Source organism: Streptomyces sp. JN8, from assembly GCF_055808075.1.
The window spans coordinates 1,430,208-1,486,058 of sequence record NZ_CM147852.1 but is presented as its reverse complement, the minus strand read 5'-3'; the positions used below and the strand labels follow the sequence as shown (position 1 = coordinate 1,486,058).

Genomic DNA, 55,851 nt, shown 5'->3' with positions numbered 1-55,851 from the left:
GCCGGCGGCTGGGCCGTCGCGGCCCTGCTCGAAGGACCCGCCTACGACCCCGCCACCGACACGATCAGCGTCCTCGCGGCCCACGGTGCGGCGGGCTCCTGGGTCATGACCGGGGCGTTCCTCGCGCTGGGCGTCTGCCACCTCCTCACCGCCTGGGGCCTGCGGCCGGCCGCGCGCGCCGGACGCCTGGCGCTCGCCGGGGGCGGGATCGCGGCCCTGGGGGTCGCGCTCGTGCCCGCGCCGAGCAGCGGGGGCTCCCTGAACCACGGGGCCGTCGTCGTGGTCGGCTTCACGCTGCTCGCGGTGTGGCCGGTGCTGGCCGCCGTGCGCGGCGGCGGGCCGTGGGGGCTGCGGCTGCGGCCGTCCGTCACCGTCACGGCGGTGATGGCGCTCGGTGCGGTCTGGTTCCTCGTCGAGATGAACCGCCAGGGCGCCGCGGGGGTCGCCGAGCGGCTCGTGACCTGCATCCAGTCCACCTGGCCCCTCGTGGTGGTCGCCTCCTGCCTGCGCTACGGCGCGAGCCGGCCCGTGCCGGGCGGCGAGGACCGTCGGGGCCGTGGCGGCGACGAGGACGGCGGGAGCGGTGGGAGGGGTGTGACCGGTAGGGCGGACGGGAGCCCCGCGCCGCCGCGACGCCCCCCGGGCGGCTGACCCGGCAGACGCTTCCCGGCACCCCGCCGTTCGCCCATTTGTTCGATTCGGCGTTAGGGTGGATCCGTGAACGCAGCACGACCCGCCCTGCCCGGACTCCAGGGCTCCCTGTTCGACCAGGGTGATGAGATCCGCCTCGGCCCGCTGGGCGGCCTCCGGAGGACGCCGCTCGACGACGGCGCCTGGGTCGACCACCTGCCCGGCTGGCTGCACGGCGCCGACGCGCTGTTCGAGGAGCTCGCCGACCGCGTGCCCTGGCGGGCCGAGGAGCGGCCCATGTACGACAACGTCGTCGCCGTGCCCCGGCTCCTGGCCCACTACGGCGAGGGCGCGCCCCTCCCGCACCCCGCCCTCGCGGAGGCCCGGGACGTCCTCGGCGCCCACTACGCCGCCGAGCTCGGGGAACCCTTCGTCACCGCGGGCCTCTGCCTCTACCGGGACGGCCGGGACAGCGTCGCCTGGCACGGCGACCGGACCGGCCGCTCCGCCCGCCACGACACGATGGTCGCCATCCTCTCCCTCGGCGACCCCCGGGACCTCGCCTTCCGTCCCCGGGCCGGCGGCCCCGCCCGCCTCCGCCTCCCGCTCGGCCACGGCGACCTCGTGGTGATGGGCGGCTCCTGCCAGCGCACCTGGGAGCACGCCGTCCCCAAGACGAGCCGGGCCGTCGGGCCCCGCATCAGCGTCCAGTTCCGGCCCCGCGGAGTCCGCTGACGGGCAGGGCCCCCGGGACGGGCCCGAGGAACCCGGCCGGCGTCCGCCCACGGGCCCCCGCCGCCGGGATGCGGGGCTGCGGCCCCGTATCGGGATCAGGCCTCGGCCCGGCGCCGGTTCTGCCGCAGGGCGACGGCGCACCACACCGCCGCCGCGATCAGGGCCGCCGCCGCCATCGCGCCGACGACCGGAGCCTCCGGACGCCAGCCGAGCGAGAGCCGGGTGCCGAGGTACGTCAGCGCGACGGCGGTCCGGCCAGGCGCGTAGACCGGAACCCGGGCGGCCGTGGCGCGCAGGAGGCCCGCCACCACGAGTCCGATCAGGGCCCAGGCCGTCAGATAGGGCCAGAGCGCGCCCGGAGCCGCGGGCGGCAGACCGTACTCCTCGGGGCCGATCCGGAACAGGGAGGTGACCCAGCCCACCGCCACCCCCGCGGCGGCGACTCCCGCCGCCCACAGCGCGTGCCGCCGGAACGGGCCCGGGCGGACGGACTCCTCGTCGTCGTCGAAGGGCTCGGAACCGGCGGGTACGTCGGGTGCGAAAGGATCGGTCACGGCCGGTAGGACGCCGTGCGGCGGTACGGGGTTGCCCCTCGGCGGGACCGGGATCGTCGACGCCCGGCCGGACCGGCGGCCCGTCACGGACACCGCGCCTCAGCCCGCCCAGCGGCCCGTCAGGAAGGTCAGCGCGAACAGCGTCGACAGGGGCGCCGCCAGGCAGAAGTACGCGGTCCGGAAACGCGGCGAGCGGAGGGTCCAGGCGGCCAGGACGACCCACAGGGGCCACCACAGCAGGGTCGCCCGGGGAATGGACTGGTACCAGTACGACGTCCCCAGGGCCCACAGGCTGAGACCGACGTAGACGGCCTCGGGCCAGCGGCGGCGGCGCACCAGCAGCACCGCGAGCGCCAGTCCGACGACCATGGCGAGCAGTTCGGCCTGGAACATGAACGCGTATCCGGTCGTCAGGACCCGGTCGAACGAGGACTCCCAGGTCGTGCCCCAGGCCTCCCACGGCGCGTGGAAGTGGCGGTACCAGCCCCGCTCCTGGGCGTGCTTCCACGCCATCCAGTCGCCGGTGCGGGCCCACAGGTACCAGGCGTAGAGGGCGGCGGGCAGCGCCGGCAGGGCCAGCCAGGGCAGCGGGCGCCAGTCGGCGCGGCCGCGGGCCGTCAGGACGAAGTGCAGGGCCAGGGCGGCCGCGAGAAACAGCCCGCTGACCCGGACGGTCGTCGCCAGCGCGGCGAGCACGGCCGCGAGGGGCCAGGCGCGGCGCTGCGCGGCGAGCCAGGCGGGCAGGGCGAGGGCGAGGAACAGCGACTCGCTGTACCCGGCGGCGAGGAAGACCGCGCACGGCGATATCAGCAGCAACTGCACCGTGCGCCGCCCGGCGCCCGCGTCGGGCAGGTACAGCCGGGCGACCCGGACGAGCGCAAGCACCGCCACCCCGCCCGCCACGAACGAGATCAGCAGCCCCGCCGCGGTCCAGTGCGGCACGACCGTGTGGACGGCCCGCAGGACGAGGGGGAAGCCCGGGAAGAAGGCCTCGCGGTCGTCCCACTCGGCGTCCCACGGCCCCCGGCCCGCCGGGAAGTAGCCGTCGCGCGCCACGTTCAGGAAGTGCCCCCAGTCCCACCGCTCGAACGGCGCGAGGACCGGGCCCGGGTCATGGGTGCCGGCGTCGGCGGGGAAGAGCCAGCGTGCCCCGTACGCGGTGGTCCACAGGGCCGCCCGGGTGAGCAGGTACAGCCACAGCACGTCCCGGTCCTCGGCGTCGAGCCGGAGCCTTCGCCGGCCGGCGCGGGGGACGGCGGGGAACGGCGGCGCAGGCGGCGCCTTCTCCGGGGACCTGGGGGACATCACAGACATGGCGGACTCTCGTCGGGGTGTCAGGGCAGGGCGGACCGCGCGACGGCGGAGCGTCGCGGGGCGATGCGGCGGAGGCCGGGCGGACTGCCCGGCGGGTGGTCGGGCCGTGGAGGCCGGGCGCGGGGCCCCGGCCGGCGGCCGGAGCCCGGCCGGTACGGCGGGAGCCTCGGCGGGCGGGGCTCAGGGCGCCGCTCAGGGCGGTGACGTCGTCACCCGTCCCGGCGGCGTCGTCGTCGCCGACGAACCGCCGGTGGTGCTTCCGGGCGTGGGCGGTCCCGGCTCCGTCGTGGTGCTCGACGGCGGGGCGGTGGTCTCCCCCGGGGACGGCAGGTCGACGGAGGGGCTCACGGCGGGCACGACGGGCGTCGGCGCGTCCGACAGCAGCGCCGCCGCGGTCACGCCGCCGCCCGCGAGGAGCACGCACGCGGCCCCCGCGGCCAGGGCGACCCGGCGCCGGTGCGCCCGCCGGGCGCGCTCGGCGATCCGGGCGACCGGCACGGCACGGGCGCGCGCCTGACCGGCGGCGGCGGCCTGCCGGAACATCTCGCGCAGCGGATCCTGGGGATCCTGGGCGTCCTGGGGGTCAAGCACCGGGGTCCTCCTCAACGTTCCGGGGCCGTAGACGATCGGCGAGGGCGACCCGGCCGCGGACCAGGTGCGTCTTGACGGTGCTGGCGGACTGCCCCGTCTCGCCGGCGATCTGCTCGACGCTCAGGTCGCACAGATAGTGCAGCGTCACCGACCGGCGCTGCTGGGCCGGCAGGTCGCGCAGCGCGTCGATGAGCACCACGTACTCGGGACCGGGCCCCTCCACAGGCGGTGGCGCGCCCGCCCGGTCCCAGGCGTCCGAGGCACGCCTGCGGAAGCGCCACCGGCTCACCGCCAGGCGCCAGGCGACCGTGCGGATCCACGCCTCGGGCTGCCCGTCGCGGTCGAGCTGCCGGCGCCTGCTCCAGCCCTTGACGAAGGCCTCCTGCACGACGTCCTGAGCCTCGTGCAGATCGCCCAGCATCACGTACAGCTGCCCTGTGAGTCGTGCGACCGCCTGCTCGTAGAACGCCTCGAACTCCTCAACGGTCACCACTCACTCCCGGATCTTTCGCTTCACCACGCATACGCCCGGCACCGGGCGTCCGGTCGACACGGATCGCGCATCCACGGAGTGATGGTGGTCACAGAAGCGGGCAGGGGTGTGCGACGCGGGGCCGACGGCACGCGCACGTCACCGCCCCGCCACGGGGGCCGGGGAAATTCATCCGGACGGCGATGTCGAGAACCCGCGGTCGGCTCCGTCCCCGGGGCGGAAGCGACCACAATGGGTCGCACCGGCACCGAGGAGACGAACCACCATGGCCAAGTACCTGCTGCTGAAGCACTACCGAGGCGCTCCCGCCGCCGTCAACGACGTCCCCATGGACCGGTGGACGCCGGAGGAGATCTCGGCCCACGTGCAGTACATGCGCGACTTCGCGGAGCGGCTGGAGAAGACCGGCGAGTACGTCGACGGCCAGGCGCTCTCCCCGGAGGGCACCTTCGTCCGGTACGACGGCGAGGGGCGGCCGCCGGTCACCGACGGGCCGTTCGCCGAGACCAAGGACCTCATCGCCGGCTGGATGGTGATCGACGTCGACAGCTACGAGCGCGCCGTCGAACTCGCCGGCGAGCTGTCGGCCGCCCCGGGCGCGGGCGGAAGGCCCCTTCACGAGTGGCTCGAACTGCGCCCGTTCCTGTCCGAGCCGCCCACCATCACGGAGTGACGGGCGCCCCCGTGGACGAGGCCCTGCTCAGGAGCCTCACACCGGGCGTGCTCGGCATCCTCGTCCGCCGCGGAGCAGACTTCGCGGCGGCCGAGGACGCCGTCCAGGACGCCCTGGTCGAGGCCGTCCGCGTCTGGCCGGAGGAGCGTCCGCGCGACCCCAAGGGCTGGCTGGTCACCGTGGCCTGGCGCAAGTTCCTCGACGCGGCGCGGGCGGACACCGCCCGCCGCCGGCGCGAGGACCGCGTCGAGGAGGAGCCGCCGCCCGGGCCCGCGACCGCGGTGGACGACACGCTCCAGCTCTACTTCCTCTGCGCCCACCCCTCGCTGACGCCGTCCTCCGCGGTCGCCCTCACCCTGCGCGCCGTGGGCGGGCTCACGACCCGCCAGATCGCCCAGGCCTACCTGGTGCCCGAGGCGACCATGGCGCAGCGCATCAGCCGGGCCAAGCGCACCGTCTCGGGCGTGCGCTTCGACCGGCCCGGCGACGTCGGCACCGTGCTGCGCGTCCTCTATCTGGTCTTCAACGAGGGCTACTCCGGCGACGTCGACCTCGCCGCCGAGGCCATCCGCCTCACCCGCCGGCTCGCGGCCGCGATCGACCACCCCGAGGTGGCCGGGCTGCTCGCCCTCATGCTGCTCCACCACGCCCGGAGGGCCGGCCGCACCGCAGCCGACGGAAGCCTGGTGCCGCTCGCCGAGCAGGACCGGGGCCGCTGGGACACCGCGCTGATCGCCGAGGGCGTGGGGATCCTCCAGGCGGCCCTCGCCCGCGACCGGCTCGGCGAGTACCAGGCCCAGGCCGCCGTCGCCGCGCTCCACGCCGACGCGCCCACGGCGGAGGAGACCGACTGGGTGCAGATCGTCGAGTGGTACGACGAGCTCCTGCGGTTCACCGACAGCCCCGTCGTACGCCTCAACCGGGCCGTCGCCCTGGGCGAGGCCGACGGGCCGCGGGCCGGGCTCGCCGCGCTCGCGGAGCTGACCGGCCCGGCCCCGGGGACGGGGACCCGCGGTCACCCGCTGCCGCGCGCCACCGCGGCGGCGGCGTACCTGCACGAGCGGGCCGGCGATCCGGAGACGGCGGCGAGGCTGTACGCCGACGCGGCCCGGGAGGCGCCGAACCTCGCGGAGCGCGACTACCTGACGCGCCGGGCCGCCCGGCTCAACACCGGCCGGGACCGCTGAGGGAGCGCGGTCCCGGCCCGCTCCGGGGGCGATCCGCCGGTCAGTTGAGGGCGTCGTCCATGGAGCCCTGCCAGTACGTCACCCGCAGCGAGCTGTCGACGTACACGCCCTTGCCGGCCAGCCGGGGCCGCGCGGTCGTGCCGTCGGTGAAGCCGACCGTGAGGCTCGCGGTCGTGTAGCCGTGCTGTCCGCTGCCGTCGGCGGCCGACAGCAGCACGCCCGCGTAGCCGGACTCGCCGGGGCCGAGGGTCACGACCGTCTGCGGGCGGGTCTCCTCGACGACGGGCGGGACGGACTGGGCCTCGCCGAAGCGGGCGACCGGGTAGCCGAGGAGGTCGCAGCGGCCGGAGCCGGTGTTGGTGACGGTGAGCAGCAGGTGGTTGAGCGGTCGGGCGACCAGGGTGGCCGTGGTCCTGGTGTCGCCCGCGCCGCACTGCTTGTTCCGCGACGGCCCGTCCTCGCCGCCGGTCGAGGCCGAGCCGCCCTTGCCGCCGGTTCCGCCGCCGGTCTTCCCGCCGGTGCTCGTGCCGGTGGCCGTCCCGCCGTTCCCGGAGCCGCCGGTGGCGCCGCCCGTGGATCCGCCGGTCGATCCGGCCGTCGTGCCCGCGGAGCCGTCCGGGGGCGTCGTGGTGCCGCCCTCGGACGGTGTCGCCGTCCCCCCGGCCGGCCGGGAGGTCGAGCCGGTCGGGGAGGCGGAGGACGTGGCGGCGCCCTCGTCCTTCACCGCGCCGCCGCCGCAGGCGGTGAGCGACAGGGCGGCGACCGCCAGCGTCGTGGCGGCGAGCAGCCGGGTGCGGATGGTGCGTGCGGACATGGGAGTCCCCCTCAGGGTCGGGATCGGAATTCGGTCGTCGTGCGGCCCGGTCCGCCGTTGTCCGTGGCGGCCTTGCTTCGCTGACCACAGCCTGTGACAAGATCCGTTCCAACGGCCGCTCCTACCGGGCGGTACGGGACGCTGGAATGGATTCGAGGGGCTGACCTGCGTCGATGTCCCTTCCTGGGACGCGGGGACGAATGCCGGAAGAGGGTGGGACGGTGGCGGGGGACGAGTTCGCGGCGCTGTTGGGGCAGCTCAAGGACCGCTCGGGGCTCAGCTACGGGACGCTCGGCAAGCGTCTGCACATGAGTGGGTCGACCCTCCACCGGTACGTCAACGGCGACGCCGTCCCGGTCGACTACGCACCCGTCGAGCGGCTCGCGCGGCTGTGCCGGGCGACCCCCGACGAACTCGTCGAGCTGCACCGGCTGTGGGTGCGGGCCGACGTCTCGCGCGCCCGCAGGGCGCCCGCTCCCGACGCGCCCACCGCACCGGAGCCGGCTGCCGTGCCCCCGTCTCCGACCACCGCCGTGCCGGCGGCCGCACCGCAGCCCCCGCCCGGAGCGCCGTCGGCGTCCGACGCGCCGCCGGGGAATCCCGCGCCGTCCGCAGGGGCCGCGCCCGGGGAGCCGTCCCCGGCGGGCTCCCCGGTCCCGCGGCGGAGCCGACGCTTCCGGCGTACCGCCGCGGTCGCCGCGGCGGCCCTGGTCGCCGTCGTGTCGGCGGCGCTCGTCCTCGACCTCTCGGGGGACGACAGGCCCGGCGGCACGGCCGCGTCCCCCTCGGGCCCGGGCCCCGAGCGCCCGGGAACGCCCTCCGCCGATCCGGGGCGGCCCGGCGGCACGGCCCCCGGGACGGCGAACGCGCCGACCGTCGTCACGGCGCCGCACACGTGGGAAGGCCCCTGCACCCAGCACTATCTGATCGACCGCGGGCCCGAGCAGGTGCCCCCGCCGCCCACCGAGCAGGATGCGCCGGGCTGGATCGCCGCACTCGACGCGGTCCCCGGCGGGGACCAGCTGCTCCGGCTCACCGTCCAGGGCAAGGGGAAGCGCACGGTCGTCCTGGAGGCCCTCCACGTCCGGGTCGTGAGCAGGAAGGCCCCGCTGCCCTGGAACGACTACGTGATGGGGGTCGGCTGCGGCGGCGAGGTGTCCACGAAGGCCTTCGCCGTCGACCTCGACGCGGGCCGCCCCACCGCCGTACCCGTCGGCGGCCAGCGGACGTTCTCGTACAAGACGAGCGAGACCGACCCCGTGATCCTCAACGTCGCCGCGCGGGCCCGCGCGCACGACGTCAGCTGGTACCTGGAGATCGCCTGGTCCAGCGGCTCCGAGCGCGGCACGATCCGCGTCGACGACGACGGCCGCCCGTTCCGCACCAGCGGCAACCTCGCCCGGCCGGCGTTCGCCTACCCCCTGGGCTGGACCGAGTGGATCGACAACGACGTGGACACCGAGGGTCGCTAGAGCGGCCCGGCGATCCGCCGCCCCCGGCCGGACACCGGGGCGGACGGCCCGGGAGAGGGCTCGGTGACCGACGCGCGGGAGGGCCGGGCAACAATGGCGTGACGTCGCCCGCACGCGCCGGCACTTTCGATGAAGAAGAAGGCGAGAGTCACCCATGAACGTCACGGCACACATGGAAGCCGTCTACGCGGAGGTCCGCCGACGCAACCCCGGGGAGGAGGAGTTCCACCAGGCGGCCGCCGAGGTCCTCGACTCCCTCGCGCCCGCGATGGAGCGGCACCCCGAGTACGTCGAGACCGGGATCCTGGAGCGACTGTGCGAGCCCGAGCGGCAGTTGCTCTTCCGGGTTCCGTGGGTGGACGACCAGGGCGCCGTGCGGGTGAACCGGGGCTTCCGCGTGGAGTTCAACAGCGCCCTCGGCCCGTACAAGGGCGGGCTGCGGTTCCACCCGAGCGTCAACCTCGGCATCGTGAAGTTCCTCGGCTTCGAGCAGATCTTCAAGAACGCGCTGACGGGCATGGCGATCGGCGGCGGCAAGGGCGGCGCCGACTTCGACCCCAAGGGCCGCTCGGACGCCGAGATCATGCGCTTCTGCCAGTCCTTCATGACCGAGCTCTACCGCCACCTCGGTGAGCACACGGACGTGCCGGCCGGGGACATCGGTGTCGGTGCGCGCGAGATCGGCTTCCTCTTCGGCCAGTACAAGCGGATCACCAACCGCTACGAGTCCGGCGTCCTCACCGGCAAGCCCGTGGGCTGGGGCGGCTCCCACGTCCGCACCGAGGCCACGGGCTACGGCGCGGTCTACTTCGCGGAGGAGATGCTCGCCACTCGCGGCCAGGACTTCGACGGACGGCGCGTCGTGGTCTCCGGCTCCGGCAACGTGGCGGTGTACGCGGCGGAGAAGGTGCAGGCCCTCGGGGGCAGCGTGGTGGCGTGCAGCGACTCCTCCGGCTACCTCGTCGACGAGGACGGGATCGACCTCGACCTGCTCAAGGACGTCAAGGAGGTGCGACGGGCCCGGATCTCCGCCTACGCGGAGGCGAAGCCGACCGCGCGCTTCTCCGCCCGGGGCACGGTGTACGACGTTCCGTGCGACATCGCCCTGCCGTGCGCGACCCAGAACGAGCTGGGTCTCGACGACGCCGTGGCCCTGGTCAAGCACGGGGTCCTCGCGGTCGCCGAGGGTGCGAACATGCCCTGCACGCCCGAGGCGGTCAAGGTGTTCCGGGAGGCGGGCGTCCTCTTCGGCCCCGGCAAGGCGGCCAACGCCGGCGGCGTGGCGACCTCGGCGCTGGAGATGCAGCAGAACGCCTCCCGCGACAGCTGGACCTTCGAGCAGACCGAGTCCCGGCTCGCCGCGGTCATGCGCGGTGTCCACGCCGAGTGCCGGGCCACGGCGGAGGCCTACGGAGGCAACGCCGAGGACTACGTCCTCGGCGCCAACGTGGCCGGATTCCTGCGGGTGGCGCGGGCGATGACCGCGCAGGGCGTGATCTGAGGCTCGTGACACGACGACGGCTCCGTTCCACGCGCCCGGCCGCGTGGAACGGAGCCGTCCGCCGCAAACCGGTCATTGGGGCATGAGCGGCCAAAGCGTACCAGCGCAGACCCTCCGGGACCGGATATTCACGCACCCTCCGCGCCCGACCGTGTTCATACGGTAGTCATGGGGCCGGGAGGAACACATTGATCTTCAGTCGCAGCCGCCGCCGCAAGTCCGTCCCCACCACCGGCACCTGCCCCTACGCGCACGGTGACCCGGCCCCCGCAGCCCCGGCACCGGACGGGCGCGGCGGGGCCCCGCAGCGCGCGGACCGGCAGGAGGCGGAGCGCTTCGTCCGTCAGTTCCACGCCGAGCAGCCCGGCGCCGGGGACGACGTGCGGAGCCGGCTCCGGGAGGTGCTGGCCGAGATCGACCGCACCGGCACCTACACGCACTCCCCGGCCGAACTCGCCTTCGGCGCCCGGGTCGCCTGGCGCAACGCGGCCCGCTGCATCGGCAGGCTCTACTGGCGCAGCCTCGTGGTGCGCGACCTGCGGCACGTCGTCTCCGCCGACGACATCGCCGCCGCGTCCTTCGAACACCTCAGGCTCGCCGGCAACGGCGGCCGGATCCGCCCCGTGATCACCGTCTTCGCCCCCGACCGGCCGGACCGCCCCGGCCCCCGGATCGTCAACGACCAGCTCGTGCGCTACGCGGGGCACCGCACGCCCGAGGGGGACCGGCTCGGCGACCCGCGCAGCGAGGCCCTGACCGCCCGGGCCCGCGACCTGGGGTGGAAGCGCGACGAAGAGCCGTTCCAGGTGCTGCCGTTGATGGTGCAGGAGCGGCCCGGCGACCGGCCTCGCTGGTACGAACTGCCCGACGACGCCGTCCGCGAGGTGCCGCTGAGCCACCCCGACCACGCGTGCTTCGCCGAGCTGGGACTGCGCTGGTACGCCGTGCCCGCGATCAGCGACATGACCCTGGAGATCGGCGGCGTGCGGTATCCGGCGGCGCCGTTCAACGGCTGGTACATGGGCACCGAGATAGGCGCCCGGAACCTCGCCGACACCGAACGGTACGACCTCCTCCCCGTGGTGGCGGACCGCCTCGGGCTCGACCGGTCGAGCGAGCGGACCCTGTGGCGCGACCGGGCGCTCGTCGAGCTGAACGTGGCGGTGCTGCACTCCTTCCAGCAGGCCGGGGTGACCGTGGCCGACCACCACACCGAGTCCCGGCGCTTCCTGCGGCACATCGCCCAGGAGAGCCGCCACGGCCGCGACACCCCCGCCGACTGGAGCTGGATCGTGCCCCCGGTCTCCGGCTCCGCCACCCCGGTCTTCCACCGGTACTACGACCCGGTCGACCCGTCCCTGCGACCGGCCTTCCTGGCCCGGACCTGACCGGCGCGGGGCCCCTCCCGAAGGGAAGGGCCCCTGGACGGCGGCGCGTCAGGCGCGCCGCCCCCCGAACGCGTCCAGGATCCGCTCGGCGGCCAGCGTCGCCGTCAGCTCGCCCGCGCGCACCCGTTGCTCCAGCGCGGGCACGAGGCCCTGGACCGCCGGATCCGAGTGGAGGCGGCGCAGCAGCTCGTCCCGGACCATGGACCAGGTCCAGTCGACCTGCTGGTCGTGGCGCTTGGCCGTGAGCCGGCCCGTCGAGTCCAGCAGGGCCCGGTGCTGCTCCAGACGCCCCCAGACCTCGTCGAGGCCCGCCGCGTCCCGGGCGCTGCAACTGAGCACCGGAGGGGTCCAGAAGGACTCCGCACCGTGCATCAGCCGCAGCGCGCCCGCGAGTTCGCGCGCCGCGGCGCGCGCGTCGCGCTCGTGCGGGCCGTCCGCCTTGTTGACCGCCACCACGTCGGCGAGCTCCAGCACGCCCTTCTTGATGCCCTGGAGCTGGTCGCCCGTGCGCGCCAGGGTGAGCAGCAGGAAGGAGTCGACCATGTTGGCGACGGCGGTCTCCGACTGGCCGACGCCCACGGTCTCCACGAGCACCACGTCGTAGCCCGCCGCCTCCATCACGACCATCGACTCCCGGGTCGCCTTCGCGACCCCGCCGAGGGTGCCGGCGCTGGGGGAGGGCCGTACGAAGGCCGCCGGGTCGACCGCCAGCCGCTCCATCCGCGTCTTGTCGCCGAGGATGGAGCCGCCGGTCCGGGTCGACGAGGGGTCGACGGCGAGCACCGCGACCCGGTGGCCGAGCCCGGTGAGCATCGAGCCGAACGCGTCGATGAACGTCGACTTGCCGACCCCGGGCACCCCGCTGATCCCGATGCGCACGGCCTTGCCGCCGTGCGGAAGGAGTTCCGTCAGGAGCTCCTGGGCGAGGGCCCGGTGCTGCGGGCGGGTCGACTCGACGAGGGTGATCGCGCGGGCGACGAGCGCCCGCTTCCCCTCACGTACGCCCTTGACGTACGTGTCGAGATCGATCACCGCTCGTGTCCGAGGTCGGCCGACAGCCGCGTCACCAGGTCGTGGGCCGCGTCCGGGATCACCGTGCCCGGCGGGAACACGGCGGCCGCGCCCATCTCCAGGAGCGTCGCCACGTCCTGCGGAGGAATCACCCCGCCGACCACGATCATGATGTCCTCGCGGCCCTCCGCCGCCAGTTCCTCCCGCAGCGCCGGAACGAGCGTGAGGTGGCCCGCGGCGAGCGAGGAGACCCCGACGATGTGCACGTCCGCCTCGACGGCCTGGCGGGCCACCTCGGCCGGGGTCTGGAACAGGGGGCCGACGTCCACGTCGAAGCCCAGGTCGGCGAAGGCGGTGGCGATGACCTTCTGACCGCGGTCGTGGCCGTCCTGGCCCATCTTGGCGACCAGGATGCGGGGGCGTCGGCCCTCGGCCTCGCCGAAGGCGTCCACCAGGGCACGGGTGCGGTCCACGGAGGGGGACGCGCCGGCTTCGTTGCGGTACACACCGGAGATCGTACGGATCTGGCCGGCGTGGCGTCCGTAGACCTTCTCCAGGGCGTCGGAGATCTCACCGACGGTCGCCATCGCGCGGGCCGCGTCCACCGCGAGCTCCAGGAGGTTGCCCTCGCCGCCCGCGGCCCGGGTGAGCGCGGCGAGCGCGTCCTGGCAGGCCCGCTCGTCGCGCTCCTCGCGCAACCGCTTCAGCTTCGCGATCTGCTGGGCGCGCACGGAGGAGTTGTCGACCTTCAGGACGTCGATCTGCTCGTCGCTCGCGACCCGGTACTTGTTGACGCCGATCACCGGCTGCCGTCCGGAGTCGATCCGGGCCTGGGTGCGGGCCGCGGCCTCCTCCACGCGCAGCTTGGGGATGCCCGCGTCGATGGCCTTGGCCATGCCGCCGGCCTGCTCGACCTCCTGGATGTGCTTCCAGGCGCGCCGGGCCAGGTCGTACGTGAGCTTCTCCACGTACGCGCTGCCGCCCCAGGGGTCGATCGTCCGGCAGGTGCCCGACTCCTGCTGGATCAGCAGCTGGGTGTTGCGGGCGATCCGGGCCGAGAAGTCCGTCGGCAGGGCGAGCGCCTCGTCGAGGGCGTTGGTGTGCAGGGACTGCGTGTGGCCCTGGGTGGCCGCCATCGCCTCGACGCAGGTGCGCGTGACGTTGTTGAAGACGTCCTGCGCGGTCAGCGACCAGCCCGAGGTCTGCGAATGGGTGCGGAGCGACAGCGACTTGGCGTTCTTCGGGTCGAACTCCTTGACCAGCTTGGCCCACAGGAGCCGGGCCGCGCGCAGCTTGGCGACCTCCATGAAGAAGTTCATGCCGATCGCCCAGAAGAAGGACAGGCGCGGTGCGAACGCGTCCACGTCGAGCCCGGCCTCGCGGCCCGCGCGGATGTACTCCACGCCGTCGGCGAGCGTGTACGCCAGCTCCAGGTCGGCCGTCGCCCCCGCCTCCTGGATGTGGTAGCCGGAGATCGAGATGGAGTTGTACCGCGGCATCCGCTGCGAGGTGTAGGCGAAGATGTCGGAGATGATCCGCATCGACGGCCCGGGCGGATAGATGTACGTGTTGCGGACCATGAACTCCTTGAGGATGTCGTTCTGGATGGTCCCGGCCAGCTTCTCGGGCGGTACGCCCTGCTCCTCGGCGGCCACGATGTACAGCGCGAGGACCGGCAGCACCGCGCCGTTCATCGTCATCGACACCGTCATCCGGTCCAGCGGGATGCCGTCGAACAGCTGGCGCATGTCGTAGATCGAGTCGATGGCCACCCCGGCCATGCCGACGTCGCCGGTCACGCGCGGGTGGTCGCTGTCGTAGCCGCGGTGGGTCGGCAGGTCGAAGGCGACCGACAGGCCCTTCTGGCCGGCGGCGAGGTTGCGCCGGTAGAAGGCGTTCGACTCCTCGGCCGTGGAGAAGCCCGCGTACTGGCGGATCGTCCAGGGCTGGTTGACGTACATCGTCGGGTACGGCCCGCGCAGGTACGGGGCCATGCCCGGGCGGGTGTCCAGGAAGTCCAGGCCCTCCAGGTCCTGCCCGGTGTACAGCGGCTTGACGCCGATGCCCTCCGGGGTCTCCCAGAGCAGGTCGTCACCGCCCGCGGCCTTCTTGACGGCCGCCCGCCACGCCTCGGGACCGCCGTCGGCGGCCGGCACCCCGAGCTCGATCCCGGAGAAGTCGGGGATGGACATCAGGACACTCCCATGCGGTCGAGGGCGGTGGAGAGCAGGGCGACGGCGTCACAGCCCGCGAAGAGGTACGAGTCGACACCGGGGTGGTCCCCCGGGCGGCCCGCGAGGAGGACGTGCTCGGCACCCGCGGCGCGCAGTCCGGCCGCCGCGGTCGCGGCCTGCTCGGCGTAGAGCGCGTCGCTGGAGCAGAGGCAGGCCTCGCGTGCGCCGCTCTCCTCGAAGGTGCCCTCGGTGACCGGCTCGATGCCGCCCGCCTGGAAGAGGTTCGCGGCGAAGGAGAGGCGGGCCGAGTGCGCGGCCGCCGGGCCGAGCGCCGCGAGGTAGACGCGGGGCCGGGAGCCGGTCGCCGCCAGGTGCGCGTCGGAGCGGGCGCGCAGCGCCTCGTACGCCTCGTCGCGGCGGACCCGGGGGAGGCCGCCGGTCGGCTGCGCGGGCGCCGGGGCCCGCTCGACCGGCTTCTCCGTGAGGTGGGGGAACTCGCTGACCCCGGTGATGGGTTCGCGGCGGGTGGCGAGCCTCCTGCTGCGCGCGGACCACGTCTCGGCCAGGCGCTCGCCGACCGTGCCGGACCGCAGCGCGGCCTCCTGGCCGCCCGCCTGCTCGATGGACTGGAAGAACTCCCAGGCCGCGTGGGCGAGTTCGTCGGTGAGGCGCTCCACGTACCAGGAGCCGCCCGCCGGGTCGACGACCCGGGCTAGGTGCGACTCGTCGATGAGGACGGTGGAGGTGTTGCGGGCGATCCGGCGCGCGAAGGCGTCCGGCAGCCCGAGGGCGTCGTCGAAGGGGAGCACGGTGACGCTGTCCGCGCCGCCCACGCCGGCGGCGAGCGTGGCCACCGTGGTGCGCAGCATGTTCACCCAGGGGTCGCGGCGGGTCATCATCACCGGGGAGGTGACCGCGTGCTGCCGCTGGGCGCCCGCGGCCGGGGCGCCGCAGACCTCGGCCACCCGGGCCCAGAGCCGGCGCGCCGCGCGGAGCTTGGCGATGGTGAGGAACTGGTCGGCGGTCGCCGCGTAGCGGAACTCCAGCTGGGCGCAGGCCTCGGCGACGCTCAGCCCGGCGGCGGTCAGGCCGCGCAGGTAGGCGACGCCGGTCGCGAGGGAGCAGCCGAGCTCCTGCGCAGCGGAGCCGCCGGCCTCGTGGTACGGCAGCGCGTCCACGGTCAGGGCCCGCAGTCCCGGGTACCGGTCGGTGCAGCGGCGGGCGAGGCCGGCCACGGAGGCCAGGTCATAGGTCGTGGTCCCGGTGCGGGCCTGGTGGCCGAGCGGGTCCGCGCCGAGGTTGCCGCGGGCCGCGTCGTCGGCGACGCCGCGCTCCGCGTACAGGTCGAGCAGGCGCTCGGCGGCGGCCGCCGTGTCCTCGCCCGCGTCGAGGACGACCGGTGCCAGGTCGAGGTAGACGCCGTCGAGGACCGCGGCGAGGGAGGAGACCGGGATGCCGGCGCCGAGCCAGAGGGACGTGACGCCGTTCTCCAGGTCGGCGAGGACGGCGTCGTTGTCGGCGGCGAGGTGCCGCTGGCGCACGTCCCAGCCGCCGAGGGTGTTGCCCTCGGCACGTGCGCCGCGCACGAAGGGCGCGAAGCCGGGGAGGCCGGCGTCGGGCGCGTTCTCGCGCGCCGTGTCCGCCGTATAGAGCGGACGGACGTCGAGGCCGTCCTCCAAGAGTGTGGAGAGGGCGTCCTCGGCGGCGTCGCCGGACACCTCTTTGCCGGACTTGCGCAGGACGCCTGCCACAAGGTGTTGCCACTGTTCGTGTGGCGCTTCGGGGAATTCGGACGCCAGGGTGAGCCCGTCGTCAGGCAGGACCGTCATGCTCGGATGCTAGGGGAGATCGACAAAGCAGCAGGAGGGCGTACGACTGTGACCTTCTTCTCGTTGTCAGTGGCGGCTGCGACGCTGTCTCGTATGGACAGGGACGAGGAGCTGCTGAGGGGCCGGGTCTACGGCCAGGACCACGACGACCCCCGGCCGGGCCCGCGGCCCGGCCGCGTCTACGTGGAGCTGGTGGGCGGTCCGCTCGACGGACTGCTGCTCGACGTCACCGACCGGACGCCGGAGCAGCGGGGGGCGGGCGTGGTCCTGGAGACGGAGCTGGGGCGGTTCGGTGCCGGGGGCCGGTCGCTGTACGACCCGCGCCCCGGCGATCCGGGCCGCCTCGACTGGTCCGCCGACGCGCCCTGACGGGCGGAGTGGGCGGGGTGGACGGCGGCGGGGTGCGGCGCGCCCTGTGCGCCGCCGCGCGGGCGGGGCGCCGGTCCGCCGGTGGTCTCCGGGGGACCGGCGCCCGCCGCGGGCGTCAGCGCAGGACGGAGGAGAAGTTGTCCAGCTGGATCCAGGTCACCTTGTTGGTCGCCTGGGGGCCGTAGACGTTGACGGCGCCGGCCGTGTTGGCCTCGATGCGGATGGCGTTGATGCCCAGGCTGTTGTTGCGGGGGCAGACGCCGCGGGTGAGCTTGGGCGGGCGGATGGTGTCGGGGAGGGTGCCGAGGCGGCCGTCGGCGGTGAACGAGCAGGTGACCGTCCCGCGCAGCTGGAGGAACTCGGTCCCGGCGAGCCGGATCACCCGGGCCTCGACCGGGGCGCCGGGCTCGTTCGTGACGGCCGCGTCCACCGTGACCGGCGTCCAGTCGACGACGGTCTGGCAGCCGTCGACGGGGTCCGCGGCGGCGGCCGGGGTGGCCGTGAGGACCGGGCCGGCGACGACGGCGGCGGGCGCGGCGAGCGCCGCGGTGAGCAGGGAGCGGCGGCTGGTGCGGGGCTGGGTCATGGTCGGTCCTCCGGGTTCGGCGGGGTGCGCGGGCTGCGGGGCGGGGCGGTGCACGGGGCGGTTCGGGCGGCGGTTCATCGCCAGGCGACGGTGACGCCGTCGAAGTCGATCCAGGTGATGGCGTTGTCGCTGGTGGCGCCGTACACGCGGAGCGCGCCGGTGACGTCCGTCTCCAGCCGGCACACGCAGCGGCCGGTGTTGTTGTTGCGGGGCACGTTCTGGCGGGTCAGGTGGGTCGCGCGCAGCCGGTGCGGCAGGGTTCCGATCCTGCTGTCGGCGGTGAGGCCGGGGGAGCAGGCGACGGTGCCGCGGAGCTGGAGGTAGGTGGTGCCGGCGAGGGCGATCAGCCGGCCGCGCGGGCGGTCGGCGCCGGGGGACACGCCGGGTTCGAGCGCGAGGTCCTCCCAGTCGGCGAGGACCTTGATGCCGTCCACGGCGGGCCTGGTGGGGTACCAGCCGATGGTGACGTCGCGGGAACCGGTGGTGCCGGGGACGGTGTTGCTGAAGCCGAAGAGCAGCCGGGTCTCGCCGGTCGCGGGGTCGACCTCGGCGGTGACGCCCTCGGGCTCGCGGCGGGTGAGGCCGTCGGCGTTGGTGACCACCTGACGGTCGATGCGCAGGCCGGTGGTCCACGAGTACGAGGTGAGGAAGGCGATGCCCGGGAAGGCGTCGGCCGTGTCGTACGGGGCCCACTGGTAGGCGTAGAGGACGTCGCCCAGCGCGGTGTAGCCCTGGGAGACGAGGGTCTTCTTGAGCGGGTGGGGCGTGGGCACGTCGGGGGTGACGTCCTCGCCGGCCGGCATGACGAAGGTGGTGCCCACCGGGTTCCACCGGCCGGCCGCGGCCTCGGCGGAGTCGTAACGGGTGAAGTGCCGCTTCCCGTCCTTGTGGTACATGACGCACAGCAGCCCGCTCACCGGGTCCAGCGACGGGCCGGTGCTCGACGTGCTGCCGGGCGGGGTGAACTTCTGGCCCTGCGGTATCTGGGCGCCGTCGAGGACCGCGCCGTCGACGAAGCGGAACCGGGTGACGGCCTTGCCGAAGGCGGCGTTGTCGGCCGAGAGCTGCAGCGGGCCGACCTCGGTCCAGAGGTAGGTGTCGGCGCCCACGGGCTCGGCGCCCATGGAGAGGCCGTGGCCGAAGCCCTTCAGCTGCATCGAGCCGGTGATGGCGCCGGTGCGGCGGTTGATGCGGTTGAGCCAGAGATTGCCCTGCGGGGCCGTGGCGGAGCTCTCGACCTGGAGGACGAAGACGTGTCCGTTGACGGTGTCGGTGGCGATGGCCTGCGGGGCGGGGCCCTTCACCAGGTCGACCGTCTGGATGAGCCTGCCGGTGACGCCGGACAGGTCGACGCCGTTGGCGTCCGTGGTTCCCATGCTTTCTCTCCCCCTGGGGTGTCCGTGGATGCGGAATCGAAAGGGAGATCATCACATGAGCCGTCAGGTGCCCGGCGTCCGGCCGGATTCGGACGTTCCGTAGCGGATCGGGGATGAGTTAGCTTAGGCTTACCTAAGTAGGGCTTCTGGGCGCAGGCTCGGTGGCCTGCCCCCGTCACCTGTCCCGGGAGAACTCGGATGCGTCCCTTCACCACCCGCGTCACGCGGCCCACCCCCGCCGAGCGCGTGCGATCGATCCTGGCCGCCGCCCACTCCATGACGGTCGTGTCCGACGGACACCACCAGGAGGTGCACCTCCTGGACGGGACCGGGCCCATGGGGCACATCCACCTCCACGACCCCTCCGAGGAGAGCCACACCGGGGGAACCGGCCGGATCCCCGTCCGCCTGGAGTTCACGGACATCGCCCCCACCCCGGTCCGCGACCGCCTCCGGGGCCGCGTCACCCTCACCGGACTCCTCTCCGCCCCGTACCAGCCGGAGGCGGCCACGAGCATCTGCATGGAGTTCGGCCAGGCCCTCCTGGAGGACGCCGACGGCCGCGCCTACATCACCCTGGAAGAACTCCACGCGACGGACGTCGACCCCATGGCCTCCTGCGAGGCCTCCATGCTGACCCACCTCGTCGACGGCCACGGCGAACTCGTCCCCCTGCTGCTGCGCCTCGTCCGGCCCCGCCCCGCCCGGGACATGGTCCGCGCCCTGCCGGTCGCGCTCGACCGGTACGGCATCACCCTGCGCCTCGAACACCCCACCGGCCACCAGGACGTCCGGCTGCCCTTCCCCACCCCCGTCACCGACATCGACGAAGCAGGCCCCCGCATCCACGCCCTGCTCGCCGCGGCCCGCCGCTCCTCCCACCCGAACAGCCTCCTCACCTGATCTGACCTGCCCGAACGTCCCCCCGAACCGGTCGAGATGCCGGAAGGGCGAGGCGGGCCAACAATGGACGGGTACACCCGCGCACGGTCGGTGCGGGGGACCGCTCGGGGACTTCCCTACCGGACACGGCCTTGCCCATGAACGCAGGAAGCCCGGCCGCCACCCGGCCGACACCCCCCAAGGGTGCGCTGTACCGACTCGGGCGCTGGTGCGCCCGCCACTTCATCGTCGTCATCGCGGTCTGGCTCGCGGCGATGGTGGGGCTCCAGATCCTCGACAGGGTGGTCGGAGGCCAGTACTCCGACGACTTCGACCTCCCCGGGGTGCAGTCGACGGAGGGCCTCGACGCCCTCCAGGCGCACGACCCCGCCGCCGCGGGCTACGCGGCCCAGATCGTGCTGAACAGGTCCTCCGGGCCGCTCACCGACGAGGCCTCCGCCGTCAACTCGACGGTCGCCGCCCTGCAGAAGCTGCCCGACGTCATCGCCGTGCAGAACCCGCTGCCGCCGCCCGGCACCACGCCGCCCGCCCTCCCGGCCGGGGTCCCCAACACCGGTCCGCTGTCCACCGACGGCAAGACCGCCTACATCACCGTGCGCTTCAGCGAACCGCCCTCCACCCTCGGCACCGGGTACCTGCCCGGAGTCGACTCCGCCGTCCAGCCGCTCCGCGACGCCGGCGTCGAGGTCGAGTACGGCGGTCCGCTCGGCGAACTCGCCCGGCCCGAGGCCGACGACCGGACCAGCGAGGCCATCGGCTTCGCCGTCGCGATCGTGGTCCTCCTCATCGGCTTCGGCAGCGTCATCGGCGCCGTCATGCCCCTGGTCACGGCCCTCCTCGGGGCGATCTGCGGCCTCGCGCTCCTCGGCCTGACGGCCGCGGCGTTCACCTTCGGCACGGTCTCGCCCACCCTCGCCACCATGATCGGCCTGGGCGTCGGCATCGACTACGCCCTGTTCCTCATCACCCGGCACCGCCAGAACCTCATGAACGGCCACGATCCCGCCGAATCCGCGGGCCTCGCGACCACCACCAGCGGACGCGCCGTCCTCGTCTCCGGCTGCACGGTCATCATCGCCCTCTCGGGACTCTGGGTCTCCGGCGTCAGCTTCATCGGCAAACTCGGCCTCGCGGCCGCCTTCACGGTCGTCACCGCCGTCCTCGCCGCCCTCACGCTCGTCCCCGCCATGCTCGGACTCGTCGGCCGGCGCATCGACCGCTACCACGTGCGCAAGCCGGTCGCCGAGACCGACGCCGAGCCCGGCGAACCCGCGCACGGCACCTGGCACCGGTACGCGCAGCGCGTGGAGAAGCGCCCCTGGTGGTTCCTCACCGGCGGCGTCGTGGTGCTCCTCGTCCTGGCCTTCCCGCTGCTCTTCATCCAGCTCGGCCACATCGGCGACGGCGCCGATCCCAAGTCCTTCACGGACCGGCGCGCCTACGACCTCATCTCCACCGCCTTCGGCCCCGGCGCCAACGGCCCGCTGACCCTCGTCGTCGACCAGACGGCCGTGCCCTCCGCCGACCGTGCCGACCTCGCGGACAAGCTCAAGCAGTCCCTGACCGGCGTCCCCGACGCCGCCTACATCACCCCGCTCCAGCCCACCCCCGACGGGGACGTCCTGGTCGGCACCGCCTACTCGGTGGCCTCCCCGCAGGACGAGAAGACCACCCGGCTGACCAACCACCTCGTCGACGACGTGCTGCCGCAGGCGGTGGCCGGCACCGACGCCCAGGGGTACGTCACCGGCACCACGGCCTCCCAGGTGGACTTCCTCGACCTGGTCTCCAGCCGGCTCCCGCTGATCATCGCCGTGGTGGTGGGCCTCGCCTTCCTCGTCATCCTCACCGTCTTCCGCGGCCTCCTCGTCGCGGTGAAGGCCGCCGTGCTCAACGTCCTCTCCATCGCCGCCTCGTACGGCGTGGTCGTGGCCGTCTTCCAGTGGGGCTGGGGCGGACCCGCCCTCGGCGTCTCGGGCAAGGTGCCCATCGAGAGCTACGTGCCCATGATGATGTTCGCCATCGTCTTCGGCCTCAGCATGGACTACGAGATCTTCCTGCTGTCCCGCGTCCGCGAGGCGTGGCTGCGCACCGGGGACTCCAAGGCCAGCGTGGCCCACGCCCTGGAGATCACCGCCCGGGTGATCACCTGCGCGGCCCTCATCATGGTGAGCGTCTTCGCGGCCTTCATCGTCTCGGACAACATCGTCGTCAAGATGCTCGGCCTGGGACTCGCGGCCAGCGTCCTCATCGACGCCACGGTGGTCCGCCTGCTGCTCGTGCCCGCGGTGATGACCCTGCTCGGCAAGCACGCCTGGTGGACCCCGCGGTGGCTGGACCGGATCCTGCCCCATCTGGACACCGAGGGCGAGGGGGATCCGGCGCCGGCGCCGGCCGGGGCGAAGAAGGGATGAGCCCGGCACTCAGCCGCGCGACAGTTCGCCCAGCAGCCGCCACGTGCGCACCCGGCCCTCCTCGCCGTCCAGTTCGGTCGCCGTGAACACCACCTCCGTCGCCCCCGCCTCCCGGTAGCGCCGCACCTCCGCGGCGACCGCCTCCTCGTCGCCGATGACGGCGACCTCGGCCGCCCCCGCGGCCCCGGACGCCTCGATCGCCCGCCGGTACGACGGAATCCGCTCGTACAGCGCGAGCTCCGCGGCCGCCCGCTCCCGCACGGCCGCCACCCCGGACCGCGCGGTGACCACCCCCGGGACCAGGGCCACCACCCGGGGCGCGGGGCGTCCGGCCGCCTCCGCCGCGGCGGTCACGGCGGGCACGATGTGCTCGGCGAGCGCGCGCGGCCCCGCCAGGAACGGCAGGATCCCGTCGGCCAGCTCGCCGCTGACCCGCAGGGTCTGCGGTCCCATCGCGGCGACCAGCACCGGCACCGTCGGCCGCGCGCCCGGCACCTCCGCCGAGTAGGGCGTCGTCGCCGTCAGCAGCTCCCCGTGGAAGTCGGCGGTCCCCGTCTCGAGGAGCGGGCGGAGCGCCGTCAGGAACTCCCTGAGCAGCCCGACCGGCCGCCGGTACGGGATGCCGAAACCGGTCTCGGTCAGATGCCGGGTGCCGAGGGCGAGCCCGAGGTGGTAGCGGCCGCCGGTGGCCGCCTGGGCGGTCTGCGCCTGACTGGAGACGAGGAGCGGGTGGCGGCCGAAGACGGGGACGGCGGCGGTCCCGACGTGCAGCCCCGGCACCTCCCGCCCGACGATCGCGGCCAGCGAGGGAGAGTCGTACGCGAAGGTCTGGCCGAACCACGCCGAGTGCAGGCCCGCCTCGCGCGCCTCCCGCGCGAGGCGCACCGTGCCGTCGATCGTGCGCCGGACCGTGGTCGAGCCGAGCGTTACCCCGAGAGTCATACCAGCGCCAACCCGCCCGTCCCCGAAGGGGATTCCCGCCCTTCTGTGAAGAGTGTGTTGCACGGAGGCGGGACCGCGCGCGGCGCCCGGCGGGGGAGGCGGGGGACGGCTCCGGCCACCCCGCGATGATGGGGCCATGATGACTCTCGCCGAAGTGGACGCGCTCGCCGGCCGCGCGCACGCCGGACAGACCGACAAGACCGGTGTCCCGTACGTCGAACACGTCCGCGCGGTCGCCGCCGGCCTGGCACCGCTCGGCCCGCACCTGGCCATGGCGGGACTGCTCCACGACATCGTCGAGGACACCGACTGGACGCCCGAGCGGCTCCGCGCCGCCGGGATCCCCGACCGCGTCGTCGACCTCGTCGTGGCCGTGACCAACACCCCCGGCACGGACTACGAGGAGAAGATCCGCCGGATCACCCGGGACCCCGAGGCCACCCTCGTGAAGATCGCCGACAACGCCCACAACAGCCGCACCGACCGGTCCGCCGCCCTGCCGCCCGCACAGCGGGAACGGCTCGCCGCCAAGTACCGCGCGGCCCGGGCGGTGCTGTGGGCGGCGGCCGACCCCGAGCGGATCGCCACCGTCCTGCGCATCGTCAACCCCGATCTCCTCGCGGAACTCCCCGACCCCTGTGACGCGCGTCACCGGAACCCGCTCCGGGAGCCGGACAGACGAGAGACGTGAACATCGACCTGCGCACCCGCATCCGGGCCGGAGACCCCTCGGCCTACGCCGAACTCTTCGACTCCTACGCCCGGAGCGTCTACAACCACGCCTTCCGGCTCACCGGCGACTGGTCGGTCGCCGAGGACGTGATGGCGGCGACCTTCCTGGAGGCCTGGCGGCTCCGGCAGAAGGTGGACCCGGACGGGGGCTCCCTGCGGCCCTGGCTGCTCGGCGTCGCGACCAACGTCTCCCGCAACCACTGCCGCGGCAACCGCCGCTACCGTGCGGCCGCCGAGGCGTACGCCGCCGCCGGACGGGCCGACGCCGCCGTGCCCGACCACGCCTCCGAGGTCGCCGGCCGGATCGACGACCGCCGCCGCATCGCCGCCACCCTCCGGGCCCTCGGCACGCTCCGCCGCACCGAACGCGAGGTCCTCGTCCTCTGCCTCTGGGAGGGCCTCGCCTACACCGACGTCGCCCGGGCCCTGCGCCTCCCCGTCGGCACCGTCCGCTCCCGTCTCTCCAGGGCCCGCGCCAAGCTCCGTACCGGCGCCGAGGCCGAACTCGCCCGGGAGAGAACCGAACCGGCCCCGGGAAAACGGGAACCCGCCCGCCGCACCCGACAGACAACAGGTGATCGCGTGAACGCGGTCCGGCCCGCGCAGGAAGGAATCCGATGAACCCCGAACCCGACGAGTCCCGTACGGCGAACCGGCCCCAGCCCGGAGGCCTTCCCGCGATCGAGGAGCACGACCTCCCCCCGGGCCGCCACCAGTTCCACAAGGAGCGCCTGATGAGCCAGATCCACGACGACCGCCGCACCGCCGCAGCCGCGCGCACCCCGCGCAACCCCCTGCTGCGCAGGGCGATCCTGCTGCCCGCCGTCACCGCACTCGCCGGCGCGCTCGCCGTCGGCGTCCTCGTCCTGACCCCCGGCGGCGCCCAGGACACCGACGACCGCGCCACCGGCCCGGCCCTCACCACCAGCATCGGCGCGGCCGACGCCGCGGGCGCCCCCCGGCTCCTCGACCGCATCTCGCTCGCCGCCGCCGGGGCCGAGGTGCCGAACGGCCGCGCCGGCCAGTACATCTACATCGAGACCCGCGCCGCGAACACCCACGTCAAGACCGTCGACGGCCGGAGCAGCCTCGTCAGCGACCCCCTCCACACCCGGCAGTCCTGGCGCTCGCCCGACGGCCTCAAGGGCTGGCTCATCGAGCCCGGCAACACCGGCCCCGAGGGCATCACCCTCGAAGGCCGCGACGAGAAGGGCGACGTGCCGACCCCGCACCTCGGCGCGCCCTCCCACGACTACCTCGCGACCCTCCCCACCGACCCCGACGCGCTGCTGCGGAAGATCTACAAGGAGACCGAGGGGCAGGGCAACGGCAGGGACCAGCAGGCCTTCACCACCATCGGAGACCTCCTCGGCGAGAGCTGGCCGACCCCGAAGCTGGCCGCCGCCCTCTACCGGGCCGCCGCGAAGATCCCCGGTGTGGTGAAGGTGGACGAGGCCACCGACGCCGCCGGCCGCAAGGGCGTCGCCGTCGCCCGGCTCGACGAGCACAGCGGGGAACGCACCGAGTGGATCTTCGACGGCAGGACCTACGCCTTCCTGGGCGAGCGCACCGTCCAGGTCCAGGGCGACGGCGGAGAGGGCGGCCTCATCAAGCCCGGAACCGTCGTCTACACCCACGCGGTGATGGTCCGGGCCTTCGTCGACGGCATCAAGGTCGTTCCGTAGCCCTCACGACACCCGACCGGACGACCAACCGCCCAGCTCCGTCGGGCGGTTGGTGATGATCCCGTCCACCCCGAGCGCGTCCAGGGCCTTCCACCGGGTCGGGCTGTCGACCGTCCAGACGTTCACGGCGACACCCGCCGCGTGCAGATCGCCGACCACCTCCGGACGGGCGGACAGCGCCCGGTCCGAGGGGTTGTACGACGCCAGGTGCAGGTCCGCCGCGAGCGCGACGGGGTCCGCGTCGAGGGTGTCCCGCAGCAGCCCCAGGGGGAGCTCGGGGGCCAGCTGGTGGACGTACTGCAGGTGCGAGACCTCGAAGCTCTGGACGAAGACCCGGTCGCTCATCCCCTGCGCGCGCACCAGGTCGACGATCCGGCGCACCTGGTCGAGGGTGTGACGGCCCTTCACCTCCAGGAGCAGATTCCCGCCGCGCCGGTGCAGGTCCGCCAGCTGGGCCTCCAGCGTGGGCACGTGCGTGCCCGCGAAGGACGGGGCGAACCAGGAACCGGCGTCGAGGGAGTCCAGTTCGGCGGAGGTCAGCGAGCGGATCGGACCCGTGCCGTCCGTCGTCCGGTCCACGGTCGCGTCGTGCAGCACGTACGGCACGCCGTCCACACTGGGCTGCACGTCGTTCTCGATCCACACGGCCCCGCCGCGCCGGGCGACCTCGCCGGCGACCAGGGTGTTCTCCGGGGCGGCAGACGAGGCCCCCCGGTGCGCGATCACGGTCACCGGGGCGCCCGCCGGACGCAGCCAGGGACTCGTCGCCGCGGCGCCGCCCGGTGCCGGGCGGACAGCCGGACGCAGGGCCGCCAGCGAGGGCGGGGCGGAGGTGACGAGCACGACCGCGAAACCGGCGAGGGCGGTGACGACGACGGCCGGGCCGGAGGTCCCGCGGAGCCGGCGGAACCGGGGGGCGGGCGAGTGAGGGTTGCTCATGATCGCCCACCCTAAGCGGAGGCGGGCCCGCCGGGCCGGACCGGGGAGCGGCGTCCCGCGTCGCGCCGCGAGACCGCCGGACCGGCGGCCGTGCAAGAGCTCCGGCGGCCCCCCGCGGCACGTCGCCCCGGAAACCGGCGAGGGCCCTCACACCGCCCGTGCCGCCCGAAGTCCGACCCGTCCCGGCGGTGCCGGAATGGCCGGATCCTCCTCGGCGGCGCACCGGGTGTCGACCCGTCACCACCGACGAGAACACGTTTGCTTTTCGCTCGCGCGTTCTGGAACCCTCCGTTCGACTTGTCGACCCAGGAGCAACGGAGACAACCCCACATGCCCACAAGGCGCATACGCCGCACGTGGCTCACGGCCGTCGCGACGGCCTCGCTCGCGTTCACCGGCCTCGCGGCACCCGCCCAGGCCGATGACCTGCCGCCCACGGCCCCGCAGAGCTGGATCCAGGAACCCCGCACCACCGAGAAGACCGCCTCCCCGTTCGGCACCCGCGCCTGGACCGAGCCCGGCGGCGCCGCCTCCCCGGGCGACTTCACGATGGCGCCCGGCGCGATGAACGCCGAGACCACCGCACGGGTGGCCCGACTGGACTCCGTCCTGCCCAAGTCGGGCGTCCAGAACCTGCTGACCGCGGCCAACCGGACCGCGCAGCCCTGGTGCTCCCGCGACCCCTTCGGCACGGCCCCCGACCCCGACATCAAGTACTGCCTGCAGAGCGACGACTCCGTCTCGCAGGAGTGGGTCCCGCAGGGCATGACCGGCGTCTCCGACGCCAAGCTCAACGAGCTGTGGGGCGAGGCCGGCAACATCCAGCTCTTCGCCTCCTACGACGGCTGGGACCCCGGCCGCGAGAACGACCCGCTCCCCTCGGCAGGCGACTGCACCGCCGCCGAACTGGAGGCGAACGACGCCTGCAACCAGAAGGGCGTCCGCGTCACCTTCGTCCAGACCCGGACCAACCCGGCCACGGGCACGTCGGAGGTGAAGTACCGCCACGTGCTGCTCGGCTGGACCTACGTCAACTCGGCCGACCACGTCTCCTTCGACGGCCTGCACGCCGCCGAGTACCCGATCCAGAAGGGCGTGCACGCCGGCGGGATCGTCTGGTACGGCAACTACCTCTACGTCGCGGACACCCGCAACGGCCTGCGCGTCTTCGACATGCGCACCATCATGGACCTGGACCCGGACGGCGACCCCACGACGCACGACGCGATGGGGGCCGACTCGGACGGCGTGAAGACCACCGCCAACGTCGAGGACAAGACCAAGGTCGGCCGCCACAACAACGTCTGGTACAGCTTCGGCTACCGCTACGTGATGCCCCAGGTGGCCGCCTGGAAGTTCAAGGCGGACCAGACCAACCCCAAGGGCTCGTACGCCTGCGTCTCCACCGGAGCGCCCAAGGCCTCCTACATCTCGCTCGACCGCAGCACCACCCCGGACCGGATGATCATGGGCGAGTACTGCCGGCCCGAGAGCGGCTACCCGTCCACCGGCCGCATCGCCTCCTTCCCGGTGGCGGCCCTGGAGGGCCGCTCGGCCGACGTCCCCGCGCAGGGCTGGGCGAACTACCTGCCCCTGACCAACGGGGGCGCGCAGGGCGCGGCGGTCAACGGGGGCACCCTCTACCTGAACGAGTCGAAGGGCACCGACGAGCCCGGCAACCTCTGGCGCCACACCTGGGACACCAGCGGGCGGCTCGTCGCCTCCGGACAGCCCGTCAAGACCGCCCGCGGGGCCGAGGACCTCTACATCGAGCGCGGCACGGGCCGGCTGTGGTCCCTCTCCGAGCACCGGCCGGGCCAGGCCTCCGACTGCAAGGCGAACCGCGCCTCGGGCGACCCGGAGGGCACGGACTACTGCCAGCGCGTGCTCTACGGACACAAGCTGAGCTGGCTCGACGCCCAGCCGTAGCGGAACAGGGGAAGGCCGTACCGGACCACCGGCACGGCCTTCCCTCCCGGGCGGGTCAGACGCCGTCGGGAGCCAGCAGCTCACCGGTCCGCGCCACCCGCGCGTACCAGCGGGCGCTGGACTTCGGCGTCCGCTCCAGGGTCTCGTAGTCCACCCGGACCGCGCCGAAGCGCTTCGCGTAGCCGTACGCCCACTCGAAGTTGTCGAGCAGCGACCACAGGAAGTACCCGCGGACGTCCGCCCCGTCCTCGATCGCCCGGTGCACCGCCTCCAGGTGCGCGTGCACATAGGCGGCGCGCTCCGGGTCGTGCACCGAACCGTCCGGGGACACCACGTCCTCGTACGCCGCCCCGTTCTCACTGACGACCAGCGGGAGACGGGGGTACGCCGCCGACACCCGGGTCAGCAGGTCGTACAGGGCGCTCGGGTCGACCGCCCAGCCCATCGCCGTCGGCTCGCCCGGCGCCCGGTGGAAGGCGACCGAGTCCGCACCCGGCCACGGCGAGTGGTCGCTGGCGCCGTGACCGTCGTCCTGCGGCTTCTCCGCACCCTCCGGCACCTGTGAGACGAGCGTCGGGGTGTAGTAGTTGACGGCCAGCAGGTCCAGCGGCTGCCGCGCGGTCGCCGTGTCGCCGTCCTCGACGAAGGACCAGTCCGTGACCTGCGCCGTGTCCCGGATCAGGTCCTCGGGGTAGGCGCCCTCCAGCATCGGGCCCAGCCAGATCCGGTTGCCGACCGCGTCGATCCGGCGGGCCGCGTCGAGGTCCTCGGCGGACCGCGTCAGGGGACGCACCTCGTGGAGGTTGAGCGAGACCGAGATCTGCCGGTCGGCGGGGAGCGAGGAGCGGAGCGCCTGGACCGCCAGACCGTGCCCGAGGTTCAGGTGGTGCGCGGCGCGCAGCGAGGCCACCGGGTCCGTCCGGCCCGGGGCGTGCACCCCGGAGCCGTACCCCAGGAAGGCGCTGCACCACGGCTCGTTGAGGGTCGTCCAGCGGGACACCCGGTCGCCGAGGGCGTCGGCGACGATCCCCGCGTACTCGGCGAACCGCTCGGCGGTGGAGCGCTCGGGCCAGCCGCCGGCGTCCTCCAGCTCCTGCGGCAGGTCCCAGTGGTAGAGGGTGAGCGCCGGCTCGATCCCGGCGCCGAGCAGCTCGTCGACGAGCGCCCGGTAGAAGTCCAGTCCCTTCTGGACCGCCGGACCGCGCCCGGTGGGCTGGACGCGGGACCAGGACACGGAGAACCGGTAGGCGTTCAGGCCGAGTTCGGACATGATGCCGACGTCTTCGCGGAACCGGTGGTAGTGGTCCACGGCCACGTCGCCGGTGTGCCCCTCGAAGACCCTGCCGGGGGTGTGCGAGAAGGTGTCCCAGATGGACGGGGTGCGGCCGTCCTCGGCCGCCGCTCCCTCGATCTGGTACGCGGCGGTGGCGGCGCCCCAGAGGAAGCCGGACGGGAACGAACGGGTGGCGGTGAGCGGCCGGGTTTCGGACGCGGTCATAGGAGAGGGCTCCCAACGCTGTTGCGGGGTCGGTACGTTCGAGACGTGCGAGAGGTTCGGAGGGGCGGCCGGGGCGGCGGTTCAGCTCTTGACGGCGCCGGCCGTGATGCCGCCCACGATGTGCTTGCCGAGGAAGGCGAAGACCAGCAGGAGCGGCACGGTGGAGATGAGCGCGCCGGTCAGCACGACCGCGTGGTCCACCGTGTGGTTGCCCGCGCCGAGTCCGGCGAGCGCCACCTGGAGGGTGGGGTTGCCGTCCGGGGTGAGGGCGATGAAGGGCCAGAAGAAGTCGTTCCAGGCCTGGACGAAGACCAGCATGCCGAGGACGGCCATCGCGGGCCGCGCCACCGGGAAGACCACGTGCCAGATGATCCGCAGGCTGTGCGCGCCGTCCATCCGGGCCGCCTCGACCAGTTCCACCGGCAGCGCCTCGACGAGGAACTGGCGCATGAAGAACACGCCGAACGCCGCGACGAGCGAGGGCAGGACGACGGACTGGAGCTGGTCGAACCAGCCGAGGTCGGTGATGATCTGGTACAGCGGGATCACGCTGAGCTGCGGCGGGATCGTCATGGTGGCGACCACCAGGGAGAGCAGCAGGCCCCGGCCCCGGAACGGCAGCTTGGCGAAGGCGAATCCGGCGAGCGTGGAGAACAGCACGGTGGACAGGGCCACCAGGCTCGCCACGACCGTGGTGTTGATCAGCGCCTCGCCCATGTCGACCTGGTTCCAGGCGAAGGAGAGGTTGTCGAGGAGGCGCCTGCCGGGCAGCAGCGGCGCCGGCGCCTCCACGACCCGCTCGCCGCTGTGCGAGGCGGCGACCACGTTCCAGTACAGCGGGAAGAGCGAGACGAACGCGGCCGCGACCAGCAGCAGGTAGGTGAACGGTCCGGCGTGGTGCTGGCGTCCGGCCGTCCGGCCGAAGCGCCGCCCGAGGCGTGCGGTCGCCGGGGCGGCGGCCGGGGTCCCGGTGCCGGCCGGGCTCCTGTCGAGTGTCTGCGCCATGAGGTCAGCCCCCCAGCTTCTTGCGGTTGTGGCGGGAGACGAGGGCCTGCACGCCGCCGACGAGCAGCAGGAGCAGCAGCATCACCCAGGCGATCGCCGAGGCCTGGCCCAGGGCGCCGGTCACCCAGCCCTTCTCGTACATGAGCAGGCTCAGCGTCTGGAACTGGTTGCCGCTGCCGCCGCTGATCCCGACGCTGCCGCCGAAGAGCATCGGCTCGCCGAACAGCTGGGTCGCGCCGATGGTGGAGACGACGACGGTGAAGAGGATGGTCGGCCGGATCGACGGGATGGTGACGCTGAGGAACTGGCGCCAGCGCGAGGCCCCGTCGAGCGACGCCGCCTCGTACAGGTCCTGCGGGACGGCCTGCATGGCGGCCAGGTAGATCAGCGCGTTGTAGCCGGTCCACCGCCAGGTGACGATCACCGAGATGGCGATCTGCGCCGGCCACTTGGAGGACTCCCAGTTCACCGGGTCGATTCCGACCCAGCCGAGGAGACCGTTGATCATCCCGTAGTCGGTGTTGAACAGCTGGGCGAAGACCAGGGTCGCCGCGGCGATCGACGTGGCGTACGGCGCGAGGATCGCGACCCGGAAGAAGCCCCGGCCGCGGAGCTTGTAGTTGAGGAGGTGGGCCAGGCCCAGCGCCATGAGCAGCTGGGGGACGGTGGAGATGACCCCGATGGTGAAGGTGTTGGCGAGCGCGTTCCAGAAGAACTCGCTGGTCGCGAGGTCGGTGTAGTTCTCCAGGCCCTTCCAGCTCGGGTCCCCGCCGAGCTCCACCCGGTGGAGCGAGAGCCAGCCGGTGTAGATCAGCGGGAAGAGGCCGAAGGCGGCGAACGTGAGGAAGAAGGGGGTGACGAAGACGTACGGGATCGCCTTGACGTCCCAGCGGTAGAGCGTGCTGCGCAGGCCGCCGGGGGAGCGGCGGCCGCGCGGGCCGGGGGAGGAGGGCGGTGCGGCGGGCGGCGGGGAGCCGTCCGGCTTCGCCCGAACGGAGGTGGCCACGGGGGCGTCCTTCCAGGGTCGATGCGTGCGGTGCTGCGGACGGTGCCGGGCCGCCGCGCGTCGGGGGCGGCGGCCCGGCGGGTGTCCCCGCTACTGGTCGATCTTGTCGTCGACCAGCTTCTTGACGTTCTCCCAGGCCTTGACCGGGTCGGTGCCGCGCTGCTCGATGTCGAGGATGCCGTTGTCGGTGAGGAAGGTCTTGACCTGGCCGTCGTAGCGGCTGATCGAGGCCGGGGTGATCCCGGAGGCGGCGCTGGAGAAGATCCTGCCGACGGGGGTGTCGCCGAAGTACGGGAGCTTCGCCTCCTGGACCGCCGAGGAGGTGAGCGTGTCCTTGGACGAGGGGATGTTTCCGTTGACCGCGAAGACCTTCGCGTGCTGGGCCGGAGCCGTCAGCCAGGCGGCCAGCTCGGCGGCCTCCTTGGTGTGCTTGCCCGCCTTCGGCACCGCGAGGAAGGAGCCGCCCCAGTTGCCGGCGACCGGCGGTGCGGCGATGTCCCACTTGCCCTGGTTGGCGGGACCGGCCTGGTCCTTGATGATGCCGGTCATCCAGCTGGGGCAGGCGACGGTGGCGAACTTCGAGTTCTTGAAGGCCGCGTTCCAGGTGCCCTTCTCGTCGAACTGGCGCAGCTTGGCGGTCAGTCCGCCCTGGGCGGCCTTGACCGCGGTGTCCCAGGCGTTCTTCACGCCGGGGCTGTTCTCCCAGTCGAGCTTGCCGGCGGCGTCGGCGTACTGCACCGGGTCGCTGGAGACCACGGCGTTGAAGAGTCCGCTCGCCGAGTCGTGGAAGGCGGTCCCGGCGGGGGCGGCGGCCTTGTACTTCTCGCCGGTCGCGATGAACTTGGCCCAGTCGCCGGACCAGAGCTTGCCGACGGCCTCGCGCTCGGTGGGCAGCTTGGCCTTGGCGAACAGGTCCTTGTTGTAGCAGATGGCCATGGGGCCGATGTCGGTGCCGAGGCCGATGACCTTGCCGTCGCCGGTCGTCGCCTGCTTGACCTTCCAGTCCAGGAAGGCGTCGATCCTGGCGCCGCCCTCCTTGCCGAGGTCGACCCACTTGTTCGCCATGGCCGGGCCGGTCGCCTCGGCGATGTAGCCCACCTCGACGGCCTGGATGTCGGCGACGCCGCTGTTCTGGGCGAGACGCAGCTTCAGCGTGTCCCAGTACTTCTGGCCGTCGGAGACGTTCGACTCCTCGATCTCGATGTTCGGGTGGAGCCGCTCGTACTCGGCGTAGAGCTTCGCGCCGGTCTTGTCGTCGTAGCCGAACGAACCGAAGGTCCCGATCCGCAGCGTGATCTTCTCGCTGCCGCCGCCCTTGCCGCCGCCCTCGTCGTCGCTGCCGCAACCGGTGAGCAGGGTCGTGCCGGTCACGACGACGGCGACCGCCGCGATCGCCGCACGGCGTCCGCGTCTGCTGCTGGAAGTGCGCATTCCACTCTCCTCGTCCAAGGTGGTGCTCGTTGTGCGCCCAGAGGCCCGGCCGGCTGATCGCGGCTCGGCGGCGCCCGCCAGGACTCGATGCAAGGTTGTGTGCGTCCCGGGTGGGAGCGCTCCCACGTCGTTGCCGGAAGGTTGCTGCCTGGCGGGGGCGAGTGTCAAGACATGAACGCGGATTCGTTACCGGAAGGTTTTCCGGGGGTTTCGCGGACCTGGACGGGCCCCGTCACGTCACCTCCTGAACACACGTCATGGCGCCCGGACGTGACCTTGGACTAGTGTGGGAGCGCTCCCATCCGTTGGGCCGACCTCGGCGCGGCGCTGGTGAGCCGCGCGTGGTCCTACGAGGGGAGTTCGGGAGCGGTGAGCGGACGGCAGAGCGGCAGACCCACCCTGGAGCAGGTCGCGGCCAGGGCCGGGGTCGGCCGGGGCACGGTCTCCCGGGTGATCAACGGCTCCCCCCGGGTCAGCGAGCGGACCAGGACGGCCGTCGCCCGGGCCGTCGCCGAACTCGGCTACGTCCCCAACCAGGCCGCCCGCGCCCTCGCGGGCAGCCGCACCGACGCGATCGCCCTGGTCATCCCCGAGGCCGAGGCCCGGCTCTTCGCCGAGCCCTACTTCCTCGACCTCATCCGCGGGGTCAGCGCCGAACTCGCCGAGGCCGACAAGCAGCTGCTGCTCACCCTGGTCCGCAGCGAGCAGGAGCGGCAGCGCTTCGAGCAGTACCTGGCGGCCCAGCGCGTCGACGGCGTCCTGCTCGCCTCGGTCCACGGGGACGACCCGCTGCCCGACCGGATCCGGGAACTTGGTCTGCCGGTCGTCATGAACGGACGCCGCGCGGAGGCGGAGCCCGTGCCGTACGTCGACTCCGACAACATAGGAGCCGGGCGCGCGGCGGTCGCCCACCTCGTGGGGCGGGGGCGGACCAGGATCGCGACCGTCACCGGGCCCCTCGACATGTACGTGGCACGGGCCCGGCTCGGCGGCTACCGCGCGGGGCTCGCGGAGGCCGGGCTCGCCCCCGACGAAGGGCTGGTCTCGACGGGCGACTTCACCGAGGAGGGCGGCCGGCGTGCCATGCGCAGGCTGCTCGACCGCAGCCCCGACCTGGACGCGGTCTTCGCCGCCTCCGACGTCATGGCGGCCGGGGCGCGGGCCGCGCTGCGGGAGGCCGGCCGGCGGGTGCCCCGGGACGTCGCGCTCGTCGGCGTCGACGACTCGCCGGTGGCGCGGCTGATGGACCCGCCGCTGACGAGCGTGCGGCAGCCCATCGAGGAGATGGGCCGCACGATGGCCCGCATGCTCATCCGGGAGATCCAGGGGATCGCGACGGAACCCGGCGAGCCCCGCCGGCACGTGCTGCCGACGGAGCTGGTCGTACGAAGGTCGTGCTGAGCGGCCCGCGGGGCCGTCCGCGAGCGGGCGGCGAGGGACGGGGTCCGCGGGCGGCGAGGGATGGGGCCCGCGGGCGGCGCGTGATGCCTCCCGCCCCTGGCCATGACGGCTCCGGCCCCTGGTCGTGACGGTCTCTCGCGGCCGGCCGTGACGGTCTCCCGCGGCCGGCGCGCGACGGCTCGTGCGGCGGCCCATGACGTCTCCGGCGTCGGCCGTGACGGCTCCCGCGGCCGGCCGTGCCCCGCGAGGGGTCGGGACCGGACGCGGGGCCGCCTCCGTGGGACGGGCTACAGCGCCGGGTGGGCGTTCTTCAGGAGTTCCTGGAACTGGGCCGAGAACCACTGCCCCGAGATCGGGGCGTCCGGCAGCGCGCCCGACATGCTGTTCCCGTTGCGGGCGTTGCCCGTGTACGTCGGGTCGCACATGCGGTCGAAGCCCTTGCCCTCGTTGTTCGGGATCTCCTTGCTGGCACCGTCGGACTCGCCCGGGGGCTTGACCCAGACGTACGCGTCGATGCCCGCGGCGGGTGCCGCCTTGGGCCGCTCGCCGAGGCCGGCACCGGACTGGTTGCACCAGTTGCCGAGGTGGATGCGCCGGTCGTAGCGGCCGCCGTCGACGTACGTGTCGACGCTGGTCGTGGCGCCCGGACCGGTGGGCCGCGCGGTGCCGCCCCAGCCGTTGCGGGAGGTGTCGATCAGCATGCCGAGGTTGCCGTCGAAGCCGAGCGAGACCAGCTTGGCGCGCATGACCTGGGCGTACGAGAGCTCGTCGGTGTACCGGTTCCAGTCGACCCACTTCGACTGGCGCACGGACGTGCCGTTGACGCTGTCGGCGATGGTGAAGTGGTCCTCCTTCAGGGCGCTGTAGTTGGCGGTGTTGACGATGAAGCCGTGGACGTTGGCGAGGGTCGAGCCCTCGGCCGTGGCGGCCTGCTTGAACAGTTCGGCGGACGGGCCGAAGTTGTCGTCCCAGCCCAGCCAGCCGTGGTGGCCGGCGTCCACGTAGTTGTAGACGTTGCCGATCGCGCCCAGCTTCCGGAGCGCGTAGCCGACGCCGGTGATGTAGTTGCCGTTCGCCTTCATGACGTCGCAGTTGGGGGTGGCCGTCGGGCGGCCGGAGACGTTGGTGACCAGGTTCGGGAGCGAGTCGATCTCGACCGTGGTGACGATCCGCAGGCCCGCGTACTTGGCGTCGGCGAGGATCGCGGCGATCGGGTCGATGTACTCGGTCTTGTAGCGGTTGATCTCGGTGGGGCCCAGCTCGCCGTTGGAGGCGAGCGCGGCGCAGTCGCGGCCGGGCAGGTTGTAGACGACCAGCTGGACGACGAGCTCGCCGGAGCCCTTCTGCTTCAGGGCCTCGTCGAGGTGCGCGCGCAGCCCCATGGAGGTGCTCGACCCGTTGATGGCGGCGATCCGGTCCAGCCAGACGGCGGTGGGCTGGTCGGCCACCTTCGAGCCGCCCGGTTCGGCCGCCGCCTTCGCGGACCATTCGGGGTTCACGTACACCTTGGCGCCGGCGTACGGGTTGTCGGCCCTGCCGCCGGTCGGCGGCGGCGTGGTCGGGGGCGTGGTCGGCGGGGTGGTCGGGGGCGTGGTCGGCTCGGTGGCGCCGTTGCAGACGACCCCGTTGAGCCTGAAGGCGGCGGGCACGGCGTTGGTGCCGCTGTAGGAGCCGTTGAAGCCGAAGGAGGTCGACCCGCCGGTGGCCAGGGCCCCGTTGTAGGAGAGGCTCTTGGCGGTGACGGCGGCGCCGGACTGGGTGAGGGTCGCGTTCCAGCCCTGGGTGACCTGCTGGTTGCCGGCGTAGGTCCATTCGAGGGTCCAGGAGGCCACCGGGTCACCGGTGTTGGTGACGGTCACGTTGGTGCCGAAGCCGGTGTTCCACTGGTTGGTGATCTGGTAGTCGACCCTGCAGCCAGGGGCGGCGGCGCCGGCGCTCGCGGTGCCGAGGACGGTGGCGGTGGCGCCGGTGGCCGTGACGAGGCCGAGGGCCGCCAGAAGGGCGGTGTGACGGGTGCGGCTCATGCGGGTGGGGGTTCCTCTCGGGGGTGGGACGGCGCGGGGTGACCGCGCGGTCCGGTGCCGAATGCGATGAGTTGCCGTCGTGCGAAGAAGGCCGTTCAGGAGGGGAGTTCGGGTTCCGGGCAGGCCGGAGGCCCGACTCCGTGCGGGAGGTCGCGCTCGTCGAACCGCTCCATGGCGTGGTCGACGGCCGCGGGTGCGGCGGGCAGGGAGGTGCGGAGGGCGCGGAGGTGCGCAAGGTGCCGAAGGTCCGGCGGGCAGGGAGGTGCGGCCGTGCGGGCGGAAGGTGAACCTCCCGGGCGGAGCCGACGCTTTGCCCGTTCGGCTCGCCGCCGCGGCGGCGAGTGACGGTGAAGGCGCCCCGGTGGCCGCCGGCCGTCGGCCGGCGGGTCCGCCGTGGACGGGTGCGGCCGAGGCTCCGGCGGCCGTACCCACGACGGCGGTGCGCGCCGTCGGAGGCGCCGCTCGTGCGGGCGGCGCCGACAGACGTGGGGGTGTCGCATGAGCGATTCCTCGCAGCACGGGCACACCTGCGACGGTGTGCCGACCGGACGGATCCGCTCCCACTGGTCGGGCAGACCGTAGCGTCAACTCATGCCAAGGAAAAGAGGAGTTGAGCAAGTTCCTCGTCGCGAGCCTTCAACTCTTCACGCGTCTTGACGCCGTTGCGTCCCCGCTGCACAGTGGGAGCGCTCCCACTGGTTCAGAACGTGTCTCCACACACGTAGCGCTCTCCGCTCACCCGATGCCCCGAGCCGCGAGGAGAACCACCCGCATGCCGCATCTCCGACCACGAAGGCCCCGCCTCCGGGCGGACATCGCCCGGGCCGTGGACTCGTCCGAGGCGCCGTTCGGACGGCAGCCGCCCCGCGGGGAGCGGCTGTGCGTACGACGGGTCCTCGCGGGCCCCGACCAGGGACGTCGCCCGTGGACGACCTGGCCGAAACGCCCCTACCATTCCGGTGATCACCGCTGCCGCGGCGCACCGCGGCGGCGTCACCGCATCCCGGGGGGGATTCCATGGACGCCTACAACGTGCCGGTCGGACCGGCCGCCGTGCGGGGCCCGCGCTTCAGATTCCGCAATCCGGTCGGCCCGGCCGTCCTGATCCAGTCGCTGATCGCCACCCAGGCCCTCACCGACGTCTACATCCTGGCGAGCGGTGGCAAGGACTCCCCGTGGCTGGCCGAGGACATGGTCCCGTTCCCCGCCGTGCTCCAGTTGTCGTGCTGGGCCGCGTTCCTCGTCTGGTTCTTCCGCGTCCGCGCCAACGCCGAGGTCATCGCCCCGGGCAGCCACAGGTACCCGGTCGGCTTCGCCATCGGCGCCTGGGCGATCCCGCTCGCCATGTGGTGGCTGCCGCGCCGCATCACCCTCGACATCCACCGGGCCGGCGGCCCGCCCCGCGACGCCTGGCTGATCAACGCCTGGTGGTTCGTCTGGCTGGCCGACGGCCCCCTCTCCGTGGCGTTCCACTACCTGTTCCTCGACCACTTCGACTACCGCAATCCGGTCGACCAGAGCATCAGCCTCCTCTGCGCGGTCCTCGCGATCGCGGTGATCCGCCGAGTCACCGCCGGCCAGCCGGCGGGCCCGCTGCCGTACTTCAACATGACCTGAGCCCCGGGTCCCGCCCGGGGAACCGACAGGCTCCGCCCGGGCCCGCCGCTGCGCATGCCTGCCGGACCTCGCGACAGCGGCACCCGGCGGCCCCGTACGCGCACGGCAGCAAGCCGGGGTCACCTGCGCGGGCGTCCGCGTGGGGCGTATGCGAAGGCCGCCCGCTCCGCCACGATGAGGGGATGAGCAACGGTTTCGCCACGCGCGTCCTGGACGTCACCACCGGAGGAACGGAGGTGGTGTACGACCTGACCGGGGAGTGCGTCGCCTTCCTGGCCGAGGTCGCACACGGTCGGGGAGGCCTCCTCAACGTCTTCACGCCCCACGCGACGACGGGCGTCGCGCTGATCGAGACGGGCGCCGGCAGCGACCACGACCTGCTGACCGCCCTGCACCACCTGCTCCCCGCCGACGAGCGGTGGCAACACCGCCACGGCAGCCGGGGCCACGGCCGCGACCACGTCCTGCCGGCCCTCGTCGCCCCGCACGCCACCCTCCCCGTGGTCGACGGCGAACTGGCCCTCGGCACCTGGCAGTCGGTGTGCCTGGTGGACACCAACCGGGACAATCCGGAGCGTCAGGTCCGGCTGTCGTTCCTCGGGTAGCGGTGAACACCGGCACGGGACCTCGGGCGGGATGTCCGGCCGTACCGAGCGCCCCGTGGAAGCGCCGCCCAGGGCAGCCCCGCGCAGAATGACCAACCCCGGAGTCGACCCGGCGGGCTGGGTCAGCGGTCAGGGCTACAACCGCACGCACCTCCTGGCAGCCCAGCTCGGTGGGTCGTCACCATCATGAACGTGCCTCAACGTTGACTTCCCTCTGTGAGGCTGCCGTCCCTGGCGGGCGGGCCCCCGTCGGCAGGATGCGACAGTGAACATGCCACTTGCCCGGTCGACCGGACTCCTGCCCCGCCCTGAAGCGCCCCCGCCCGCCAAGGACTGGGAGGCCGTGGAGCGAGAGCTCGGTGTCCGGCTGCCCCGTGACTACACCACTCTGATGGCCACGTACGGCGGGGGGTTCATCGACAACTATCTGCTGCTGCTGGAGCCCGGATGCGGCAACTCCGTGTACGACCTCCTTCGCCGCGCCGAGGAACGGGACGAGGCGTACGAAGAGCTCTGGCATGACGAGGACAAGCCGGCCGAGATGGAAGAAGCCGGAAACCGTGGTCCACAGCTTGCCGGCAGCCAGTCTGCAGAGATGAGCGTTCCACGGCACCGTGCCGAGGCGGCAAGGACCGCACATGTGTGGACCGAGGCGCGATCGGTCCGTACTCCGTCCCGTCGCGGTCCGGACCACCACCCCGGCGTGATCCCCAGGCGTAGGGTCGGGGCCATGACGACGCACCCCGCGATCCGAGAGCCCGAGCAGCGCAAGAAGGACGTCCTCGCACGACTGGCGGAGGAGGTGGACATCTGGGTGGCGTCGGCGAGCGCCGACGCCCGGCCCTACCTCGTGCCGCTGGCCTTTCACTGGGACGGCGCGGACATCTGGCTGTGCACCCGGCTGACGAACCCCACCGGCCGCAACCTCGCGGCCGGCGCGCGGACCCGGCTCGCCCTCGGGCACACCCGGGACGTGGTGCTGATCGACGGGGACGTGACGACGCTCGCGGTCGGCGAGGTGCCGACCGGGGCGATCGACGGCTTCGCCGCGAAGTGCGGCTGGGACCCGCGGAACTCGGGGCCCTCGTACGGCTGGTTCCGGGTCCGCCCGACCGCCGTCGAGGCCTGGCTGGAGGAGCCCGAACTGGCCGGCCGCCACCTGATGCGGGACGGGGTCTGGACGGTCTGAGCCAGAGACGGGCCGGGTGAGCCGGCCCGGGGCGGGTCGGTGGGCCGGCCCGGCACGGCCTGGTCGGTGGCCCGGCACGGCCCGGTCGATGGGTCGGCCCGCACGGCCCGGTCGGTGGCCCGGCACGGCGCGGCCCGGTCGGTGGACCGGTCCGGACCGGGGCCCCGACCGGTCCCACCGATCCGCGGTCCGGCCCTCGACGGGTGTCCGGGGCCGCCGCGAGCCGCCCGGCACCCGTCGCGTCGCTTCAGCCCTCGGTCACCAGGACCACTTCCAGCGTCCGCGGGCCGTGGACGCCCTCGACCCGGTCGAGTTCGATGTCGCTCGTCGCCGAGGGTCCCGAGATCCAGGTCAGGGGGCGGGTCGGGTCGAGCCGGGGGAGCGCCTGCGGTACGGAGGCCGCCACCTGGCCGGGCGCCCGCACCACGCACACGTGGAGGTCGGGGACGAGGGTGAGGGCGCGGCGGCCCTGCCCGGGGCCGCCGTCGAGGACGATCGTGCCGGTCTCGGCGACGGCGAGCGCGCATCCCGTCACGACGGCGTCGACGCCGTCGAGTTCGCGCGGGGTGAGCCGGGGCGTGTCGGTCCGCCGTTCGGCCCGGGTCGCGGCGAGCCACTCCTCGGGGAGCCCGGGCGGAACCACCACACTGCGGGCGCCGCGCTCCGCGAGGATCCGGGCGACGAGTTCCGGCAGACCGCCGGGCGGGGTGCGGTGGACGTGGGCGCGGTAGTCGGCGAGGTTCTCGTGGAGCAGGTCGAGGAGACCGCCGGGGTCCTCGGCGCCGTGGCGGCCGAGGTAGTCGCGGCCGACCTCCGGGGGCTCGGGCGCGTCGGCCACGGCTGCCCTGATCCTGGCGAGCACGCGCGCGCGTGCGTCGTTCGCGGAGATTCCCCCGGTCATGAGCGGTTCCTCTTCCACCAGTCGCGGAACGGTTCGGCGGGCAGTTCGGGGAGGTCCCGGTGCTCGGACCACGGTCCGGCGCCCGGCCCCGGGAGTCGTTTCGGGTGCAGCGCGCGGGTGGCCGAGGCGACGCGCTCGCCCGCGGTGAGGGCGGCCGGGTGGTCGAGCAGCCAGGACGCCGCCCTGATCGCCGCCCGTTCGAGGCGGTGCCCCTTCCCGCCCTCGCCGGCGACCCGCTCGCGCAGGTGCACCAGGACCTCGGGGATGTCGATGGCCACCGGGCACACCTCGTAGCAGGCCCCGCAGAGCGAGGAGGCGTACGGCAGGGAGGCGTCGACCTCGCTCGCCGTGCCCCGCAGCTGGGGGGTGAGGATCGCGCCGATCGGACCGGGGTAGACGGAGCCGTACGCGTGCCCGCCGGCCCGCTCGTACACCGGGCAGACGTTCAGGCAGGCCGAGCAGCGGATGCAGCGCAGGGCCTGTCGTCCGACCTCGTCGGCGAGCACGTCCGTGCGCCCGTTGTCGAGGAGCACCAGATGGAAGGCGGACGGCCCGTCGTCCTCGGTCGTGCCGGTCCACATGCTGGTGTACGGGTTCATGCGCTCGGCGGTCGAGGAGCGCGGCAGCGTCTGCAGGAACACCTCCAGGTCCCGCCAGGTCGGCACCACCTTCTCCACCCCGACGACGGAGATCAGGGTCTCGGGCAGCGTCAGGCACATCCGGCCGTTGCCCTCGGACTCGACCACGACCAGGGTGCCGGTCTCGGCGACCATGAAGTTCGCCCCCGAGATCCCGACCCGGGCCCTCAGGAACTTCTCCCGCAGGTGCAGGCGCGCCGCCTCGGCGAGTTCGGCCGGGGCGTCGCTCAGCCCCTCCGGCGCGGGTCGCCCCCAACGGCCCATCTTCTCCCGGAAGATGTCGCGGATCTCGCCCCTGTTCCGGTGGATGGCGGGGACCAGGATGTGCGAGGGCCGGTCGTCGCCGAGCTGCACGATCAGCTCCGCGAGATCCGTCTCGTACGCGGCGATCCCCTCGGCCTCCAGGTGCTCGTTGAGCCCGATCTCCTGGGTGGCCATCGACTTGACCTTGACCACCTCCGTCTCGCCGGTCGCGCGGACGAGAGCGGTGACGATCCGGTTGGCCTCGGCGGCGTCGGCGGCCCAGTGCACGGTGCCGCCCGCCGCCGTCACCGCCTCCTCCAACCGGAGCAGGTGCTCGTCGAGATGACGGAGCGTCTGGTCCTTGATCTCTTTGCCCGCCCGGCGCAGCTGGTCCCAGTCGTCGAGTTCCGCCACGGCCCGCGCCCGCTTGTCGCGGATGGTGCCGGTGGCGTGCCGCAGGTTGGCGCGGAGCCTCGCGTCCCCGACCGCCGCCCGCGCGGCCTCCGGGAAGGCCGGCATGCCGAGGAAGGTCCCGCCGTGCGTCTCGTTCACCGCCAGGGCTCCTCTTCCGTGCTCGCCAGGACGTCCGCCAGGTGCACCGCGCGCAGCGGCGCCCCCTGCCGGCTCAGCATGCCGCCCACGTGCAGCAGGCAGGAGTTGTCCGCGCCGCACAGCACCTCGGCGCCCGTGGAAAGCGCGTTCGCGATCTTGTCGGCTCCCATCGCGGCCGACACGTCCGGGTTCTTCACCGCGAACGTGCCGCCGAAGCCGCAGCACTCCTCCGCGCCCGGCAGCTCCACCAGATCCAGGCCCCTCACCGCCTCCAGGAGCCGTCGCGGCCGCTCCCCGAGCCCGAGCAGGCGCAGCCCGTGGCACGACGGGTGGTACGTCACCCGGTGCGGGAAGTACGCGCCCACGTCCGTCACCCCGAGCACGTCCACCAGGAACTCCGTCAGCTCGTACACGCGGGGGGCCAGTTCCCCGGCCTCCGCGCCGAAGGAGGCGTAGTGGCGGCGCACCATCGCCGCGCAGGAGCCCGACGGGGTGACCACGTACGGGTATCCGTCGAAGGCCCGGACCGTGCGGCGGACGAGCGGCGCGGTCTCGGCGCGGTATCCGGTGTTGAACTGCGGCTGCCCGCAGCAGGTCTGCGCGGCCGGGAAGTCGACCCGGACGCCCAGGCGTTCGAGGAGGCGGACGGTGGAGATCCCGGTGGCGGGGAAGAGGGCGTCGTTGACGCAGGTGACGAACAGGGCGACACGCAGCACGGGTTCCTCGGGCTCCTCTGCGTCCACGCGCGGCTCCTCCGGCACGGTGCCCCGGGCCCACCGCGTCCTCGGTGTCCTCGGGGATCTCGGTGTTCTCGGTGTTCTCGGTACGGGCGGGTTCGGTGCGTGGCCGGCCGGGTCCCCGGCGGCCCCGCGGTCCGTAGTCTCGCAGGGTCCGGCCGCGGGCGACGAGCGGGTGTCCTGCGGGCGTGGCGCCACGCGCGCGCGTGGCGGGACCGCCGCCCGCCGCCCGCCGCCCGCCGCGCGGGGCGCGGGTGTCAGCGGACCCCGAGCAGGTGCTCCAGGGCCAGCTGGTCGAGGTGCTCGAAGGCCATGGAACGAGCGGCCGCCGCGTCCGCGTCGAAGGTCTCGTACGCCGTGGGGTCGGCGAGCAGCTCCGCGAGCCCGTCGCCCGCGGTGGGAACGGCCAGTTCGGGCAGCCGGGAGGCGGCCAGTGCCTCCCGCACGTCCGGGTCGGCACGGAAGGCGGCCGCACGCTCCTTCAGGATCAGGTAGTTGCGCATGCAGTTCTTCGCGGACTCCCACACCCCGTCGGAGCCGTCCGTCCGCACCGGCTTGAAGTCGAAGTGGCGCGGGCCCTCGTAGCCGCCCGTCTCCAGCAGGTCCACCAGCCAGAACGCCTGGCGCAGATCGCCCGCGCCGAAGCGGAAGTCCTGGTCGTACTTGATGCCGGACTGGCCGTTCAGGTCGATGTGGAAGAGCTTGCCCGCCCAGAGGGCCTGCGCGATGCCGTGCGGGAAGTTCAGCCCGGCCATCTGCTCGTGGCCCGTCTCCGGGTTCACGCCCACGAGGTCGGGGCGCTCCAGACGCTCGATGAAGGCGAGGGCGTGCCCGATGGTGGGCAGCAGGATGTCGCCGCGCGGCTCGTTCGGCTTGGGCTCGATGGCGAACCGCAGGTCGTAGCCCTGCTCGGTGACGTACTGGCCGAGCAGGTCGAAGGCCTCCTTCATGCGGTCGAGCGCGACCCGGACGTCCTTCGCCGCGCCGGACTCCGCGCCCTCCCGGCCGCCCCAGGCCACGTACACGGTGGCGCCGAGCTCGACGGCCAGGTCGATGTTGCGGAGGGTCTTGCGGAGCGCGAAGCGGCGCACGTCCCGGTCGTTGGCGGTGAACCCGCCGTCCTTGAAGACGGGGTGGGTGAAGAGGTTCGTGGTGGCCATCGGCACCGCGAGCCCCGTGCGGTCGAGCGCGGCCCGGAAGCGCTTCACGATCGCGTCGCGCTCGGCCTCCGGCGTGCCGAAGGGGATCAGGTCGTCGTCGTGGAAGGTGACCCCGTACGCCCCGAGGGCGGCGAGCCGCTCGACCGTCTCGACCGGGTCGAGGGCGGGGGAGAAGAGCTCCGGCATGGTGTGTCCCTCTCTTGCTCTCGGGATTTGTTTTCTGAGATAACTAATACGGGACGGAGACACCGGGGCGCCAGCCCCCGTCGCGAACCGGCTCCCGTGACGACCTTCGGCGACGCACCACAGGGAAGAGGTGAGGGCGTGCCCGCCAGGCGCTCCGTCGTGATCGGCGTGGACAGCTCCACGCAGTCCACCAAGGCCGCGGCCGTCGACGCCGCCACCGGCGAACTGCTCGCCGTCGGCCGCGCCCCGCACACCGTCACCGGCTCCGCCGGCGCGCGCGAGAGCGACCCCGGGGAGTGGTGGTCCGCGCTCGCCGCCGCCGTCCGCACGGCCGTCCGGGAGGCGGGCGTCCCGGCCTCGGCGGTCACCGGGATCGCCGTCGCCGGACAGCAGCACGGCCTCGTCACCCTCGGCGCCGACGGGCGCCCGCTGCGCCCCGCCCTGCTCTGGAACGACACCCGCTCCGCCCCGCAGGCCGCCGCCCTCGCCGACCGGCTGGGCGGCCCGGCCGGCTGGCTGCGCCGTACGGGTTCGGTGCCCGTCGCCTCCATGACCGCCGCGAAGTGGCAATGGCTCCGCGAGCACGAACCCCGCCGCGCGGAGGCCGTCGCGGGGGTCCGCCTCCCGCACGACCATCTGACGGAGCGCCTCGCCGGCGTCGCGGTGACCGACCCGGGGGACGCCTCGGGGACGTGCTGGTACGGCAGCGGCGACCGTACGGAGACCGGCGGCGCGTCCGGGGCCGCACACGCCGACGCGTCCGACGGGAAGGAGTCCGCCGGTGCCTACGACCACGGGATCCTGGACCTCATCGGCCTCGACCCGGCCCTCCTGCCGGCCGTCGCACCCGGCGGCGCCACCCCCGTGGGCACCCTGACCGAGGCCGCCGCCGAGGCGCTCGGGCTGCCCCGGACCGTCGTCGTCGCCGCCGGGACCGGCGACAACATGGCCGCCGCGGTCGGCCTCGGCCTCGGCGGCGCGGGCCTCCTCGACCATCCGGTGGTCAGCCTCGGCACCTCCGGCACGGTCTTCGCCGCGACCCGCGCGCGGACCGCCGACGTCGGACTCGCGGGCTTCGCCGCCACCGACGGGACGCACCTCCCGCTCGGCTGCACCCTCAACTGCACGCTCGCCGTGGACCGGTTCGCCACGCTCCTCGGTCTGGACCGGGAGGACGCCCTGCCCGGCGGAGCCGGTGGCGGCGGCGTGGTCGTCCTGCCGTACCTCGATGGCGAACGCACCCCCGACCTGCCGCACGCCGCCGGGCTCGTCACCGGCCTGCGGCACGGCACCGACCCGCGGTCGATCCTCGGCGCCGCCTACGAGGGCGCGGCCTTCACGGTCCTGCGCGCCCTCGACCACCTGCTCGCCGCCTGCGGCCTCGACCCGGCCGCCCCCGACGTCCGTGACCGGCCGCTGCGGCTGATCGGCGGCGGGGCGCGCGGGCGGGTCTGGACCGAGACCGTCCGCCGCCTCTCCGGGCGGCCGCTGGTGGTCCCGGCCGCCGACGAACTGGTCGCCCTCGGCGCGGCGGCCCTCGCGGCGGCCGCGGTGTCCGGCGCCGCCCCGGTGGCCCTGGCGACGGCCTGGGGCACGGGCGCGGGCGAGGTCCTGCCCGCGGTCGGCCGCGACGAGGAGGCCTGGGACCGCATCGCGGGAGTCCTGTCGGCCGCCACACCGACCCTGCTGACACCGGGGCCCCGCGAACCCGGGAGCCCCTCCGCCGACGGGGTTCGGTGAACGAACCGTCGGGGTGGGGTGGTACGGCGGGCCGCCGGGAGAGCTGTTTCCCGGCGGACGGACGGGGCGGCTAGGCTCGCGCTCACCATGAACCAGCCCACGGAACCCAAGGCCGACAAGTCGGGCGTGCGCCGGCACAACCTGAGCCTCGTCCTGCGGACCGTCCACGACGCCGGCGAGACGACCCGGGCGGCCGTCGCCGCCCGGGTCGGGCTCACCCGCCCCGCCGTCTCCTCCCTCGTCGAGCAACTCCTCGACCTGGGCTTCCTCGTCGAGTCGGGCAAGACGTTCAGCGGGCAGGCGGGGCGGCCGGGCACCGTCCTGAAACCGGCCGACACCGGACCCGCGGGACTCGGCGTCGAGATCAACGTCGACTACGTGACGGCCTGCGTCGTCGACCTCACGGGCACCGACCGCGTCCGCCGCACCGAGCGGCTCGACAACCGCGCCGCCGGCGCCCCGGAGGTGCTCGCCCGCGCGGCCCGGCTCGCCGCCGACGTCCTCGACACGGCCGCCGGACGGCACCTCGCCCCGGTGGCCGCCGGACTCGCTCTGCCCGGCCTCGTCTCCGCCGGAGCCGTCCGGCAGGCGCCCAACCTCGGCTGGTACGGGGTCGACGCCGAGCGCCTCTTCGGCGAGGCGCTCGCCGCCGTCCGCCCGGGCGCCGCCCGCCTCCCGCTGAGCTCCGACAACGAGGCCAACATGGCCGCCCTCGCCGAGCTCTGGTTCGGGACGCTCGGCGACGTCCGCACCTTCCTGCACCTGACGGGCGAGATCGGCGTGGGCGGCGCGATCGTCGTCCACGGCGAACTCCTGCGCGGCGCGCACGGCTTCGCCGGAGAGATCGGCCACCTCGTCGTCGACGCCGAGGGCCCGCTCTGCCGCTGCGGCTCCCGCGGGTGCCTGGAGCAGTACGCGGGGCAGTCCGCGCTGCTCGACGCGGCGCGGGCCCCCGGGATCCCGGAACTGACCGACCGTGCGGAGGCCGGTGAGCCGCGGGCCCTCGCCGCGCTCGCCGAGGCGGGCCGGATGCTGGGGCGGGCCCTGTCGGGCGCCGTGAACCTCCTCGACCCCGAGGCGGTCGTCCTCGGCGGCATCTACCCGCGGCTGATGCCCTGGCTGGTCCCCGCACTGGCCGGTGAACTCTCCGCACGCGTCGTCTCCGGACTCTGGACGGCGGAGGCCGGCCGGCTGCGCGCCTCCTCCGCCGCCACCGACGCCTCGCGGGGCGCCGCGGCGCTCGTCCTGCACGACGTCCTGGCCGACCCCCTGGCGTACGCCGCGGCGGCGGGCGCCTGACACCGCACCCCATCCGGCCCCGCACCCCACCCGGCCCCGCACCCACCCGCCACCCCTGCCCGTGGTCCGCAGTCGGCGGGATCCCCCCACTCCTGCCCGCGGTCCGCAGTCGGCGGGATCCCCCCACTCCTGCCCGTGGTCCTCAGCGGCGGGCCCCTCACCCCTGCCCGCGGTCCTCAGCCCGCAGGCCTCCTCGGCACGTCGACGAACGGCCGGGTCAGATGGGCCGTCGCCAGGACCGCCCCGCTGTCGGCGGCGCGGGCGAGCATCTCCTCGCGGGAGGCGCGTGCGGCGGCCGGGTCGCGCTCGTGGGCGTAGGCCACGGCCGGCGCGGCGAGCTGCACCGCGTGCACCAGCAGGTCGCCGGTGACCAGGACGTCCCTGCCGTCGGGCCGTTCGACCAGGACGGACTGGTGGCCGGGAGTGTGCCCGGGAGTGGGCAGCAGCGTCACCCCGGGGCGCAGCCGGTGCCGGCCGTCGACCTCGTGCAGCTGTCCCGCGGCGCGCAGGGGTTCCACCACCCAGTCCCACACCGGGTCCTGACGGTCCAGGGCGGCGGTCTCCGCGCGCTGCACCACGTACCGGGCGGACGGGAAGAAGGGCCGGCCGGCGGCGTCGGCCGCCCAGCCCGTGTGGTCCTCGTGCAGATGCGTCAGGACCACGGTGTGCACGTCGGACCGTTCGATCCCGGCCTCCGCGAGCACCTCCGGCAGCCTGCCGGGCACGGGGCACCAGGGCGCCCCGGGTCCCTCGGCGGGGCCCACGCCCGCGTCCACCAGCGTCCAGCCCCCACCGCCGGGATCGGCGACGGCGAAGCAGCGGAAGTCCAGCCGCCACGCGCCGTCCGGGCCCGCCGCGCCGGGGTCCAGCCCGGCGGCGGCCGCCCAGTCGGCCTCGGCTGCGCCGGGAAAGGCGTCCCGCGCCGCCTTGAAGAACAGGCCGGTGGCATCGAGGAGTGCCGTCACCGGGCCCCTGCGCGTGCGTGCGCCGCTGCTCGTCATGACGCCGACCCTGCCACCACCGGGCCCCGCCCGTACCGGAAACCGGGCAGGCGGCCCCACGCGCGCATCGCCGCGGCCCGGCCGTGCCCGGGCCGCCCCGCGGGTCCGCCCGCCCCGAAGCCCCCTGGGCGCGCCCCTTCCTGACGGAGGGACCACAGGCCCCGGCCACGGCCTCACCGGGGCTGTTGTCAGTGGCTGCGCCTACCGTTCTCCTCATGACGACGACGACCTATCTGGAGCTGTCGCAGGACGACGGCGGCGCCCACAAGTTCTACGAAGTGACCGTGGACGACCTGACGGTGTCGGTCCGCTACGGCCGCATCGGTGCCACGGGCCAGAAGCAGACCTCCACCTTCCCGACGGTGACGAAGGCGCAGGCGGCCGCGGCGAAGAAGATAGGGGAGAAGGTCCGCAAGGGGTACGCCCCGGCGGTCCGCGGGGAGCGCGCGGCCCGTGCCGTGACGCGCCGCGCCGTGGCCTCCGCGCCCTCCACCGCGCGCGCCGTCGCCCCCGTGCTCTGGCGCTTCCGGACCGGATCGGCCGCCTTCGGCATCCACGTGGACGAGGAGCGCTGCTGGGTCGGCAACCAGGCGGGCGACGTCTTCACGCTCGACCGCTCCGGCGAGGTCCAGGCCCGGTTCAGCCTGCCCGACGGCGTCAAGTGCCTGGTCGCCGACGACTTCTGGATCTACGCCGGCTGCGACGACGGCAAGGTGTACGACCTGTCGTCGAAGCTGCCCTTCGCCGCGTACGACATCGCCACCGACGTCGACATCTTCTGGCTCGACATCCACGAGGGCGTCCTGCACGTCGCCGACCGCTCGGGCCGGCTCACGGTCATCGACCACGAGGACGAGCACCAGTGGGCGCGCGGCGGACAGGGCGAGCACGCCTGGATGGTCCGCGCCGACGGGGACGCCGTCTACTACGGGGACACGCGCGGCGTCGCCGCCCACGCGCCGGACGGCGGCGGCGAGCTGTGGCACACGGCCACCGACGGCGGGGTGCTCTTCGGCTGGCAGGAGGACACCGCGGTCTACGCGGGCACGGCCCGTAAGAAGGTCCAGCGCCTCGCGAAGAAGGACGGGCGCGTGGAGGCGGTCTACGCCTGCGACAGCCCCGTGTACTCCTGCGCCACCTCGCCCGGCGGCCGGTTCGTCTTCGCGGCCGACTCCGCCTCCTCCGTCTACTGCTTCGCCGAGGACGGCACCCGGCTGTGGAAGCTCGGCACCGGGGGCGGCTCCGCGCTCTCCATGCAGTACCGCGACGAGCGCCTCTACCTGGTCACGACGGACGGCTCGCTGGTCTGCGTGGACGCGAGCGAGGCCGCGATCCAGGCCGCCCAGGGAGGCACCGTCCCGGTCGCGCGGGACATCAAGCTCGCCGCGGCCATGCCGGTGTACGAACCGGCCACGACCGCCACGGCCGTCACGTCCGTCAGCGTCGCCCCGGCCGGTTCGGTGGTCGTGGAGTGCGTGAACGAATCGGGCAGGACCCGGGTCCGGGTGCTCTCCGAGGGCTACGACTCCGCGTGGAACGTGCAGTTCCCGCGTGCGATCCGGGAGCCTGGCGCGCGGTACGTGGTCGACGCCCTGCACGCGGCGGCGGGAGGCTTCTACCGGGTCCGCGGTGACATCCGGCGGCTCCGGTGACGACGGGGCACGGGGGCGGCACGTTCGAGGCGGCCACGGGGGACGGGCCGCCGCTGCCACCGGCGGACGCCGAGCAGCGGTCCCGGGACGTCCGGGCCGCCCTCGACGGGCTGCTCCAGATCAGACGGCTGACCCACCGCCAGGGCGGCGGCGACCCGAAGGCCGTCCCCGCGGACTGGGAGCGCCGGCAGCCGGTCCGGGCCGTGGCGCTCGCCCTGGAGTCGGGCTCCCTCAGCCCCTCCGCCGTGGACGGCGCCGGGCTCCGGACCGCCACCGGCTACCGCGTCAGGCCGGCGGACCGGCCGGGGGCCGTGGTGGTCGAATGGCTGGGCCCGGCGGGCTCGGGCGCGGCCCTGGAGGAGGCGACGGCCCTCGGCGGCTGCGTACCGGTGCTGGAGCGGCTCGGCTGGGAGGCCCTCCTCTACAAGGGGCCGCGCGGACGCCGTTACCTGGAGGTGGAGCCGTTGCCGGGCTGAGCCGACCGGGACCGGCGGGGCGTGCGGCGCCGGGTGCCCGGCCGTGCCCCGGGGTTCAGGCGATCGAGGCGGAGACGATCGCCGAGACCGCGATGTTGCAGGAGGCCGTCACCCAGACCGCCGGGTGCGGCTCGGGGTCGACCAGGGTGGCGCCCAGCTTGCCCGGCGTCACCAGGTCCACGACGAGGAACGCCACGGCCATCATCACGAGGCCGAGCAGGCCGAACGCGGCCGTCGACACGAGGCCCTTGCCGAAGTTCTCGTACGTCGTCCAGATCGAGGTGAAGACGATGCCGCCGATGCCCAGCAGCGCGGAGCTGAGCAGGATCGCGGCGTTGCGGTTGCGGTCCTCCCAGATCTGCCGGCGGAGCTTGCCCGGGGTCAGCACGTCCACGAGGACTATGCCGAGGATCAGCAGGACCACGCCGAGGGCGCCGTAGGCGCCGGCCCGGCCGAGGCCGTTGACGATGTCGCTCATGGTGTGCCGGTCTCCGGGGGATCGCGATCACGGGGGATCGGTGGTCAAGGACCGGCAAAATGTAGCGCACGCGTCAACGCGGGCCGCCGTCCGCCCGTGAATCCGGGCGGACGGCGAGGGAGTCGGCGGGCGGCGCGGACGCCGTCAGACCCCTGGCGGCAGGTCCTTTGCGCGCGCCCGCACCTGGAACGCGGTGACGATCTCGACCGCGCCGACGGCCAGCAGCCAGATGCCGCCCAGGACCATCAGCACCGCGGCCGACTCCAGCGGGGAGACGATGAGGACCACACCGGCGAGCGCGTTCACGATGCCGAGGAAGACGTGCCAGCCGCGCGCCGGCATCGTGGGGTCGGAGGCCGCCGCGATGGTCTCGGTGATGCCGCGGAAGAGCCAGCCGATCCCGATCCAGAGCGCCAGCAGCAGGATCGACTGCGTCGCACCCCGGAAGCACAGCAGGCCCAGCAGGATCGACAGGGCGCCGCTGATGAAGGCCATGACGCGCAGGGCCGTCGTGGTGTGGGTCCCGAAGGCGGCGACCAGCTGCATGACACCGCTGCACAGCAGGAAGAGGCCGAAGAGCAGCCCTGCCACGAACAGCGAGGCGTCCGGCCAGACCAGCACGATGACGCCGAGGACGAGCGAGGCGACGCCGGCGAAGAGGAGCGCCTGCCAGGCGGCGCCCGCGAGCGCGCTCAGCGGGCCGGGTGGTACGTCGTGGTGCCGCGGGCCGTCGTGAGTCTGTGTCATGGACGGTTCCCGTCCTTCCGTGGAGAGAGGGGCAGAGTCGGGATCGTGCGGAACGGCCGGGGGTGGTACGCCGGATGGACCGGGTCGGGGACGGCTCCGGGACGAGCTCCTCGCGGCCGATGCGGGCGCCCGACTTGTAGACGGAGACGGAGACGGAGACGGAGACGGAGACGGAGACGGAGACGGAGACGGAGACGGAGACGGTGCTGGCGGTGCGCTCGGCCCGCGGGCGGGTGCCGCCCCGGCGGGTCACCCGTGCGGTACCCGCGACCGGGCGTAGCCGCGGAGGAAGAGCGCCTCGGCGAGCGCCATGTGCTCGATCTCGGAGGGGTCCACGCTCTCGTTCGGCGCGTGGATGAGGCAGCCGGGCTCCTCGACCCCGATCAGGGCGATCTCGGCGGTGGGGAACTGCGCGGCGAGCACATTGCAGAGGGGGATCGATCCGCCCTGCCCCGACTGGACCATGTCCTTGCCGTACGCCTCCCGGAGCGCCTTCCCGAGGGCCTCGTAGGCGGGGCCGTCCGTGCGCGCCCGGAACGCCTGGCCGCCGCTCTCCGCCTCCACCTCCACCCGGGCGCCCCAGGGGGCGGCCGAGGTCAGATGCGCGGCGAGGGCGCGCTGCGCGTCGTCGGCGTCCACCCCCGGCGGGATCCGCAGGCTGACCCGGGCACTCACCTTCGCCTGCACGGCGGCCGAGGAGCCGACCACCGGCGGGCAGTCGATGCCGAGCACGGTGACCGCGGGCCGCGCCCAGAGTTCCTCGGCGACCGACCCCGTACCGACCAGGGACACTCCGTCGAGGACGCCGACATCGGCGCGGAACTGCTCGGCCGGGTAGTCCACCCCGTCCCAGACCCCGTCTCCCGGCAACCCCTCGACGGCGGTGTTCCCGTGCTCGTCGCGGAGGCTGTCGAGCATCCGGATCAGCGCGGCCAGCGCGTCGGGCGCGGGCCCGCCGAACATGCCGGAGTGCATCGCGCCCTTGAGCGTGGAGACGGTGACGACGACGTTGGCGAGGCCGCGCAGCGAGGTGGTCGTGGTGGGCAGCCCGCGCGCGAAGTTGCCGGTGTCGCAGATCAACAGGGTGTCGGCGGCGAAGAGGTCCGGCTGGAGCGGGACGAGCTGCTCCAGCCCGCCGGTGCCCTGCTCCTCGGAGCCCTCCGCCACGAACTTGAGGTGCACCGGGAACTCCCCGCCCTCCGGACCGCCAAGCGCGCGCAGGGCCGTGAGGTGCATGGCGATGTTCCCCTTGCAGTCGGCCGAGCCGCGGCCGTACCAGCGCCCGTCGCGCTCGGTGAGCTCGAAGGGCGGGGTCTCCCACGCCGCGTCGTCCAGCGGCGGCTGGACGTCGTAGTGGCAGTACAGGAGCACCGTGGGCGCGCCCTCGGGTCCCGGCGCGTGCCCCACGACCGCGTCCGTGCCGTCGGGGGTCGTCACCCGGCGCATGTCCCGGAGCCCCGCCTCCGTGAAGGCCCGGACGAGGAAGTCGGCGGTCCTCGCGCACTCCTCCGGCGGGAACTGGCGGGGGTCGGCGACCGATCGCATGGCCACGAGGGCGGCCAGGTCCTCCTTCGCCCGGGGCATCAGCGCCCGGACCCTCTCCCGCAGGGCTGCGGTCCCGGTGGACTCGGTGGTCATGCGTACCCACTTCCCTCGGGCCGTGGCGGGGCGCGGCTCACGGCCCCGGGACGGCGACGGCCCTCCCAGACAAGCACCGGGGGACAACTGCCGCAAAAGGTGACTCGAACGGAGTATCCGCCCGGGGGCCCGGGCGGCGCGCGCCGAGCAGGGCGACGACAGTGGACCGCGTATCCCTCCACCCCCTCTTCTCCCGCACCTGGAGCACGCCATGGGCCACCCCAACCGACGCGACCTCGGACTCCTCGTGCTGCGGGTCGGCACCGGAGCCGTACTCGCCGCGCACGGCACCCAGAAGCTCTTCGGCTGGTTCGGCGGCGGCGGTATCGACGGCACCACCAAGGCCATGGAGGCCATGGGCTTCCACCCGGGCCGGGAGAGCGCCGTCGCCGCCGGTCTCGGCGAGGCCGGCGGCGGGGCCCTGCTCGCCCTCGGACTCGCCACGCCGGCCGCCGGGGCCGCGGCCGCCGGAGCGATGACCGGCGCCGTCGCCGTCCACGCCCCGGCCGGCTTCTTCGCCCAGGGCGGCGGCTACGAGTACCCGGCGTTCCTGGGCTTCGTCGCCGCCGCGATCGGCGTCACCGGCGCCGGCCGCTACTCCCTCGACCACGCCACCGGCCATGTCCTCGACCGCCGCTGGGTGGTGGCCACCGCCTTCCTCGGCACGGCGATCGCGGCCGCCGCCGTGGTCAACCGGCGGGCCGACGACCAGGCCGCGGCCCGGGCGGCCGCGGAGGAGGCGACGGAGACGGAGTCGGGATCCGCGTGAGGCGGCCCGGAGCAGGGGGCCCGCACGCGTCCGTCGTGCGGGAGCGTTAGGCTCGCCGCAGAGGAAGGGACGGTCGCCGCGCATGAAGATCGATCTGACGGACACCAACTCCAGCAAGATCAACAAGGCGATCCTGGAAGGCCGCCGGGCCGTCGGCACACCCGCCGCCGGTGTCGTGCTCACCCTCGTCGTCGTCACCGACGAGGAGAACGCCTACGACGCGGTCAAGGCCGCCAACGACGCCTCGCGGGAGCACCCCTCCCGCATCCTGGTGGTGATCAAGCGTCACGCCCGCTCGCCCCGCGGGCGCCACGAGACCCGGCTCGACGCCGAGGTCCGGCTCGGCACGGACGCCGGTTCGGGCGAGACGGTCCTGCTCCGGCTCCACGGCGAACTCGGCGACCGCGCCGACTCCGTGGTCCTGCCGCTGCTCCTGCCGGACGCGCCCGTCGTCGTCTGGTGGCCCGTCGACGCCCCCGAGGTGCCGTCCCGCGACCCGCTGGGCTCCCTCGCCCAGCGCCGCATCACCGACATGTACGCGGTCGAGGACCCCCTCGCCGCCCTGGAGAAGCGGGCCGCCTCGTACGCGCCCGGTGACACCGACCTCGCCTGGACCCGGCTCACCCCCTGGCGGTCGATGCTGGCGGCCGCGCTCGACCAGGCGCCGGTGACCATCACCTCGGCGGCCGTCGAGAGCGAGGCGGAGAACCCGAGCGCCGAACTCCTCGCGCGCTGGTTCGAGGTCCGCCTCGGCGTCCCCGTCGACCGGATCGTCACCGACGGGCCCGTCGTCACGGCCGTCCGCATGGGCACCGCGGGCGGTGAGATCCGCATCGACCGGCCCGAGGGCCCGGTCGCCCGGCTCGCCATTCCCGGCCAGCCCAGCCGGGTCCTGGCCCTGAAGGTCCGGACGACGGCCGAGCTGATCGCCGAGGAACTGCGCCGCCTCGACCCGGACGACGCCTACGCGGCGGCCCTGCGCGGCCCCGACGGAGCCCCCCGCCCGGCCGCCGAGCGTCGGTCGGGGAGCCGGGGCTGAGCGGCGCGCCCGACGTCTCCGTTCGTCCCGCCCCGCCGATCGGGCCGCTCAGGCCTCGGGCGTGAACGCGACGGGCAGGGTCGCCATGCCGCGCAGGATGCCCTCGCGCCGGCTCAGATCCGCGTCGGGGTCGGCGAGCCGCAGGTCGGGGAGGCGGCGCAGCAGCGTGCCGAGGGCGATCCGCGCCTCCACGCGGGCCAGCGGTGCGCCCAGACAGAAGTGCACGCCATGGCCGAAAGCGAGCTGTTGCGGGACCTCGCGGCGTGCGACGTCGAGGATGTCGGGACGGTCGTGGCGCGCGGGGTCGCGATTGGCCGCGGCGAGCCCGATGATGATCATCTCGCCCGCCGGGACGGTGACCCCGCCGATCTCGTAGGCGTCGGTGGTGAAGCGGGCGACGCCGCGGCTCACCGGCCCCTCGTAGCGCAGGAGTTCCTCGATGGCGCCCGGCAGCAGCGCGGGGTCGTCGCGGAGCGCGGCGAACTGGTCCGGGTGGCGCAGCAGCGCGTGGACGCCGTTGGCGATGAGGCTCGCCGTCGTCTCGTGTCCGGCCAGGGTGAGGAGGATCGCCATGGCCG

General features: G+C 74.0%; 48 protein-coding genes and 2 pseudogenes (2 of these 50 running past the window's edge). 24 read left to right on the top strand and 26 right to left on the bottom strand.

The genetic code is table 11. The features are described from left to right. A pseudogene (locus ACY0MR_RS06440) lies at positions 1–528 on the top strand (DUF998 domain-containing protein); its annotated part reaches 57 nt to the left of the window's first position; the annotation flags it as partial. A gap of 189 nt (positions 529–717) precedes the next feature. Continuing rightward, positions 718–1,365 (top strand): alpha-ketoglutarate-dependent dioxygenase AlkB, encoded by a 648-nt coding sequence (locus ACY0MR_RS06435; RefSeq protein ID WP_388795480.1) that lies wholly within the window; start codon positions 718–720, stop codon positions 1,363–1,365. Positions 1,366–1,460: 95 nt separating this feature from the next. Here ACY0MR_RS06435 and ACY0MR_RS06430 read toward each other — a convergent pair whose 3' ends face one another. The 4 genes from ACY0MR_RS06430 to ACY0MR_RS06415 all read right to left on the bottom strand — a co-directional run bounded on the left by ACY0MR_RS06430 (position 1,461) and on the right by ACY0MR_RS06415 (position 4,314). Beyond that, positions 1,461–1,919, bottom strand: a complete 459-nt coding sequence (locus tag ACY0MR_RS06430; RefSeq protein WP_404078232.1) for a hypothetical protein — start codon at positions 1,917–1,919, stop codon at positions 1,461–1,463. Between the two features lie 99 nt (positions 1,920–2,018). Next, positions 2,019–3,233: a mannosyltransferase family protein gene (locus ACY0MR_RS06425; protein ID WP_403313670.1), complete on the bottom strand. Its 1,215-nt coding sequence runs from the start codon at positions 3,231–3,233 to the stop codon at positions 2,019–2,021. Positions 3,234–3,425: 192 nt separating this feature from the next. Beyond that, positions 3,426–3,824, bottom strand: a complete 399-nt coding sequence (locus ACY0MR_RS06420; protein WP_473559697.1) for a hypothetical protein — start codon at positions 3,822–3,824, stop codon at positions 3,426–3,428. Beyond that, on the bottom strand, positions 3,817–4,314 hold the full coding sequence (locus ACY0MR_RS06415; protein WP_148001089.1) for a SigE family RNA polymerase sigma factor: 498 nt from the start codon (positions 4,312–4,314) through the stop codon (positions 3,817–3,819). The genes ACY0MR_RS06420 and ACY0MR_RS06415 overlap by 8 nt, the downstream gene beginning before the upstream one ends. 268 nt (positions 4,315–4,582) lie before the next feature. Between ACY0MR_RS06415 and ACY0MR_RS06410 the strand changes: the two genes are divergently transcribed. Together ACY0MR_RS06410 and ACY0MR_RS06405 are read left to right on the top strand one after the other, a co-directional pair. Beyond that, positions 4,583–4,990, top strand: a complete 408-nt coding sequence (locus tag ACY0MR_RS06410; RefSeq protein ID WP_361862780.1) for a YciI family protein — start codon at positions 4,583–4,585, stop codon at positions 4,988–4,990. A gap of 11 nt (positions 4,991–5,001) precedes the next feature. Then, positions 5,002–6,177 (top strand): RNA polymerase sigma factor, encoded by a 1,176-nt coding sequence (locus ACY0MR_RS06405; protein ID WP_403314098.1) that lies wholly within the window; start codon positions 5,002–5,004, stop codon positions 6,175–6,177. Positions 6,178–6,217: 40 nt separating this feature from the next. Here ACY0MR_RS06405 and ACY0MR_RS06400 read toward each other — a convergent pair whose 3' ends face one another. Continuing rightward, entirely contained in the window at positions 6,218–6,991 is a 774-nt protein-coding gene (locus tag ACY0MR_RS06400; RefSeq protein ID WP_473559694.1) for a DUF4232 domain-containing protein, read from the bottom strand. Between the two features lie 200 nt (positions 6,992–7,191). On the opposite strand from ACY0MR_RS06400, the gene ACY0MR_RS06395 reads away from it, so the two are divergent. The 3 genes from ACY0MR_RS06395 (at position 7,192) to ACY0MR_RS06385 (ending at position 11,352) form a co-directional block, all read left to right on the top strand. Next, positions 7,192–8,463 carry a helix-turn-helix domain-containing protein gene (locus ACY0MR_RS06395; protein ID WP_473559692.1) on the top strand — a complete coding sequence of 424 codons (1,272 nt, stop codon included), beginning with the start codon at positions 7,192–7,194 and terminating at the stop codon, positions 8,461–8,463. Positions 8,464–8,617: 154 nt separating this feature from the next. Further along, complete coding sequence (gene gdhA / locus ACY0MR_RS06390; protein WP_388795459.1) at positions 8,618–9,964, top strand: NADP-specific glutamate dehydrogenase; 1,347 nt, start codon at positions 8,618–8,620, stop codon at positions 9,962–9,964. 188 nt (positions 9,965–10,152) lie between these two features. Beyond that, positions 10,153–11,352 carry a nitric oxide synthase oxygenase gene (locus tag ACY0MR_RS06385; RefSeq protein WP_388795456.1) on the top strand — a complete coding sequence of 400 codons (1,200 nt, stop codon included), beginning with the start codon at positions 10,153–10,155 and terminating at the stop codon, positions 11,350–11,352. Between the two features lie 48 nt (positions 11,353–11,400). Here the strand turns inward: ACY0MR_RS06385 and meaB are convergent, their stop codons facing one another. The 3 genes from meaB to ACY0MR_RS06370 are packed head-to-tail and all read right to left on the bottom strand — an operon-like array spanning position 11,401 to position 16,366. Next, positions 11,401–12,384, bottom strand: a complete 984-nt coding sequence (gene meaB, locus ACY0MR_RS06380; RefSeq protein WP_388795453.1) for a methylmalonyl Co-A mutase-associated GTPase MeaB — start codon at positions 12,382–12,384, stop codon at positions 11,401–11,403. Next, a complete protein-coding gene (scpA, locus tag ACY0MR_RS06375; protein ID WP_392038237.1) occupies positions 12,381–14,555 on the bottom strand; it encodes a methylmalonyl-CoA mutase in 2,175 nt (724 codons plus the stop codon). Before scpA ends, meaB begins: the two co-directional genes overlap by 4 nt. Then, positions 14,555–16,366 carry a methylmalonyl-CoA mutase family protein gene (locus ACY0MR_RS06370; protein WP_473559688.1) on the bottom strand — a complete coding sequence of 604 codons (1,812 nt, stop codon included), beginning with the start codon at positions 16,364–16,366 and terminating at the stop codon, positions 14,555–14,557. The genes scpA and ACY0MR_RS06370 overlap by 1 nt, the downstream gene beginning before the upstream one ends. Before the next feature lie 93 nt (positions 16,367–16,459). Here ACY0MR_RS06370 and ACY0MR_RS06365 point away from each other — a divergent pair, with 93 nt between their 5' ends. Then, entirely contained in the window at positions 16,460–16,735 is a 276-nt protein-coding gene (locus ACY0MR_RS06365; protein WP_361855361.1) for a hypothetical protein, read from the top strand. Positions 16,736–16,850: 115 nt separating this feature from the next. Here the strand turns inward: ACY0MR_RS06365 and ACY0MR_RS06360 are convergent, their stop codons facing one another. Continuing rightward, positions 16,851–17,321 (bottom strand): hypothetical protein, encoded by a 471-nt coding sequence (locus ACY0MR_RS06360; protein ID WP_361855364.1) that lies wholly within the window; start codon positions 17,319–17,321, stop codon positions 16,851–16,853. A gap of 74 nt (positions 17,322–17,395) precedes the next feature. After that, positions 17,396–18,697 carry a phage baseplate protein gene (locus ACY0MR_RS06355; protein WP_404078255.1) on the bottom strand — a complete coding sequence of 434 codons (1,302 nt, stop codon included), beginning with the start codon at positions 18,695–18,697 and terminating at the stop codon, positions 17,396–17,398. A 198-nt stretch (positions 18,698–18,895) separates the two neighbouring features. Here ACY0MR_RS06355 and ACY0MR_RS06350 point away from each other — a divergent pair, with 198 nt between their 5' ends. Beyond that, positions 18,896–19,600, top strand: a complete 705-nt coding sequence (locus tag ACY0MR_RS06350) for a DUF2470 domain-containing protein (protein WP_388795438.1) — start codon at positions 18,896–18,898, stop codon at positions 19,598–19,600. Positions 19,601–19,737: 137 nt separating this feature from the next. Continuing rightward, positions 19,738–22,014, top strand: coding sequence for an MMPL family transporter (locus ACY0MR_RS06345; protein ID WP_473559685.1), 2,277 nt, complete (start codon positions 19,738–19,740; stop codon positions 22,012–22,014). Positions 22,015–22,023: 9 nt separating this feature from the next. Here ACY0MR_RS06345 and ACY0MR_RS06340 read toward each other — a convergent pair whose 3' ends face one another. After that, positions 22,024–22,956, bottom strand: coding sequence for a TIGR03564 family F420-dependent LLM class oxidoreductase (locus ACY0MR_RS06340; RefSeq protein ID WP_473559683.1), 933 nt, complete (start codon positions 22,954–22,956; stop codon positions 22,024–22,026). 136 nt (positions 22,957–23,092) lie between these two features. Here ACY0MR_RS06340 and ACY0MR_RS06335 point away from each other — a divergent pair, with 136 nt between their 5' ends. The 3 genes from ACY0MR_RS06335 to ACY0MR_RS06325 are packed head-to-tail and all read left to right on the top strand — an operon-like array spanning position 23,093 to position 25,373. Next, entirely contained in the window at positions 23,093–23,647 is a 555-nt protein-coding gene (locus tag ACY0MR_RS06335; RefSeq protein WP_361855376.1) for an HD domain-containing protein, read from the top strand. Next, positions 23,644–24,309, top strand: coding sequence for an RNA polymerase sigma factor (locus ACY0MR_RS06330; RefSeq protein WP_388795429.1), 666 nt, complete (start codon positions 23,644–23,646; stop codon positions 24,307–24,309). Before ACY0MR_RS06335 ends, ACY0MR_RS06330 begins: the two co-directional genes overlap by 4 nt. Beyond that, on the top strand, positions 24,306–25,373 hold the full coding sequence (locus ACY0MR_RS06325) for a CU044_5270 family protein (protein WP_388795426.1): 1,068 nt from the start codon (positions 24,306–24,308) through the stop codon (positions 25,371–25,373). Before ACY0MR_RS06330 ends, ACY0MR_RS06325 begins: the two co-directional genes overlap by 4 nt. Positions 25,374–25,376: 3 nt before the next feature. Here ACY0MR_RS06325 and ACY0MR_RS06320 read toward each other — a convergent pair whose 3' ends face one another. Continuing rightward, positions 25,377–26,312 carry a glycerophosphodiester phosphodiesterase gene (locus ACY0MR_RS06320; protein ID WP_404078267.1) on the bottom strand — a complete coding sequence of 312 codons (936 nt, stop codon included), beginning with the start codon at positions 26,310–26,312 and terminating at the stop codon, positions 25,377–25,379. A gap of 330 nt (positions 26,313–26,642) precedes the next feature. Here ACY0MR_RS06320 and ACY0MR_RS06315 point away from each other — a divergent pair, with 330 nt between their 5' ends. Then, complete coding sequence (locus ACY0MR_RS06315) at positions 26,643–28,241, top strand: hypothetical protein (RefSeq protein ID WP_388795420.1); 1,599 nt, start codon at positions 26,643–26,645, stop codon at positions 28,239–28,241. Between the two features lie 55 nt (positions 28,242–28,296). On the opposite strand, the gene ACY0MR_RS06310 is transcribed toward ACY0MR_RS06315, so the two are convergent. From ACY0MR_RS06310 to ACY0MR_RS06295, 4 genes are all read right to left on the bottom strand, one after another. Continuing rightward, positions 28,297–29,739, bottom strand: a complete 1,443-nt coding sequence (locus ACY0MR_RS06310; RefSeq protein WP_404078270.1) for a GH1 family beta-glucosidase — start codon at positions 29,737–29,739, stop codon at positions 28,297–28,299. Between the two features lie 81 nt (positions 29,740–29,820). Continuing rightward, entirely contained in the window at positions 29,821–30,744 is a 924-nt protein-coding gene (locus tag ACY0MR_RS06305; protein WP_392863984.1) for a carbohydrate ABC transporter permease, read from the bottom strand. Between the two features lie 4 nt (positions 30,745–30,748). Then, positions 30,749–31,750: a carbohydrate ABC transporter permease gene (locus ACY0MR_RS06300; protein WP_361853646.1), complete on the bottom strand. Its 1,002-nt coding sequence runs from the start codon at positions 31,748–31,750 to the stop codon at positions 30,749–30,751. Between the two features lie 90 nt (positions 31,751–31,840). Then, on the bottom strand, positions 31,841–33,181 hold the full coding sequence (locus tag ACY0MR_RS06295) for an ABC transporter substrate-binding protein (RefSeq protein ID WP_404078274.1): 1,341 nt from the start codon (positions 33,179–33,181) through the stop codon (positions 31,841–31,843). Positions 33,182–33,550: 369 nt separating this feature from the next. Between ACY0MR_RS06295 and ACY0MR_RS06290 the strand changes: the two genes are divergently transcribed. Then, the gene (locus ACY0MR_RS06290; protein WP_388795407.1) at positions 33,551–34,582 is read left to right on the top strand and encodes a LacI family DNA-binding transcriptional regulator; all 1,032 of its coding nucleotides are present in this window, start codon (positions 33,551–33,553) and stop codon (positions 34,580–34,582) included. 287 nt (positions 34,583–34,869) lie between these two features. Here ACY0MR_RS06290 and ACY0MR_RS06285 read toward each other — a convergent pair whose 3' ends face one another. After that, entirely contained in the window at positions 34,870–36,606 is a 1,737-nt protein-coding gene (locus ACY0MR_RS06285) for a glycoside hydrolase family 6 protein (protein ID WP_473559678.1), read from the bottom strand. Between the two features lie 1,017 nt (positions 36,607–37,623). On the opposite strand from ACY0MR_RS06285, the gene ACY0MR_RS06280 reads away from it, so the two are divergent. From ACY0MR_RS06280 to ACY0MR_RS06270, 3 genes are all read left to right on the top strand, one after another. Further along, positions 37,624–38,223, top strand: a complete 600-nt coding sequence (locus ACY0MR_RS06280) for a DUF4328 domain-containing protein (protein WP_404078282.1) — start codon at positions 37,624–37,626, stop codon at positions 38,221–38,223. A gap of 182 nt (positions 38,224–38,405) precedes the next feature. Further along, positions 38,406–38,828, top strand: coding sequence for a YjbQ family protein (locus tag ACY0MR_RS06275; protein WP_473559676.1), 423 nt, complete (start codon positions 38,406–38,408; stop codon positions 38,826–38,828). Positions 38,829–39,099: 271 nt separating this feature from the next. After that, positions 39,100–40,017 carry an SMI1/KNR4 family protein gene (locus ACY0MR_RS06270; RefSeq protein WP_473561715.1) on the top strand — a complete coding sequence of 306 codons (918 nt, stop codon included), beginning with the start codon at positions 39,100–39,102 and terminating at the stop codon, positions 40,015–40,017. Positions 40,018–40,264: 247 nt separating this feature from the next. On the opposite strand, the gene ACY0MR_RS06265 is transcribed toward ACY0MR_RS06270, so the two are convergent. The 4 genes and pseudogenes from ACY0MR_RS06265 to xylA all read right to left on the bottom strand — a co-directional run. Continuing rightward, complete coding sequence (locus ACY0MR_RS06265; protein WP_473559674.1) at positions 40,265–40,918, bottom strand: LutC/YkgG family protein; 654 nt, start codon at positions 40,916–40,918, stop codon at positions 40,265–40,267. Next, a complete protein-coding gene (locus ACY0MR_RS06260; protein ID WP_473561713.1) occupies positions 40,915–42,318 on the bottom strand; it encodes a lactate utilization protein B in 1,404 nt (467 codons plus the stop codon). Before ACY0MR_RS06260 ends, ACY0MR_RS06265 begins: the two co-directional genes overlap by 4 nt. 29 nt (positions 42,319–42,347) lie before the next feature. Then, entirely contained in the window at positions 42,348–43,064 is a 717-nt protein-coding gene (locus ACY0MR_RS06255; RefSeq protein WP_473561711.1) for a (Fe-S)-binding protein, read from the bottom strand. 281 nt (positions 43,065–43,345) lie between these two features. Next, positions 43,346–44,413, bottom strand: a pseudogene (gene xylA, locus ACY0MR_RS06250) (xylose isomerase); the annotation flags it as partial. 159 nt (positions 44,414–44,572) lie between these two features. On the opposite strand from xylA, the gene ACY0MR_RS06245 reads away from it, so the two are divergent. After that, positions 44,573–46,174, top strand: a complete 1,602-nt coding sequence (locus ACY0MR_RS06245) for an FGGY family carbohydrate kinase (RefSeq protein ID WP_473559672.1) — start codon at positions 44,573–44,575, stop codon at positions 46,172–46,174. A gap of 87 nt (positions 46,175–46,261) precedes the next feature. After that, positions 46,262–47,473, top strand: coding sequence for an ROK family protein (locus tag ACY0MR_RS06240; protein WP_473559670.1), 1,212 nt, complete (start codon positions 46,262–46,264; stop codon positions 47,471–47,473). Between the two features lie 176 nt (positions 47,474–47,649). Here the strand turns inward: ACY0MR_RS06240 and ACY0MR_RS06235 are convergent, their stop codons facing one another. Further along, complete coding sequence (locus ACY0MR_RS06235; protein ID WP_404078293.1) at positions 47,650–48,474, bottom strand: MBL fold metallo-hydrolase; 825 nt, start codon at positions 48,472–48,474, stop codon at positions 47,650–47,652. Between the two features lie 215 nt (positions 48,475–48,689). Here ACY0MR_RS06235 and ACY0MR_RS06230 point away from each other — a divergent pair, with 215 nt between their 5' ends. Both ACY0MR_RS06230 and ACY0MR_RS06225 read left to right on the top strand, forming a co-directional pair. Then, on the top strand, positions 48,690–50,126 hold the full coding sequence (locus ACY0MR_RS06230; protein WP_473559668.1) for a WGR domain-containing protein: 1,437 nt from the start codon (positions 48,690–48,692) through the stop codon (positions 50,124–50,126). Continuing rightward, positions 50,123–50,602 (top strand): hypothetical protein, encoded by a 480-nt coding sequence (locus ACY0MR_RS06225; protein ID WP_404078296.1) that lies wholly within the window; start codon positions 50,123–50,125, stop codon positions 50,600–50,602. The genes ACY0MR_RS06230 and ACY0MR_RS06225 overlap by 4 nt, the downstream gene beginning before the upstream one ends. A 55-nt stretch (positions 50,603–50,657) precedes the next feature. Here ACY0MR_RS06225 and ACY0MR_RS06220 read toward each other — a convergent pair whose 3' ends face one another. The 3 genes from ACY0MR_RS06220 to ACY0MR_RS06210 form a co-directional block, all read right to left on the bottom strand. Continuing rightward, positions 50,658–51,080: a DUF350 domain-containing protein gene (locus ACY0MR_RS06220; RefSeq protein WP_361851732.1), complete on the bottom strand. Its 423-nt coding sequence runs from the start codon at positions 51,078–51,080 to the stop codon at positions 50,658–50,660. A 144-nt stretch (positions 51,081–51,224) separates the two neighbouring features. After that, positions 51,225–51,827, bottom strand: coding sequence for an HdeD family acid-resistance protein (locus tag ACY0MR_RS06215; protein ID WP_451059269.1), 603 nt, complete (start codon positions 51,825–51,827; stop codon positions 51,225–51,227). 249 nt (positions 51,828–52,076) lie between these two features. Then, positions 52,077–53,465 (bottom strand): dipeptidase, encoded by a 1,389-nt coding sequence (locus ACY0MR_RS06210; RefSeq protein ID WP_451059268.1) that lies wholly within the window; start codon positions 53,463–53,465, stop codon positions 52,077–52,079. A 211-nt stretch (positions 53,466–53,676) separates the two neighbouring features. Between ACY0MR_RS06210 and ACY0MR_RS06205 the strand changes: the two genes are divergently transcribed. Continuing rightward, complete coding sequence (locus tag ACY0MR_RS06205) at positions 53,677–54,234, top strand: DoxX family protein (RefSeq protein ID WP_388795363.1); 558 nt, start codon at positions 53,677–53,679, stop codon at positions 54,232–54,234. Between the two features lie 82 nt (positions 54,235–54,316). Beyond that, a complete protein-coding gene (gene opcA / locus ACY0MR_RS06200; RefSeq protein ID WP_473559664.1) occupies positions 54,317–55,273 on the top strand; it encodes a glucose-6-phosphate dehydrogenase assembly protein OpcA in 957 nt (318 codons plus the stop codon). Between the two features lie 48 nt (positions 55,274–55,321). Here the strand turns inward: opcA and ACY0MR_RS06195 are convergent, their stop codons facing one another. Next, positions 55,322–55,851, bottom strand: partial view of a cytochrome P450 family protein gene (locus ACY0MR_RS06195; protein WP_451059266.1) — the end only. Its footprint extends 556 nt past the window's final position; the window shows 530 of its 1,086 coding nt (coding positions 557–1,086); its start codon lies beyond the right edge, outside the window; the stop codon is at positions 55,322–55,324.

What these genes read in the sequence shown, in the direction of transcription:
- ACY0MR_RS06400 (WP_473559694.1), bottom strand. Translation starts at nt 6,991, where the DNA reads ATGTCCGCACGCACCATCCGCACCCGGCTGCTCGCCGCCACGACGCTG.
- ACY0MR_RS06215 (WP_451059269.1), bottom strand. Translation starts at nt 51,827, where the DNA reads ATGACACAGACTCACGACGGCCCGCGGCACCACGACGTACCACCCGGC.
- ACY0MR_RS06275 (WP_473559676.1), top strand. Translation starts at nt 38,406, where the DNA reads ATGAGCAACGGTTTCGCCACGCGCGTCCTGGACGTCACCACCGGAGGA.
- scpA (WP_392038237.1), bottom strand. Translation starts at nt 14,555, where the DNA reads ATGTCCATCCCCGACTTCTCCGGGATCGAGCTCGGGGTGCCGGCCGCC.
- ACY0MR_RS06285 (WP_473559678.1), bottom strand. Translation starts at nt 36,606, where the DNA reads ATGAGCCGCACCCGTCACACCGCCCTTCTGGCGGCCCTCGGCCTCGTC.
- ACY0MR_RS06220 (WP_361851732.1), bottom strand. Translation starts at nt 51,080, where the DNA reads ATGAGCGACATCGTCAACGGCCTCGGCCGGGCCGGCGCCTACGGCGCC.
- ACY0MR_RS06210 (WP_451059268.1), bottom strand. Translation starts at nt 53,465, where the DNA reads ATGACCACCGAGTCCACCGGGACCGCAGCCCTGCGGGAGAGGGTCCGG.
- ACY0MR_RS06310 (WP_404078270.1), bottom strand. Translation starts at nt 29,739, where the DNA reads ATGACCGCGTCCGAAACCCGGCCGCTCACCGCCACCCGTTCGTTCCCG.
- ACY0MR_RS06345 (WP_473559685.1), top strand. Translation starts at nt 19,738, where the DNA reads ATGAACGCAGGAAGCCCGGCCGCCACCCGGCCGACACCCCCCAAGGGT.
- ACY0MR_RS06335 (WP_361855376.1), top strand. Translation starts at nt 23,093, where the DNA reads ATGATGACTCTCGCCGAAGTGGACGCGCTCGCCGGCCGCGCGCACGCC.
- ACY0MR_RS06305 (WP_392863984.1), bottom strand. Translation starts at nt 30,744, where the DNA reads ATGGCGCAGACACTCGACAGGAGCCCGGCCGGCACCGGGACCCCGGCC.
- ACY0MR_RS06240 (WP_473559670.1), top strand. Translation starts at nt 46,262, where the DNA reads ATGAACCAGCCCACGGAACCCAAGGCCGACAAGTCGGGCGTGCGCCGG.
- ACY0MR_RS06320 (WP_404078267.1), bottom strand. Translation starts at nt 26,312, where the DNA reads ATGAGCAACCCTCACTCGCCCGCCCCCCGGTTCCGCCGGCTCCGCGGG.
- ACY0MR_RS06425 (WP_403313670.1), bottom strand. Translation starts at nt 3,233, where the DNA reads ATGTCTGTGATGTCCCCCAGGTCCCCGGAGAAGGCGCCGCCTGCGCCG.
- ACY0MR_RS06350 (WP_388795438.1), top strand. Translation starts at nt 18,896, where the DNA reads ATGCGTCCCTTCACCACCCGCGTCACGCGGCCCACCCCCGCCGAGCGC.
- ACY0MR_RS06235 (WP_404078293.1), bottom strand. Translation starts at nt 48,474, where the DNA reads ATGACGAGCAGCGGCGCACGCACGCGCAGGGGCCCGGTGACGGCACTC.
- ACY0MR_RS06205 (WP_388795363.1), top strand. Translation starts at nt 53,677, where the DNA reads ATGGGCCACCCCAACCGACGCGACCTCGGACTCCTCGTGCTGCGGGTC.
- ACY0MR_RS06230 (WP_473559668.1), top strand. Translation starts at nt 48,690, where the DNA reads ATGACGACGACGACCTATCTGGAGCTGTCGCAGGACGACGGCGGCGCC.
- ACY0MR_RS06315 (WP_388795420.1), top strand. Translation starts at nt 26,643, where the DNA reads ATGCCCACAAGGCGCATACGCCGCACGTGGCTCACGGCCGTCGCGACG.
- ACY0MR_RS06340 (WP_473559683.1), bottom strand. Translation starts at nt 22,956, where the DNA reads ATGACTCTCGGGGTAACGCTCGGCTCGACCACGGTCCGGCGCACGATC.
- gdhA (WP_388795459.1), top strand. Translation starts at nt 8,618, where the DNA reads ATGAACGTCACGGCACACATGGAAGCCGTCTACGCGGAGGTCCGCCGA.
- ACY0MR_RS06260 (WP_473561713.1), bottom strand. Translation starts at nt 42,318, where the DNA reads ATGCCGGCCTTCCCGGAGGCCGCGCGGGCGGCGGTCGGGGACGCGAGG.
- ACY0MR_RS06365 (WP_361855361.1), top strand. Translation starts at nt 16,460, where the DNA reads ATGGACAGGGACGAGGAGCTGCTGAGGGGCCGGGTCTACGGCCAGGAC.
- opcA (WP_473559664.1), top strand. Translation starts at nt 54,317, where the DNA reads ATGAAGATCGATCTGACGGACACCAACTCCAGCAAGATCAACAAGGCG.
- ACY0MR_RS06325 (WP_388795426.1), top strand. Translation starts at nt 24,306, where the DNA reads ATGAACCCCGAACCCGACGAGTCCCGTACGGCGAACCGGCCCCAGCCC.
- ACY0MR_RS06280 (WP_404078282.1), top strand. Translation starts at nt 37,624, where the DNA reads ATGGACGCCTACAACGTGCCGGTCGGACCGGCCGCCGTGCGGGGCCCG.
- ACY0MR_RS06270 (WP_473561715.1), top strand. Translation starts at nt 39,100, where the DNA reads ATGCCACTTGCCCGGTCGACCGGACTCCTGCCCCGCCCTGAAGCGCCC.
- ACY0MR_RS06295 (WP_404078274.1), bottom strand. Translation starts at nt 33,181, where the DNA reads ATGCGCACTTCCAGCAGCAGACGCGGACGCCGTGCGGCGATCGCGGCG.
- ACY0MR_RS06360 (WP_361855364.1), bottom strand. Translation starts at nt 17,321, where the DNA reads ATGACCCAGCCCCGCACCAGCCGCCGCTCCCTGCTCACCGCGGCGCTC.
- ACY0MR_RS06370 (WP_473559688.1), bottom strand. Translation starts at nt 16,366, where the DNA reads ATGACGGTCCTGCCTGACGACGGGCTCACCCTGGCGTCCGAATTCCCC.
- ACY0MR_RS06355 (WP_404078255.1), bottom strand. Translation starts at nt 18,697, where the DNA reads ATGGGAACCACGGACGCCAACGGCGTCGACCTGTCCGGCGTCACCGGC.
- ACY0MR_RS06265 (WP_473559674.1), bottom strand. Translation starts at nt 40,918, where the DNA reads ATGACCGGGGGAATCTCCGCGAACGACGCACGCGCGCGCGTGCTCGCC.
- ACY0MR_RS06395 (WP_473559692.1), top strand. Translation starts at nt 7,192, where the DNA reads ATGCCGGAAGAGGGTGGGACGGTGGCGGGGGACGAGTTCGCGGCGCTG.
- ACY0MR_RS06410 (WP_361862780.1), top strand. Translation starts at nt 4,583, where the DNA reads ATGGCCAAGTACCTGCTGCTGAAGCACTACCGAGGCGCTCCCGCCGCC.